This is a genomic window from Acinetobacter sp. YH12231 (assembly GCF_013417755.1).
Classification (GTDB): Bacteria; Pseudomonadota; Gammaproteobacteria; order Pseudomonadales; family Moraxellaceae; genus Acinetobacter; species Acinetobacter amyesii.
The window spans coordinates 1-57671 of the sequence record NZ_VPDJ01000021.1 but is presented as its reverse complement, the minus strand read 5'-3'; the positions used below and the strand labels follow the sequence as shown (position 1 = coordinate 57671).

The following is a 57671-nucleotide window of genomic DNA, read 5'->3' as shown; positions in this document are numbered from 1 at the left end:
AGCTATGTTGACCCGCAGCAGTCAATTCAGCCGCAAGTTCATCATCAGGGGTGAACATACCGGTAAGGACTGAACCTAATGCCACAACACATGCACCAGTGAGGGTTGCAATATCAATCACCAATGCAGGGTTAAAGCGTTTTACATAGGTCAAGGTATCGCACAGCACCAAACGACCTTCGGCATCGGTATTTAAAATTTCAACGGTTTGACCGCTCATGGTCGTCACGATGTCACCCGGGCGAGTGGCATGACCAGACGGCATGTTTTCTGCAGCAGCAATTGCGCCGACTACATGAATTGGTAATTTCGCTTCACACAGCGCACGGATGGTACCCAAAACTGATGCAGAACCGCACATGTCGAATTTCATTTCGTCCATGCCTGCACCCGGTTTAAGTGAGATACCACCCGTATCAAAAGTCACGCCTTTACCAACAAGCACCACAGGTGCTTCTTCACGGTTTGAAAGGTATTCGATGGTAATAATACGGCCTGGACGGTCAGAACCTTTGCTCACAGCAAGGAAAGCACCCATACCGAGATCAGCCATTTGCTGTTCATCGAGTACAGTCACTTTGAGTTGATCCGGAAATTCAGCTGCAAGCGCTTGAGCTTGTTCGGCTAAATATTCAGGGAAACAGATATTGCCCGGACGGTTACCTAGGTCACGGGTAAAACTTTGACCTGATTGTACTGCAGAAATTAAGTCAAGCTGTGCAGTGGTTAATGGACTTTCAGCAGCGATTAAATGGATCTGCTCCAAAACAAATTCATTTTTCTTAGACTTGTATTCATCAAAGGCATAAGCCGCTTGCGTCAGGCTAAGTGCAAATAAATAATGTTGTTCTTGTGGTAGGGCAGAGATATCGACACTGATCTGTTTGAATTTTTTTTGTGACGCTTTAATAATGGTTTGTGCAATTTTTGCAAATTTATTGACCTGTAATTCAGCAACTTTGCCGAGGCCTAAAAGAGCGCTATTGCGACAAGCGGCAATGTTCGCCACCAAAGGCAGGCTTTCATTGAGTGCTGCTTTAAATTGAGTCGCTTCAATTAAATTATCTAAATCATTGATTTGATATGAAGTAGCTGCATTTGTAACGTGCTCAGAATCTACTAATATCAACAAATATTGGCTGGACGCATTCGCTTGGAATGACGTATTAATAGAAAGTTTCATGTGCGGTATTTATGCCTTTTTAAATTTATAAACCATTAAACCATTGAAACATTTATATGAATAGAGTTTCAATGAGCAACAAGGGTATAGGTTTTATATTTTCTACATTCGGGTAAACTAACGCTAGTTTTTATTGGCCCTATTTTTGGAAGAATTAATTTGATTATTCGGCGTTATCTGGTCAAGCAAGTGGTGTCGACATCACTGGTTGTGATTGCCTTATTGACCTTGATCATGATGGGTGGTCGTTTGATCAAGTACTTTGGTGTGGCGGCGCAAGGTCGTTTAGATGCAAGTATTTTATTTAGCATTATTGGCTACCGTTTGCCTGAATTTTTAACCTTAATTCTTCCGCTCGGTTTCTTTATTGGTCTGATGTTGGTCTTTGGTCGTCTGTATGTCGATCATGAAATGGCTGTGCTCAATGGTAGTGGTGTCAGTCGAAATCAATTGTCACGTTTATTGGTGCCGATGACTGTGGTCTTTATGGCTGTTCAAGCATTTTTGATGCTGTGGGCTTCGCCTTGGGGCATCCGTCAGTTTGAAGCATTAACGACTTCGCAAGCGGTACGAACAGGCTTTGACTTGGTTCGACCAAAAGAGTTTATTTCCTCTGGGCCCTATACCATTTATGCAGGGGACTTGTCAGAAGACCGTAAAAACTTAAAAGATATTTTCTTTTATCAGCGTGCAGAAAAAGAGGGTAAGCCTGATGTCATTATTTTGGCAAAAGAAGCGACCCGCGTCGAAGTGCCCAATGATAATGCCAATGTGGTTGACTTAGTTGAAGGTCGCCGTTACGAAATCTATCCGGGACAACCACGCTATTCTCAAGCTGAATTCCAAAACTATCGTTTACGTTTAGAAAATGATAAAGAAGCAAAATTTGAAAGTACCGAAGTAGAAGCTTTGCCAACCTCGAAGTTATGGGATAACCGTCATGATCCTGTGGTTGCCAGTGAACTTGGTTGGCGAATTTTTGTGCCGTTCGCTATTTTGGTGGCGTTATTGCTTGCCACCGCTTTGTCTGAGGTAAGTCCTCGTCAAGGGCGTTACCTAAAACTGTTCCCAGCCTTACTTATTTTTGCCAGTTTAATCGTAGCTTTAATGGCGATCAAAACGCGAATCAGTAAAGATGAAATGGGCATCTGGGCTTATCCACTGGTCTTAGTGATTTACGGTATTGCAGCAGCATTGTTCTCGCGTAAACAAAAATTAGCGCCCAAAATTAAGAAACAAATTCAGCGAGTGAGGTCTTAAAATGTTGGCACGTCGTATAGTTGCAAAACATGTGACCAAAACTACTGCTTTAGCCATGCTTGGTGCGACCGCGGTATTGGCTGGCTTACAAGTGCTTTTTACTTATTTAGGTGAATTGGGCTCGCTGAAAGAAGGCTATAACGCATGGAATGCTTTGCAGTATGTGTTATGGAGTTCACCGAATTATTTATATGAAATTTTACCAATTTCAGCCTTGATTGGAGCGGTACTGGGTTTAGGGACTCTAGCTTCAAACAGTGAATTGATTGTGATGCGTTCGGTCGGCATCAGCCTTTGGCGGATTGTGGGCTGGGTGATTCGTTCGGCACTCATTTTGGTGGTTTTATCCTTTGCATTAAGCGAATGGGTCATTCCCTATACCAATGAACAAGCCAAAAGCGTCAAAAGTCACCGCACTGCGGCTGAACTGGGCGAAGTCAAAGGCTATTGGTCACGTGAAGGCCAGCGCTTTATTTATATTGACTATGCCAATTCACAAGGTCAAATTAAAGATGTTCAGGTTATTGATTTTGATGAAAAATATCGTTTGCGAGGCACTTTGGATGCGGAGCAAGGGAATTTTGTCAAAAATGGCTCTTGGTCGCTGCAAAATTCAACCCAAGTCGATCTCTTAGCGACGGGTGATGCCGTGGCGAAGCAAAATGCTGAACAGCCGCTTTCATTGGCCTTGCAACCCAAATATGTGCATATGGTTACCATTGATCCTGAAGACCTATCACCGAGTCAATTGGTGAGCTTTATGAGCTATATGCATGAATATAGCCAAGTCCCGAAGACTTACCAATTGGCGTTTTGGCAAAAGTTTGGTTCACCCTTTGCTTTAATTGCCTTGGTGGTGATCGCGTGTTCTTTTATTTTTGGACCTTTACGTCAACAGTCGATGGGTTTCCGCTTGGTGATTGCCTTATTTGCTGGACTGGGCTTTTACTACTTACAAGATTTCTTAGGTTATGCAAGTTTGGTGTACGCACCATCGCCTGCATGGTTCGTCTTTATACCAATTATTTTGATGTTTGTAGCGGGTGGCTATCTGCTGCACCGCGCACGTTAAGTGCATGCAAGATTGAGTAAAACAATGTTGATGACCTAGATAAACCATGGTTGTCACATAGAGTCTTCACCGAAAATTCGGTAAGATAGTATGATTAATTTATAAACGAAAGAGTGTTCATTATGACGGATGCAACTGCTGGCAAAATCCCACACGTATTAGTAATTATGGATGGTGTGGGTCATCGCGAAGCGGTCGAGGACAATGCCTTTTTAGCAGCAAAACGACCAAACTTGACTGCAATGCAGGAAAAGCATCCGCATGGATTGATTTCAGGCTCTGGCGAAGACGTTGGTTTACCTGATGGTCAAATGGGTAACTCTGAAGTGGGCCACATGAACCTTGGTGCAGGACGTGTGCTGTATCAAGACTTTACTCGTATTACCAAAGATATTCGTACCGGTGCATTCTTTGAACATGACGTTTTAGTCGATGCGGTTGAAAAAGCCAAAGCTGCAAACCGTGCTGTACATATCATGGGCTTGTTGTCTGAAGGTGGTGTACATTCACATGAAGATCACATTGTGGCGATGGCTGAATTGGCATTAAAACGTGGTGCAAAAGTTTATCTTCATGCATTCCTTGATGGTCGTGATACGCCACCAAAAAGCGCACAACCTTCGCTTGAAAAATTAGATGCGCTGTTTGCTCAGTATCCGGGTCAAGGTCGTATTGCCACCATGATTGGTCGCTACTTTGCAATGGATCGTGACAACCGTTGGGATCGTGTTGAGCAAGCCTATCGTCTTTTAACTGAAGGTGAAGCAGTGCGTACAGCAGCGACTGCTGTTGAAGGTCTAGAGCAGGCTTATGCTGCTGAAGAATCAGATGAATTTGTGAAAGCGACGCGTATTGGTGATTTAGCACCGATCCAAGATGGTGATAGCGTTGTCTTCATGAACTTCCGTGCTGACCGTGCGCGTGAAATTACCAAAGCTTTTGTGGAAAAAGATTTTGCAGGTTTTGAACGTAAAGTGGTTCCCGCTTTATCAAAATTTGTCATGTTGACACGTTACCAAGCGACAATTGATGCACCTGTGGCTTATATGCCAGAAGCGTTACATAACTCGATTGGTGAATACCTGTCTAATTTGGGTAAAACACAACTGCGTATTGCTGAAACTGAAAAATATGCACACGTGACCTTCTTCTTCAGTGGTGGTCGTGAAGATGAATATCCGGGTGAAAAACGTATTTTAATTCCATCACCAAACGTTGCGACTTATGACTTAAAACCAGAAATGAGTGCTTATGAAGTCACTGATGAGTTGGTTGCCGCAATTAACTCAGGTGAGTACGACTTACTCGTGGTGAACTATGCCAATGGTGATATGGTTGGTCATACTGGTGTGTTTGATGCAGCAGTCAAAGCAGTTGAGGCCGTAGACACGTGCTTAGGTCGTGTATATGAAGCTGTGATGGCAAATAAAGGTCACATGTTAGTGACCGCCGATCATGGTAACGTAGAGCAAATGCAGGATTACCAAAGTGGTCAGGTGCATACTCAACATACCACTGAACTTGTGCCGTTTATCTATGTTGGCCCGACCAATGCAACAATTGCAGAAGGTGGTGTTTTGGCTGACGTAGCGCCGACACTGTTAACTCTTATGCACATTCCTGTACCAACAGAAATGCAAGGTCGTAACTTGATTACTCTTGAATCTTAAAATGTAAGGAAGCATGAATGACTAAAGCACACTGGACGTCAGTTGTAAGCCTTACAGCCTTGCTGCTGTGTTCTAGTCATTCGACATGGGGAGCCGACAAAGCAAAGTCGGCTTTCGATGAATTTGATGGCAGCTATGAACAAAGTTATGCCGAAGTACCTGTCGAATCAATCCAACAATTTGTTCAAATCTATGGCATTGTCAAAGAAAATTATGTCGTTGAAAAAAATGACGATGCATTATTCCAACAAGCCATCAAAGGCATGGTCAGTGGTTTAGACCGCTATTCACGATATCTTTCATCTGAAGACTATAAGCAGCTTTTGCAATATACCGAAGGGGATATTGCGAGTGTCGATTTCAATTTGCGCTTTGATGCAGGTCTACAGCAATGGGTCATCACCAATTTAAAGCCTGATGCCGACTCAGCAAAGCTAGGTCTGAAAAATGGCGCGGCGGTGTTTAAAATTGATGATCAAGAACTCAAAAAACTCAATCAAGATCAAGTGCGACACTTACTCACCGGCAGTATCGGCTCGACGCTGAATCTACAGCTGATAACTGCAAGTCAACCGGTTAATTTGGTCAGAAACACTAAAGTTGAAACAGATATAGAATCTAAATTATTAAATAATCAGGTTTTAGTATTACACGTTAAAGTTTTTCAACAAGATACTGCCAATGAAATAAAGCGTTTAATTGAAAGTCACGGTTCACGTGTCAAAGCCGTATTGTTTGATTTAAGAAATAACCCCGGTGGGTTATTGTCCGCAGCTGTCGAGTCTGCCGATTTATTTTTGAATCAGGGCATTATTGTGTCGACTCGAAGTCGATCTGAGGGTGACCAACAATTTCAGGCTTTACCAAGTTTTGAATTTCAAAATATGAAAGTCGGCATCTTAATCAACAATCGTTCTGCTTCTGCCGCAGAGGTCTTTACCGCAGCCTTAAAAGAGCATAAACGTGCATGGGTAGCGGGTGAGAAAAGTTATGGTAAAGGTGTGGTTCAAAAACTATTTCCATTGAGTAATGGTGCGGCTTTACAAATGACTGTGTCGCAATATCTGACCCCGAATGGCAAAATGATTGAAGGAATTGGGGTGCAGCCAGACTATAACTATCCGCTGCAACATGATGCGCGTGAAGATCACTATGTCGATCATGTTGCAGAGTTATTGCTGAATCAAAAATAAACAGCAATACGCTGGAAAGCTTTTACTCTTCGTCTTCGGTATCTAAACCGAATTTTTTCAAACGATAGCGCAATGAACGGAATGACATGCCTAATTTTTTTGCGGCAAGGGTTCGGTTCCAGTGGGTGATGTTCAACGCATTCATGAGCACTTCTTTTTCGATATTTTCTAAAAAGAGCTCTAAGCCTTCTTCAGGTAGTTTGCGAGGGACCACACTCTGTTCGTTGCTGTTTGCACCTAGCTGAGCGGATTCATTCGTTGTTGGAGCGGAATTGAACTGAGCACTTGGTTGTCTTAATGGCGCACTTTGCAGATGTTGAAGATCAATCTGATCATCATCGCAGAGGGTCATAGCGCGTTCGATAATATTGCGGAGTTCACGCACATTACCTGGATAATATTGGCTGAGCAGGAAACTCTTCGCACGTTCAGTTAGAGGCCTAGTGGCAATTTCCCATTCATGGCTAATTTTTTGAATAAAATGTTGAGCCAATAAGAGGATATCGTCGCCACGTTCACGTAAGGCAGGCAACACTAAATCCATCACATGGATGCGGAAGAATAAATCTTGGCGGAAGCGACCTTGTTGGACGAGTGCTTCTAAGTCCTGATGGCTGGCGCTGATCACACGGAAATCAACGTCAATTTCACAGTCTGAACCTACAGGACGAATACGTTTTTCCTGTACTGCGCGTAGCAATTTAACTTGCATGGCTAAAGGTAGTTCGGCAATTTCGTCCAAAAATAAGCTACCGCCATGTGCAGATTGAATCAGACCTTGTTTGTCTTGGGTGGCACCACTAAAGCTGCCTTTTTTATGGCCAAAAAGTTCACTTTCCATTAACTCTGTGGGAATTGCCCCGCAGTTAATGGCAATAAAGGGTCCTTCATTACGGTTGCTTAAACGGTGAACCAAATTGGCCACGACCTCTTTACCCGTACCAGATTCACCCGTAATAAAAACAGGTGCTTGTGAACGTGCAATTTTCTTTAGAGTTCGACGCAATTGCTGGATTGGAAGCGATTCACCAATCAACATTTTATGTTCTAAAGCATCTTGCGAAGTAATGTCTTCGGCCAATGGCTTATTCAGGGCTTTTTGTAGCAGTTGTTCAAGATGTTTGGGATTGATCGGTTTGCTGACAAAATCGAATGCTCCCGCCTTTAATGCGGCAATGGCAATGTCCATGTTGCCATAGGCTGTAAGCACAGCAACGGGCAGGGCAGGACAGTGTTCATTCATCCAATCTAAGAGCTGTAGACCATTACCATCGGGTAAGTTGAGATCGGTTAGGCAGGCATCGTAGCTATAGGTAGACAAGGCTTTTTTAGCTTCGTCGAGGCGATGTGCAACATGCGTTTTAACCCCCATCCTTGATAAAGACATCTGCATCAGCATACATAAGTCTTCTTCGTCATCAACTAACAATACCAGTGGTTGTGAATCCACAGTTTTCCCCTAAAAACAATTAAATAACAGCTTGTAAGCACTCAATCCTAAAGCAAGCTCCCTGTTTTTGTTCTACATAGGAAAGCTGTGCTTGATTCGCTTCACAGAAGCTATGAGCAAGATATAATCCTAAACCAGTTCCAGTAATTTCGGTACTAAAAAATGGTTGAAATAACTGTGCGCGGTTTTGTAAAGCAACCCCATGGCCGAAATCTCGGACATCGATCTGGACTTTTTTCTGATCCGTACGCGCCACCACTTCGATATACGACATGTCCGGATTGTTATGGCGAATCGCATTACGAATTAGGTTGATTAAAATTTGTCTGAACTGTGCCTCATCAAAATCGATTAAAGTCTTGGCTTGTACATTGAGCCGAATGTTCTGTTGAATGTCTGCCAGATCTTCTTGCAGGAACAACGGTAAAAATTGCTCTAGATTCAGACGAGTCGGATGGGTTTCCTTATTGCGCACCATATTTAGGGTGTCTTGAATAATTCGGTCAATCCGCACCGCTTGACGTGAAATCATATGATTCAACATGTGCTGTTGTTCGGTATCACTTTGCGGATATAAATCATTGGCATGCACAATCGCCGCTAAAGGATTACGAATTTCATGTGCAATACTGGCGGAGAGTTGCCCTAAAGCGGCTAATTTTAGTTGTTGCACTTGCTGATTGAGTTTTTGTGCATCTTGTAAAATCAGCAAGGTCAGCATTTGATGCGGCACAACGAGTTTTTGTACGAGTACCTGAATGTGGTATTGGCTTTGTTGGGATTCAAATTGGAATTTTTCACCGCTTTTTAAATCTTCAAATTTGAGTAATTCAAATAAATCGGGCTGCGTGGTATACAGTGGATATTGATCATGATGATAAAAATTTGGCATGCCGAGTAAATGGCAAGCAGCAGGATTACTCAGCACCACATGACAGTTTTCATCCAACACCAAATAGCCCGTATCAATCTGCTCCAAGATATAGCGGTTAATGTTTTGTAGTCGATGTAGCTCTAAGGATTGCGAAAAATTCAGATTTTCTAGTAATTGGAAACGTTTCACGGCAATTTGCGCACTGCCATACACCACACAAAATAAAAAAGCCAAAATCGCACTGTTGGTTAAATTTTTGAGTGAGGTAAATTCAAGAATTGAACCTAAAAACAGTTGATACACCACGCAAATCACAGCGATGAGGGTGATGACCAAAGCTTTTTGGGCATCTAATAACAGGGATGCTGCAAAAATCGTAATCACAAACAGCAAACTCAAATGTAAATTAGGTCCATCGATGGCTAAGGTCAGTAAGCTCAGCGAAATGACATCTACAATGAATAACAGTAGTAACTGGTTTGGGATCCGGACTTTGAAACGTCCAAGTGACATGAATTGAATGCTGGTAAACAGCAAATAAATCGTCAATACATATAGGTATAAACGTGGGTATTCATAATCTGAACTGAATTGAGTGTAGGTCAGTAAAAAGACCAGTAACAGACAGGCACTGATGATAAAGCGATAAGCACTGTACCAAAGGCCCAAATGATACTGGTTCAATTCACTATGGATTGAACGCTGTGTCATAAGTAACAGGATGTACGTTGTGTTAAGGTTTGATTAACCCGTAGCGAATCGCCAAGTGAGTTAGTTTGACATCACTATCAATATTCAGTTTTTCAAAAATGCGGTAACGGTAGGTGTTCACTGTTTTAACGCTAACGAATAATTTATCGGAAATTTCTTGTGCGCTAATACAATTGACCACCATCATGGCAACTTGCATTTCACGCTCAGACAGGGCGTCAAAAGGTGATTGTTGTGTATCAGACAAATATGAGCTAGCCAGTTGTTCCGCAATGTCTGCACTGAAATATTTGCCACCTTGCATCACTTTATTAATCGCACGGACCATTTCAGTAACTGGTGCACCTTTGGTGATATAGCCTTTGGCACCTGCTTTTAACAATAAAGACGGGTAGGGTTCTTCAGCAAGTCCACTGACTGCGAGGACTTTTGTATCTGGCGCTGTTTGAAGTAGGCGACGTGTGGTTTCTACACCTCCGATCCCCGGCATATTGACATCTAATAGAACGACATTTGGATGGTGTTGGCGAACAAGTGTAATCGCATCTTCACCCGATTCGGCTTGTCCAATGACTTGGACATCTGCATGGTCTTCGAGCATACGGCAAATACCAGTACGGACTAATTCATGGTCATCTACCACCAAAACTGTGATCACCTACACTCTCCCTCAAATCAAAATCTGTTTTTTTTGTTACATAAAGCAAAATAAGCTTGCAATGAAACGACAAAATTAGCAATCCTATTCTTATATGAAATGAAAAACTTCATACACAATGTGTGAGCAAAAAATGTTCGTAGTTGTGACCAATGTACGGCATATTGCTGGTCTTGCGCAAATGTTTAGTATCCTGAGTTGAGTGAGCAATGGTGAAAAAATTAAATAAATCCTTCATGCACGTTTTGGGCATGTCAATTTTATTCAGTATGAGCAGTTTCAGTTCTGCTGAAATTGTGATGAATAGTGCTGCAAATCAGCAGTCAAATATTAGCTGGTCATCTGAAGATGCAAACCAGTTACTCAACGGTGACGTGTCTTATAGCGCTGAAGAGCCATCTCCTCAAGGGTCAACGAAAGTGACTACTTCTGTACGTAGTACAGGCGGTGTGGTACAGACAGCACCATCGAAAACGGTCCGTATTATTGATACCAATCAATACGCAGGACAGCCCTCTGTAAATGCGCGTGCAGCACTGGTTATGGATGGTCAAACTGGTGAAGTGCTATATAGCAAAAATAGCAATACCGCTTTACCGATTGCATCAATTACCAAACTCATGACAGCAGTAGTGATTTCAGATGCCCGATTAAACATGTCTGAAAAGATTACCTTACAACAGTCTGATTTCTCATGTTCAGGCTGTAAAAGCTCAAGTTCAACGCTGCGTGCTGGCGACAGTATGAACCGCGCAGAAGCTTTGCTATTTGCTTTGATGAAATCTGAAAACCCAGCGGCTTCGGCATTAGCACGTACTTATCCAGGTGGTCGTTCTGCATTTATTTCAGCGATGAATGCGAAAGCACGCTCATTAGGGATGAACTCGACTCATTATATGGAATCGACTGGCTTGCACCCAGGCAATGTCGCTTCGGCACGTGACTTGGGGATTTTGGTGAATACCGCTTCGCAGTATGGTTTGATTCGTCAATTTTCAACCACACCAAGTTATGACTTTAATTTGGGCTACCGCGTGTTGAAATCAAACAATACTAATGCTTTAGTGCGTAATGGTGGTTGGAATATTAATATTTCAAAAACAGGATTTATTAATGAAGCAGGGCGCTGTGTTGTGATGCATACCACACTGAATAACCGTCCAGCGGTGGTGGTGTTATTGGGTGCGGATTCTTCAGTGGCACGAACCAATGATGCGACTCGTTTAATGAACTGGGCGAGCCAGTTACCAAAACGTATTTAACAAGATTTCAGATTTTTCATTCTTTCAGTATTTAGATTTACTCAACGTTTAAATGCTGAAGTGAATGCAAGATATAAAAAAAGCCCTGCAAGAGCAGGGCTTTTTTTTATTCAGTCAGCATATAAATTACATATTTGACAGAATTGAATCACGAACTTGATCCATAGTTGCATCAATTGACAACATCACGGCATCTTGGCATTGCTTGATGGCAGTGTCAGGATCTTTTAGACCGTTACCTGTTACAGTACAAACGATCACAGAACCTTCAGCAATTTTACCTGCTTTGATGTCACGAATCGCGCCACCGATAGACGCTGCAGAAGCAGGTTCTACGAATACACCTTCGTACATAGACAATAGACGCTGTGCTTCTAAGATCTCAGCATCTTGAAGTTCGTCAAACCAACCTTCTGAGTCGCGGACTACGGCTTTTGCATGGTTCCAGCTTTGTGGGTTACCAATACGGATCGCAGTTGCTACAGTTTCAGGGTTTTCTACAGGTGCACCGCGTAGGAATGGTGCCGCGCCAGCAGCTTGGTAACCCACCATTGTTGGTAGACCCGTAGGTTTTGGACCTGTGAATTGATCAGTTTCAGGATCATAAACCACTTGTACAAATTCTTCTTTAGGCTGATTCGCCACAGCTTCGGTATAACCCATCCAGTGTGCTGTGATGTTACCCGCATTACCTACAGGTAGGCAGTGGTAATCTGGCGCACGACCTAATTCGTCAACGATTTCGTAAGCAATGGTTTTTTGACCTTGCAGACGATATGGGTTGATTGAGTTTACAATCGTAACTGGTGCTTGATCTGCAACTTCTTTTACAAGACGCATACCGTCATCGAAGTTACCGTGAATTTGCATCGTTACCGCGCCATACATCATCGCTTGTGCCATTTTACCCATGGCAATTTTGCCTTCTGGGATGAGCACAAATGCTTTAATGCCTGCACGTGCAGCATAAGCAGCCGCTGCAGCAGATGTATTACCTGTAGATGCACAGATAATTGCTTTAGAGCCTTCTTCAACTGCTTTTGTTACAGCCATGGTCATACCACGGTCTTTAAATGAACCAGTCGGGTTTAAGCCCTCGTACTTCACATAAATTTCAACATTTTTGCCAATAATGCGTGGAATGTTCTCAAGCTTAATCAGTGGCGTATTACCTTCGCCCAAAGAAATTGCGCGAGTAGTTGCAGATACGGGTAAACGGTCGCGATAGCGGTCAACTAAACCAGTATAACGATTGGCATTAGACATGATGATGTTCCAATTGTGTGTAGAGCTTGGCGAGAGGAACTGAAATATTCCCCTCGACCCGATTAATTATCAAGCGATTCTAAACGAATTCGTACAATTTCGCCATGAATGACAGGCAATGCTTGAATTTGTTGAAGGGCTTCATCCATTTTAGATTCTTTGACTGGATCAGTCAGAATCACGATAGGAATAAGATCTTTTAAGCGCGGCTGTTGCATGATCGCATCGATGCTGATTCCTGCACGGCTTAAAATCGTAGTGACATCAGCAAGAACGCCAGTTTGATCTTCGGCATTAATACGGATGTAATATCCAGTGGTCATTTCTTCACGTGGAAGAATTGGTAAATCGGTCAGTGCTTCAAAAGCAAGCTGTGGAATTGTACCTGCGCCATCTTCGGTATAGGAGATGTCCCGGACAATATCGACAATGTCGGCAACCACTGCTGATGCGGTCGGACCTGCACCTGCACCTGCGCCATAGTAAAGCGTTGGACCAACGGCATTGGCTTGAACCAACACAGCATTTTTAACGCCATTTACATTGGCAATCAGTTGGTCTTCAGGGATCAGCGTTGGATGCACACGAAGTTCAATACCCGTTGCAGCACGACGTGCAATACCTAAATGTTTAATACGGAAACCGAGGTCTTCTGCATATTTGACATCTTGCGCAGTAACTTTGCTGATGCCTTCAGTGAAGACTTTGTCAAATTGGAGCGGGATACCAAAAGCAATAGAAGCCAGCAATGTTAACTTGTGCGCCGCATCGATCCCTTCGACGTCGAATGTTGGATCTGCTTCGGCATAACCGAGTTCTTGCGCTTCTTTGAGAACATCTGCAAAGGCACGACCTTTTTCACGCATTTCAGTCAGGATAAAGTTACCAGTACCGTTAATGATACCTGCAAGCCAGTCAATTTTATTGGCTGCCAAACCCTCACGGAGGACTTTAATAATTGGGATACCGCCTGCGACAGCTGCTTCATAAGCAATCTGAACGTGATGATCATCGGCCAATTTAAATAATTCATTACCGTGTTCAGCTAATAACGCCTTGTTGGCGGTCACTACTTGTTTGCCATGAACGATTGCTTCACGAATCACTTCATACGCAGGGTGAATGCCGCCCATAACTTCAACTACAACGTCTACATCGGGTTGACGGACGATATCCAATAAATCAGCACTTTGCTTCACTGAAGCAGGCAGTTCTAAATCAGGACGAGGGCGACGCGTACCCACATGGGTAATTTCAATTTCACGACCGGTGCGACGTTTAATCTCAGCAGCATTTTCTTTTAGTAGTTTAAGGGCACCACCACCCACAGTACCAAGACCGAGGATTGCCAGACGAACTGGTTTCACGTCACACTCCATTTATTTCATCATTGCTTTAAGTGAGTTTAGATCATAGCTAAAAAAACGTTCGGACTCTAGGGTAGAAATCACTTTATTCCTACCCATAAAAAACATTCATTTAGCCTATAAAAATTAGTTATTTAAGCGCACTTTCAAGTTCGGAAGCCGACATGTAAGCACCGATGTGTTTGCCTTCTGCGTTATAGATCGCTGGCGTACCATTCACACCAATATTTAGACCCATTTCATACATGTTGCGCACAGGGTTTTGACATGATGCTGGCTCGATTTGCTCACCGGCAATGGCTTTATCAAATGCGGCACGACGGTCTTTGCTACACCAGATAGTTTCCATCATTGGCATGTGTTGTTCACCACGTGGCCAAGCGATGTAACGGACTTCAATGCCACGGGCATTAATATCATCCATTTGTTCATGTAATTTGTGGCAATAAGGACAGCTGACATCGGTAAACACATAAACCACGTGTTTAGTTTTACCTTTGGCTTTATAAATCAGTAGGTCTTCAGTTTTTAATTGATCAAATAATTTTTTGTTGGCCTCTGCTTGTAGGGTATCGCCTACATTAAAGAGTTGTTTTTCACCTAAACGAACCACGTCGCCTTGGAAAATGTATTTACCATCAGCTGTAGCATAGACCGCAGGCATGCCTTCAAAGCTTACCCAAAACAAATTAGGAACTTCAGTCGCTTTCACCCCAGTGACTTTGGCCTTGATATTGGCTTTTTGCAGATTGGATTGCAAAGTATCAATTAAACGCTGCTGAGCATTACGTTCAGATAAATTCGAAGCTTCACCAGTTGCAGGTGTACTTGCCGTTAATGTCGCGTCTTTCTTTTCGTCATTATTTGAATTAGAACAAGCCACTAACGCCATACTGGCAACAAGTGTCGATGCGAGAAAAATTTTTGAACGGGTAAATAACATAAACAACCCTTTTCTTTTAGCTTTATCAAACAGGTGAGTAAGCATAGCAAAAAATATCGGGCACGATAGAACTTCTTGGTCTGATATTTCCTGCCGTTAAGCTCTTGGATGATAGTCTGCATGTAATTTTTGCATACGAACTTGCGCGACATGGGTATAAATTTGCGTGGTAGACAAGTCACTGTGGCCGAGCAGCATCTGCACGACACGTAAGTCGGCACCGTGGTTGAGCAAATGCGTGGCAAAGGCATGACGCAAGGTATGTGGTGATAATTCGGCTTGAATACCTGCAATGAGCGCATAGCGTTTAATCGCGTACCAAAAGTTTTGGCGACTCATCATTCCACCGAGTTGAGTGAGAAATAAAGCATCGGTTGCGCTTTTGTATAAGACGGGACGTGCTTCAGCTAAATATTTCTCGATCCATTCCACCGCCATTTGACCTAAAGGAACTAAGCGCTCTTTATTGCCTTTACCGGTAATCCGTAAATAGCCTTGTTTCAGATTGATCAGTTCTAATCTTAAATTTAATAACTCAGAGACACGTAAACCACAGGCATACAGCACTTCGAGCATGGCACGATCACGTAGACCCAATGCGGTGTTGAGGTCTGGGGCATTAATCAGGGCTTCAACATCTGCTTCAGATAAATCCTTTGGTAGGGCACGACCCAATTTGGGTGTTTTGTGGATTGCAACTGGATTGTCGCTGCGTATTTTTTGTTCGCGTAAGAACTTGAAAAATGAACGCAGTGCAGAAAGTGAGCGGGCGATCGAGCGTGGACTTTTTCCTTGTTTAGTCAGGCTGAGCAAGACATCTGAAATGTCGTCACTGCTCCAATCAGTCATGACATGCGTATGACACTCACTGCATTGAATTAAATCAGATAAATATGCATTTCGAGTGTGTGGACTGACGGTTTGAGCTATTAAATCATCACGATATCCGTGTAAAAAACTGAGTGTTTCTGGAATTTGGACTGGGGTCGGGATTCGTGGTTTTTTATTTAACATGTGCCGCTCATTTTTGAAATTAAACCAAGAAATCACAATGGTTTAATGCAATGTAATTTAAAAAAATAGTCGTGTCGATGCTAGATTGTTAAATGAGAATTGAAATCGAATCCGATTTGTTAATTATTCTCATTTGTTTGTATAATATTCAAAATTTTTTAGGGTTAGTTGCGTGCGATTATCTGATTTGAAAGTGAAACAAAGCGCAGTCATTCATAAGGTACATCGTAACCAGAATGGCAACAATGCTCCGGCTGATTTAGTCGCTAGCCGTTTAGAGACTTTGGGTTTTGTTCCCGGAACAAAAGTACAGGTGATTACCAAAGGTATTTTTGGTGGTGACCCGATTTTAATTCAAGTTGGGTTTACTCGTTTCGCACTGCGAAAAATAGAAGCTGAAAAAGTGGAAATAGCAATGGAAGGGGCATCAGCATGAGTGATGCGTTACGTATTGCCCTCGTTGGTAATCCAAACTGTGGTAAAACTTCATTATTCAATCATTTAACTGGTACACGTCAGAAAGTTGCGAACTATGCTGGGGTAACGGTTGAGCGTAAAGTTGGTCAATTTACGTTGCCATCGGGTAAATCTGTTCGAGTTTTGGATTTGCCGGGGACGTATAGCCTAGAAGCGACGAGTCCTGATGAAGCCATTACGCGTGATGTCGTGCAAGGTAAAATTGCAGAAGAAGGGCATCAAGATGTCTTTTTATGTGTAGTTGATGCGACAAACTTAAAATTGCACCTCGGTTTGGTCATGGAAATGATCGATTTGGGTCGTCCAATTTTACTTGTCCTCAACATGATGGATGAAGCACGTCGTCGTGGCATGCAAATCAATACCCAAAAGCTGTCTCAGCGTTTGGGTGTGCCTGTCGTAGAAACCGTTGCTGTACGTAATGCGGGTATTGAAAACTTAATGGGTGCTTTGGATGCTGAAGGTTTCAGAAAACCAGATGCATCATTAAGTGATACCAATCTTTCTGGGACTAACCACGAAAAAATTGAACAAATTTTAAAAGACGTAGTGGTGTTTGTTGATCATGAAGATAAACGCTCAGACTTCCTCGATAAAATTTTTTTACATCCAGTCTTTGGTTTAATTACCTTAGCGGTGATGATGTTTATTATCTTCCAAGCGGTGTTTGCGTGGGCTGCGCCGTTTATGGAAGGTATTGAATGGGTGCAGGATTGGGTTGGTGAAGCCGCAGGTGGCATGATTTCCAATCCATTACTACAGAGCTTGGTTGTTAAAGGGATTATTGAAGGTGCGGGTGGCGTAATTGTCTTCCTCCCACAAATTATTATCTTATTCTTCTTTATTTTGGTTTTAGAAGAATCAGGCTATTTACCACGTGCAGCATTCTTGCTAGATAAGCTGATGTTTAAAGCGGGTTTGAGTGGACGTGCTTTTATTCCTTTGCTGTCGAGCTTTGCCTGTGCTGTACCGGGCATCATGGCAACCCGGAGTATTCAAGACCCCCGAGATCGTCTGGTAACGATTTTAGTTGCTCCATTGATGACCTGTTCGGCACGTTTACCGGTTTATGCTTTGTTGATCTCGGCATTTATTCCACAGCAAATGGTCTGGGGCGTCTTTAACTTACAAGGCTTGGTGCTATTTGCATTATATGCAGCAGGGATTGTGAGTGCCTTAATTGTGGCAACAGTGCTGAAATTCTTCCAAAAAGATAAATCACAGCATGCATTATTGATGGAACTTCCAAGCTACCGTTTCCCAGATATTAAGAGTGTTTGGATTGGTTTACTGGACCGTGCCAAGATTTTCTTGAAACGTGTCGGTGGCATCATTTTCGCTTTATCGATTTTGTTATGGTTCTTGTGTACTTTCCCGCAACCGCCAGAAGGCGCAACCTTGCCGGATATTGATTATTCATTGGCAGGTATGCTTGGGCATGTATTACAACCGATTTTTGCACCATTAGGTTTTAACTGGCAGATCTGTATTGCCTTAATTCCAGCGATGGCTGCACGTGAAGTCGTTGTGGCGGCATTGGGTACGGTGTATGCCTTGTCTGCAACAGATGACGATGCTATGTCTCAAGGTCTGGCAAATTTAATTAGTAGCGATGGGTCATTGGGTTGGTCATTGGCAACCGGTCTATCATTATTGGTGTGGTTTATTTATGCGCCACATTGCTTGGCGACACTGGCGACAGTTAAACGTGAAACTGGCTCCTTGAAGACGGTGAGTTTCATGACTATCTATTTATTTGGTTTGGCTTATCTAATGGCATTCATCACGTATCAAATTGCAACACGCTATTTTGGATCGTGAATCTTGAATGGCAAAAGCTGAACAAAGGAGAGAGACATGCTTGAATCAATAATTATTGCGGTATTGGTGATTTGGAGTGCTGTCGTGGTGTTTAAGAAGGTATTTCCAAAAACATCGAACTCAGTCTTCACAACTTTATCTGAGCACTGTGCAAACCGTGGTTGGAACAGTCTAGCCAAATGGTTAAAGCCCAAAATGGTCGCAGGCTGTGCAGGCGGTTGTGGATGTTCAGCTTCGGATAATTCGTCTGCAAAAAAAGCTGAAGTACAAGCGGTGAAATGGAAATAAGCTCACCTTCAATTGCTTGAAGAAACCGCCCGAGATGGGCGGTTTTTTACGAGCGGACACAAAAAAACTGCGAGAAAGTGAAAACATAAAAAGCATTCAAAACAGCAAAGTGCTAACATTTTGTCAGATTTAAAAACCGACCAAAAAATGGGGCGAAAATGTTAATACAGCGTGGTGGATTGAAGGTTGTTGCCGGATTAGGGATTTCTGGTGTTTCCGCAGTGAATTTCTTACATAGCCATGGCTACCGCGTTGCAGTCACCGATTCACGAGCAGTCCCACCGGGTCATGATCAAATTCCAAGTGATGTACAAACCAGTTTTGGTCAGTTGGATCAAGATTTATTACTCCAAGCAGAAGAAATTATTATCAGCCCGGGGCTAGATCCAAAATTACCGCAAATTCAGGCGGCCATTGCAGCCAATATTCCTGTGGTTTCTGAAATTCAAATTTTACGTCGTGCGACAGATAAACCAATTGTCGCGATTACAGGTTCGAATGCGAAAAGTACCGTAACAACTTTATTTGGTCTTATGGCAGCAGATGCAGGCAAAAAAGTGGCAGTGGGTGGTAACCTGGGTCGACCGGCTTTGGATCTCACCAAAGATGATCCTGAGCTTTATGTTTTAGAGCTTTCAAGTTTTCAATTAGAAACCACGTCGAACTTGGCAGCAGAGGTTGCTGTTGTGTTGAACATGAGCGAAGACCATTTGGACCGTCATGGCGATATGATGGGCTATCACACTGCGAAGCATCGTATTTTCCAAGCGGTGAAAAAAGTGGTGTATAACCGTGATGACTCATTAACACGTCCATTGGTTCCAGATGTCACCCCAATGCAAAGCTTTGGCTTAAATGCACCAGATATGAATCAGTTCGGTATTCTGCGCGATACTGATGGCACAATTTGGTTGGCGCGTGGTCGTGAGCGTTTACTGAAAAGTGCGGACATGTATATCCAAGGGACTCATAATGTGGCAAACGCCTTGGCATGTTTGGCTTTGGGTGAAGCGATTGGTTTGCCACTAGAAGGCATGTTGGAAACCTTGAAAACCTTTAAAGGCTTAGAACACCGTTGTGAATTTGTCAAAGAAGTGCATGGTGTTCGTTATTATAATGACTCTAAAGGCACCAATATTGGTGCGACTTTAGCTGCAATTGATGGTCTTGGTGCTGCGATTGAAGCCAAAGGCGGTAAAGTGGCGATTATTTTAGGTGGTCAAGGCAAAGGGCAGGACTTTACTGCGCTGCGTGATTCACTTTCAAAATATGCCAAAGTTGCGGTATTGATTGGTGAAGATCGTCCAATTATTGAAAAAGCGATTGAAGGGACAACCACGCTGATTCATGCTGAAAGTTTGAAACAAGCGGTTGAGCTGTGCCAACAAAATGCGGTAGCCAATGATGTGGTGTTATTGTCTCCAGCGTGCGCAAGTTTTGATATGTTTAAAGGTTACAGTGAGCGTGGACACCAATTTGTTGATTGTGTGAATGCACTCGTTTAAAAGAACGATAAGGAAAGTTGTATGGCTGGGTTAGCTCAGACGACCATAAATAGAATAAATGAAGTTGTAGAGCGTTGGATTCCTCGGTTACCTGCCGAGGTCAACGTGCGCAATGTTTTAATGTTCTGTGTTTTGGCATTGTTGTGTATTGGGTCGATCATGGTGGCATCTGCTTCGATGCCTTATGCAGAGCGCATGCATGAAAATGCCTTCCATTACATTTCACGACACGGGATTTCGATTGCCGCTGCCGCCATGGCTGCGTATATCGCCTATAAAGTGCCGTTAAATGTGTGGTTTAACAACACCTTCTTTTTATGGATTGTGACCATTGTCCTGTTAGCTGCCGTTTTGGCGGTAGGTACTGAAGTCAATGGTTCTAAGCGTTGGATTCGGATCGCAGGTTTTACCTTACAGGCTTCGGAAGTCGCCAAAGTCATGATGGCGATATTTACCGCAGACTATGTGGTACGGCGTGCCGAAGAAGTCCGCAATAACATCAAGGGCTTGGTACGTTTGGCAGTGATTATGGCTGCAACTGTCGGTTTGGTCATGGCTGAGCCCGATTTAGGGGCGACGGTGGTGATTGCCTTAACCATGCTAGGGGTATTCTTCCTCGCAGGAGCACCGTTGATTCAGTTCGCAATTGCCTTTGGTGCGATCATCATGGCCTTTGTGTTCTTGATTTTATTTGAACCTTATCGTTTAGAACGTTTGATGTCCTTCTCAAATCCATGGAATGATCCATTAGGCGCAGGCTACCAGTTGTCGAATGCATTAATGGCTTTTGGTCGCGGTGAATGGTTTGGTGTCGGCTTGGGTCATAGTATTCAAAAAATGTCGTATTTACCTGAGGCTCATACTGACTTCATGTTGGCGGTTTTGGGCGAAGAATTTGGCTTCTTTGGGATTTTGACCGTATTGACGCTGTCATTTGTGATGTTGATCTGCTGTATTCGCATTGGTCATCGTGCTTTACGTCATCAATACTTACGTGCAGGCTACTTGGCTTATGGCATTAGTATTATCTTCTTGCTGCAAATTTTGGTGAATGCCGGCATGAACATGGGCATGCTTCCTACCAAGGGTTTGACCTTACCGTTTATTAGTTATGGGGGGTCTTCTTTGATTATCTGTGCGGTTATGGTGAGTCTGATCTTAAAGATCGATGCGACGACCAAAGAAGTGAACCCAAGTAAAGAAGAATCAAGCTTCTAAATTCGTATCTCGTTGCGGATCGGGAGATGCATGGTGGAGGACACTCGCCGGCATCTCCGTTCCACAATGGAGACATTTGACCAAGCTCGCCTTGGCTTTAGAAAGGGGAATCAATGGGATAAAAAATAAAGAAAAATAATTACGTTGCTGTTTTAACTCATACTGAGTTCTGCTGCGGCAGACAGGGCAAGTAAATTGGCTCTTTTCAATGACTTTGGGTTTCGAACCAACTCCAAAAATAAAAAACATTAGGCTCTCCAATGGTCGATTGACCATTTTATTAAAGCATAATTCAATTGAATATCGAGTGATTGGCTCAGATCAACATGTGGGTTTATTGATAGATTTGAGGCAATGCTGTGCCATGGGGAATATGTTGAATATCCCACTGCGCAATCGCCTGTTGTAGCATATTACGTGGCGTGTCCAAGTCGACTGGCGGTTGATGTAGAGCGTGCAATGCTTGTTGTAATAACGGTGCTGCTTGGCTTAAATCAAGAGCTTGAGCCATATTCTGTTTTGACAGTTTTTGTCCCTGATTATTCATTGCCAATGGCAAGTGCATGTATTCAAGGCGTGGATAACCCAAAATCTGTCCGAGCCAAATTTGACGTTCGGTATTGTCCAAAAGATCAGCCCCACGTACGACATGGGTCATCCCTTGTAGGTAGTCATCCACCACGACAGCAAGTTGATAATTGATAATGCCGTCACGGCGTTTTAAGACAAAGTCACCCAAATCTTGTTGCAGATTGGAGCAATGCGTCCCTTGTAAGCGGTCGGTAAAACAAATCTTCTGTGCATCGACTTTGATTCGAATAGCCTGATCCTGAAGGGGAAGGCCAAGATTACGACATGTGCCTTGATAGATATGATTTGAACCGAGCATTTTTCGGGTGCATTGACAGGCATAGACCAAGTCTTGGGCATGCAAATGCGCAATAACTTGCTCATAGATTTCAAGGCGGTCTTTTTGGAAAATGATCTCGGTATCTGGTTCGAATTGAAATGCATCAATACAACGTAAGATGTGTTCTTCGCTGCCGGGAAATATACGTGGAATGTCGGTATCTTCGATACGAACGACCCATTGCCCCTGATGGGCACGGGCATCGCAGTAGCTTGCGACTGCTGTAATTAAAGAGCCAAAATGCAAAGGGCCGGTTGGCGATGGCGCAAACCGACCCACGTAATGCTCTGCAGCTTTCCCTCCCTTATCTAAAGGGAGGGCTAGAGAGGAATTACTCAACACAGAATTAACCGTTATTTTGCTTCTCTTTGATCTCTGCAAGTGTTTTGCAGTCGATACATAAAGTTGCTGTTGGACGTGCTTCTAGGCGACGTAAGCCAATTTCGATACCACACGTTTCACAGAAACCGTAGTCATCATTTTTAATCGCTTCAATTGATTGTTCAATTTTACGGATCAGTTTACGTTCACGGTCACGTGTACGAAGTTCAATCGCAAATTCTTCTTCTTGCGTTGCACGGTCGTTCACATCTGGAAGCGCAGTATTTTCGTCTTGCATGGTATTCAAAGTACGGTCTACTTCAGACATTAACTCAGCTTTCCACGCCAATAAGATGTGGCGGAAATGCTCAAGTTGCCCTTCAGACATGTATTCTTCATTCTTTTTAGGCTGATAAGGTTCAATACCAAATAAGCTTGCAGTAGAACCACCTTCAGTCGCCTTTGGCTTTGATTTGCGCACGCGTTTGGTAGACTTTTCGTCTACTACATCAGTTTGTTCGTCTAAGACTTGATTTTGGTTGTCATTCGCCATGTAGGGCATTCCTCATCATATGCATATATCTATACGCAAAAAATATGGTGATATGCAAGTTTTTTATCCACCCAACACAGAGTTTCCTTCTGTGGGGGTCGTCATCATATAGACTTTTTCTGCTTATTGATAGTCTTTGATGTTTGGATTCTAACTATCACTTTTCCTTTAGAAGGCATAAAGTAAAGCAAAAAAATCAAATTGAAAAGTTAATAACCTGAAATTTCAACATTAATTTGAGGTTGTTTCAATTTGACCCGAACAACTTCAGTTTTAAATTCACCATTATCATTCAGATAGAGTGCACGATACCCTGGTAAAGCCCCATCTAAGGCAAAATTTTCACTATGCGGTTTGAACTGAACACTGGTCGAAGGCGTCGATAAAAACTGAATATTGCGCCATTGATTAGACGAGTCTTGATGTACGTGTCCGCATAGTACAATTTTGACATTGTCATGGCGTGAAAGCACATCTATGAGATGTTCAGCATTCTTTAGTTTATGCTGATCTATCCAATGCGATTGCATGGCAAAAGGGTGGTGGTGGCATGCCACAATGATGTGTTGCTGTGGATGTGCTGTGAGTAACTGATCTAATTGTTCCAACTGCTGTTGTGATACCCAACCATCCACTTTTCCTTTAACCGCACTGTTCAGTAAAATCAGACACCAATTGCCTAATGCGATGCAGTGAGCACGATCTTTCTGTTGATGAAATGGGAAGCAAGACGCTTCGTCATGGTTCCCCGGAATCTGATAAAACGGAAACGGCTGCTGTTGCATATATTCGAGATAACGCGCATAGGTACGCTCTACCGGCACTTGTGCAAGATCGCCAGTATGGACAAGCGTATCGATGTGATGATGGTTCAACTGAATTTGTTGAATCACATCGTGAAAACTCTGCTCTGGATTCATGCGGACAAATTCAAGATCTTCCTGATCCATTAAATGTGTGTCCGAGATCTGGATCAGTGTCCAGTCGTATTGTGGTGTATCCCTTAAAGTCATGTCCTTCCCCTTAGACATTCCTTGTAGTATGTATTTGTTGTTGTAACCATTGCAAGGCCATAATGACAGGTGCGTTTTTTAGCCGACCATTGGTTAATAATTCAGGAATATCAGCATAGTTTAAGATATGCAATTGAATATTTTCTCCTTCATCAGGCATGCCAAAGACTCCTCCATGTTCGGGAAGTTCAGATTCAGCACTATAAAGGTGGAATAATTCCGCGCAGGCACCCGCAGAGGGATAAAAACTAAATAAATGCTGTAGTGCATCTAATTCACAGCCTGATTCTTCCAAACTTTCACGGCGGATGCAGCTTTCAGCAGATTCATCACCATCGAGCACGCCGGCAATAATCTCTAGTTGCCATGGCGAAGTTTCATCATCAATCGCCCCAATGCGGAATTGTTCAATTAAGGCAAATTTTTGTTGTTGATGACTATAGATCAGCACACCTGCTGCTTCAGGACGATGAATCAATTCACGCTGAATGGTTGGAATCATGCTGTCTTGATGGAATAAGCGGTGTCGAAGCTGAACTTTTTCAACTTGAATAAAGCCTTTATAAAGATGTTCACGCCCTTCAATGCTGTAATCTTTTTTGTTATATGTGGCCTGTTTAATAATATTCATAAGCGCTAATTAGGATGAAATCTTCCATTTCATCCTAACCGAGATTTTGTTGAATACAAAAGATTTTTTTTAAGCTTTACACTTTATGGTACAACTTTTGACCATGTTCATGATAGGCCGCTTTCATGCTTTGTAAACCTGTCTCAATTTCAGGATTAGATTCTGAAGAAAGCTGCATATCTTGCTGATTTTTTGCATAATCTCTCACATTTTGTGTGATTTTCATCGAGCAAAATTTAGGTCCACACATGGAACAAAAATGGGCCGATTTATGTGCTTCTCTCGGCATAGTTTCATCATGCATGCTGCGTGCTGTATCAGGGTCTAAGCTCAGATTAAATTGGTCTTCCCAGCGGAATTCAAAGCGTGCTTTCGACAATGCATTATCACGGGCCTGCGCACCGGGATGACCTTTGGCAAGGTCTGCGGCATGGGCTGCAATTTTGTAGGTGATAATGCCATCTTTGACGTCTTTTTTATCTGGTAGACCAAGGTGCTCTTTCGGGGTCACATAACACAGCATCGCGGTGCCGTACCAACCAATCATTGCCGCACCAATCGCAGAGGTAATGTGGTCATAGCCCGGGGCAATATCGGTGGTGAGCGGCCCAAGGGTATAAAAAGGTGCTTCTTTGCAAACCTCGAGTTGTAGATCCATATTTTCTTTGATCATGTGCATTGGGACATGGCCTGGGCCTTCAATCATGACTTGTACATCATGTTCCCATGCCCGGTGAGTCAATTCACCTAAGGTGCGTAATTCACTAAATTGAGCTTCATCGTTAGCATCTTGAATACACCCCGGACGTAAACCATCACCTAAACTGAATGACACATCATAGGCTTTCATGATTTCGCAGATTTCATCAAAATGCGTATACAGGAAGTTTTCTTCATGATGCGCTAAGCACCACTGCGCCATGATGGATCCGCCACGTGACACAATACCTGTTAAACGGTTGGCGGTGAGTGGAACATAACGAAGCAGTACGCCTGCGTGAATCGTAAAATAATCGACACCTTGCTCGGCTTGTTCAATCAGTGTGTCTTTGAAAATTTCCCAGGTTAAGTCCTCTGCGACACCATCAACTTTTTCTAAAGCTTGGTAAATCGGCACGGTGCCAATCGGTACAGGGGAGTTGCGAATAATCCATTCGCGGGTCTCATGGATATTTTTACCTGTCGATAAATCCATGATGGTGTCAGCACCCCAACGAGTTGCCCACGTCATTTTTGCCACTTCTTCATCGATGCTTGAACCAAGTGCTGAGTTACCAATGTTGGCATTGATTTTCACCAAGAAGTTACGACCAATAATCATCGGTTCACATTCAGGATGGTTAATGTTGGCAGGGATAATGGCACGACCTTCAGCCACTTCTTGACGTACAAATTCAGGTGTGATTTCAGTTAAATTACGGGCGCCAAAATTTTGACCGGCATGTTGGCGCATATCAACACCTTCACGCTGACGTTGATTTTCACGAATCGCAATGTATTCCATTTCAGGGGTGATGATGCCTTGTTTGGCATAGTGCATTTGAGAGACATTGTGTCCACGACGAGCACGACGCGGTTTTGAAATATGCGCAAAACGAATCTCTGCAGTACGAATATCTCGAAGACGTTCTTGCCCAAATTTTGAAGTTAAGGTATCGAGTATTTCCGTATCATTTCGAGACTCAATCCAAGATTCACGGACATTGGGTAGACCTTGATTCAGGTCAATTTGAATATTGGGGTCGGTATAAGCACCAGAGGTGTCATAGACCATAATGGGCAGATTTTTTTCTCCACCCAGACCTGTAGGCGTATCTGTAAGGCTAATCTCACGCATTGGTACGCGAATATCAGGACGTGAGCCTTGGATATAGACTTTCTTTGATGCAGGGAGAATACGAGTGAGATCTTTAGCATCTTGTTCATGTTGAGCAGCGCGATCTGAAGCGGTGAGATTCGTTAATTGGTTCATTGCAATGATCCTTATGAATGACATCAACGAATCAAGCACGACCAAAAACGTGGCGGTTTATCTGATGGATTCACCTGAAAATAAAGGCGTAACACCAAGAGATAAGAGGGGCTTAAGTTTTTAGATGGCTTGATTCCTACGCAGGTATTAACCTGATCAGGTTCAACGGTACTCATCCTTAAATTTAGCGAACTAAATTTAGATGATCTCAGCAGGAAATTACCTGCGCTCCGTCAAGCTTTGTGCGGATATTAGCATGAAGGCTGTTTTAAAACAGTGTTATTTTTCATCGATTTTGCAGTGCAGAATTTTGGCTAGGCCCGTGTGCAATTGAACTTGCATTGGCTAAGTAGAGGACTGATTTACACAGATGGCGTCACTAAAACAGTCTTTCTTATAATGCGGATCAGGATTGCGGACACCAATGAAATTCAACAGCTGCGCTTCAGATCGCTGAGTAGACGCGGCAGTATTTTGATCTAATAATTTTAAAAATAAACGCGCCTGATCTGCCAATCTGGAGTTTTTTAATTGGGCCAATCGTTCAATTTCTTCTAAAGAACTGGCTTGAATACTGAGGCGGTCTGAAAAATCATTAGAAACTGGGCTATGCGCTGAACCAATAAATAACAACTGGCTATATTGATATAGTAATTGTTGTGCATCTTTTTTGTAGGGGCTATCTGGATATTGTTTCAGATAGTCTTCCCAAAAAATGGCACGTGTCGCAATCTCTTGTGGCTCAATGGCTAAACTTTGTTGCAGCAAGGCAGGTTGTGCATTTTGTTCAGCCAGTTTTTCAATAAAGACTTGCTCAGATTCTTGCATATAAGGCGCAAAAATTTTGGCTAAATATTCAGGACTACGGCGATAGCGTAACTGTCCTTCACCTGCATCGAACAATTCCACATAGGCTTGGCCTTTATGTTTCAGTAAATACTGATCTCGGGCGGTGAGCTGCTCATAATGATTTTGTTGAATGGTGGGATGCTGAGCCATATCAAAGGCAAATTGTTCGAACGCCATTTGCTGTTGAGCCGTACGTTCAACATGTAAAAAGTTGCGATACATTTGATTGGACAAGCGCAGTAATTTTTTTTGTTCGTCCGCTTTTAACAGCGGTAAGCAGACTTTGAGATCTTGGTTGATTTGTTCTAAAGCGAAAGTTGTGCGTTGATCATCAATTTCCAGCATGTTTTTTTCCAGTTTTTTGCACAGCAAAGACAAATCGACTGCTTCTTTTTGAACAGTCTTATTGTTGGGAAACTCTGGTGCAGGTTGTGGTTCAGGCTGTTGTTGGCATCCATTCAACATACTGAAACATAAAAACATTGCACTAAACTTTGCAGGCAGCTGAAAAAATTTTGACACAGGAACTCGATGCGCTATAGAAGTGGTATTGTCCGATGGAATGTCGACTATTCTATAGATGAAACACGTGCAATATGTGTACTATTGTACAGTTCTTTGTTATAGCGTTGTGAGTAATGTCCGAAAACGACTGAAATTATCTGATTTTGTCGCATTTGATATAAAAAATTAATAAAAATCATACGGAAATTTGCAAGGATATGATTAGTATCTGCTTAGTTTTAGGCTTGAATATTCAATCTCGGGTATTTGAATATTAGGAATTTACAAAAAAAATGAACAAAAAAGTTGTGGTGAGTCTTTGTTTGCTTTTCACGAGTCAATGGGCGTGTGCGCTAGATCTTGTGCAAGCTTATGAACGCGCAAAACAAGAAGACCCCAATTGGCAAGCCAATAAACTACAATATGAAGCGGATAAATTGAATTTGGGGATTGCCAATGGGAACTTACTCCCGACGGTAACAATCTCCGGAAATGTGACCCGAAAAAATCAAAATTCCAACCAAAGCGGCGCTCAAGCCGGGCTGATCATGCCAGACAGCACCACAACAAGACAAATTGCGCTCACTGCCCGTCAGCCCATTTTTCGTTGGGATGCATGGGAAGGGCTGAAGCAAGTCAAGACCTCGATTAACTTAAGTGAAATTAATCTGCGGATTCAAAAACAAGATCATATTTTAAATGTTTCTGAAGCTTATTTTAATGTCCTACGTCAACAAGCTTTGACGGTTGCCAACCTACAAGAAGAACAGGCGCTATCTGAACAGTTGCGTATGATGAATGGCAAATTAAAAGAAGGCCTAGTGGCAAAAAGTGATGTCAGTGAAGCCAATGCACAATATCAAAATGCACGGGCAAACCGCATGGCAACCAATGTTCAATTGGTTTTGGCGCAGGAACAATTACAGCAATTGATTGGGCCATATCGAGAAAATCTGGCGGTGTTACGTGAAGATTTTCAGTTTGAAAAACCGATTCCAAACAATGTGCAAGCGTGGGAAGAACTGGCTCAGGGGCAGAATCTAGGTATTTTACAAGCGCGTATGCAACAACGTTATGCGGAAGATGGTAAACGCGTCGAAAAAGCTGCCTTATATCCTCAGATTGAAGCGGTAGGGACCTATGGGTATAACAAGCAAAGTCCACAATCCATCATGTCGCAAGATGGTCAATTTGATCAGGTGGGGATTGAAATGAACTGGAATGTGTTTAATGGTGGACGGACACAGAAATCCATTAAGCAAGCGGCGATCAATGTTGAAAAAAGCCAAGCACTGGTGGATGCAGCGATTCGAAAAGCACAAACCGATGTAAAAAAATCATATATGCAAGTCGAAACGGATCAAAGTAAATTACAGGCACGTAAAGCTGCAATGGATTCTTCCGCGCAAGTGTCTTTGGCCTCACAAGCCCAGTACCAAGAAGGTCTGAAAACTATGGTTGATGTGCTACTGGCACAGCGTAATGCCTTTTCAGCCCGTCAAGATTATTTAAATTCCAAGTACGATTATTTAATACATGTACTGCAACTCAAAGCCTCCGTTGGGAAATTAACGGAAGCTGATTTAGTGGAAATGAATGCGTGGTTGGTCGATCAGAAAAATCAGCCATCGATCCTACTAAAGAAATAATCCATGGTCATAAAAGTTTCACAATCAATATGCTTTAATATGGCACTAAAATCTGCCGATTCACGTTGTAGTGGAGACTCGCTTTGCCTAATAATCCTGTTTTAAACCATCATATTTCTTCGCAATTCAATGAAGAGTTGCAGGATGTGCATACCAAATTTATGACCATGGGTGGTTTGGTGGAGCAGCAGGTTGCAAATGCCATTCATGCCTTATTGGATACGGATGCAACAATGGCGATTGATGTTCAATTTCAAGACAATACGGTGAACCGTATGGAAACTGAAATTGATGAAGCGCTTACCCTAATTTTGGCGCGTCGTCATCCTGCTGCAATTGATCTACGCATGGTGATTGCGATGTCGAAAGCCAACACCGATTTAGAACGGATTGGTGATGAAGCGGCAAAAATTGCCCGTATTGCACAAAGCTTGTGTGAAGAGGGGGGTTCACCGCGTGGCTATATGGAAACACGTCATATTGGCAACCAAGTCCGCGTGATGATTCATGATGCGCTCGATGCCTTTGCACGTTTGGATGTAGATCAGGCTTTACGTGTCCTTTTGGCCGATGCTGATATTGACCGCGAGTATCAATCGGCAACCCGTACCCTCATGACGTATATGATAGAAGATCCACGCCACATTACTCGGGTGATGAATGTACTTTGGGTGCTGCGTTCACTTGAACGTATTGGTGACCATGCTCGAAATATCTCTGAACAAGTGATTTATATGGTGAAAGGTCTAGATGTCCGTCACACCAGTGTTGAAGAAATTGAGCAAAAAGTTCAGCGTTAATTGATTAACATCAAGATGAACGAAGCCCATCAAATGATGGGCTTTTTTCGGTCTAAATTAACTATGTGTTTCTTCGTCTTCTTCAAAAGTACGGGCAATTTTGTCAATATTTAAACTTTTCGCCATCGCATCGAAGATTTGCTTATAGGCACCTTCTTGATGGTACAAATCATGATGCTCCCCGTGTTCTACGATTTGTCCATCTTTCATGACGTAGGTGTAATCGGCATCGATAATTTGCGACAAACTATGCGAAATCATGATGACGGTACGACCTTGCTTAATTTGATCCAAACTATTTTTAATTTGTTCAGCAGCGATCGCATCTAAACTTGCAGTCGGTTCATCCAAGAAAATAATCGGCGGATTTTTTAGGAACATACGTGCCAAGGCAATGCGCTGTTGCTGTCCACCTGAGAGCAGTAAAGCATCGGCTTCATAGGCATGCGGAAGTTTTAAGATCTGATCATGGATCGAGGCTTTCCGTGCTGCATCGAAGACTTCTTGCTCTGTAGCTGTACTTTTGCCATAGCGAATATTTTCAAAAATTGAACCTGGGAAAATATGATTTTTTTGCAATACCAAACCAATATTTTCACGTAAATACTGTGTATCAATCTGTTCTAAATCGATGCCATCGAGTTTGATATTGCCCGCTTGAGGATGATAAAACTTATCCAGTAAGCTAATTAATGTCGATTTACCAGCGCCAGATAAACCAACCAAGGCGGTAATTTTATTTGGTTGGATGGTCATATTGATACGGTGTAATGCCTGAAAACCATTGGGATAACTAAATTCGACATTGCTCAATTCAAATTGACCTTGAATCGGAGGTTGGGCAGTACCACTGGTTTCAATTTCATGATCCGCTTCTAAGATGTTAAAGAAGCTTTCTGAATAAATCATCGCAGAGTTAATTTCATCATAGATACGATGCAGCGAGCGAATCGGGGCAGAGACATTATTAAATAACAACACGTGATACATAATCATCCCGATACTCATTTGCCCATCCAAAACAAAATAGGCCGTCAGAATGATGATCAGCACCACGCCGACTTGTTCGATAAAAGTTTTGAGACCGTCAAAGATATAACTGGTTTGCCGTGTCTGCATTTGGTTTTCAGTCAGCGACTTTTGCAGATTTAATTGCTTTTTCGATTCGACGGCTTCTTTGTTAAAGGATTTAATGACCGTTATCGAGTTGATAATACTTAGAATACCCTGATTTTTCTTTTCAAAATTATCGCGGAGGGCACGGCGTTTGCCTGCCAGTTTTTGTGATTGTTTGAAGGTCAACCAAAAATAAATCGGCACAATAATTGTGGCCACCACGCCAACCCAAACATTGGCATAATACATTAAGCCCAGTGCAATAATGGCACTGGTAAATAACGGTAAAATATCAATAAAAAAGATTTGAACCAGTCGTGTGAGCGAGCTGACACCCCGATCAATTCGAGTTTGGAGTTTGCCTGCTTGGTTGTCTTGTTGATCGAAGAATGCCAATCGATAGGTGATAAATTTTTCAATAATGCCTTGGGACAAATCCTGAGAAATTAAAATACGTAATTTTTCACCAAACGATTTTTGTCCAAATTGCACGATGGCATTGATGACTTCTTTTCCCAGTAAAACTACGGTGATGGTGATTAATATATGCCAACCATTGGCTAGACCGAGGCCTTGTTGTAAAAGCTGATTGATGCTGTCTACGGCATATTTGAGTGTCAGGGCATTCACCTGTGCCGTGAGTGAGCCAATTAAGGTCAAGATCAGCGTCACGACCACCAGCCAGCGGTATGGCTGTACAAATGGACGTAATTTTTGGAAAAGCTGCCAAAGGTTCATAAGCAATTATTTTTATTGTGAATATGAGCTTTAGTCTAAGACTGAAAATTCTATGCGACAAGTAATGACAATGTTTTGATTTGTGACGAGAGTTTTTCGGCTAAGATATTTTTTAAATGTGCTCACGACATCAGCATCACGCTGCTGTGCCAAACAGTGTTGAGTTGAACCGATGAATTTTGAATTATTTACGCCTGAACCGCATGCAAATCTGTTGCCCTATGATGGTGAAGTTGAAGATTATGGATTGATCTTCAACGCCGAAGAGAGTGAAAAATATTTACGCTATTTCCTCACGCAGTTGGCTTGGCAGCATGATGAAGTCATTTTGCATGGACAGTATTTTCAAACGGAACGAAAAGTGGTTTGGTATGGAGATGCTCATTATGAGTATCACTATTCAGGCATGCAAAAGCAGGCATTGATCTGGAATCCAGCTTTACTGCGCTTAAAGCAACATATTGAGCAACGGGTGGGTCAGACGTTTAATTCCTGTTTGGCCAATTTATACGAAAATGGTACGCAAGCGGTGGGGTGGCATAGTGATGATGAGCCATCTTTGCTTTCACCCACACAGCAGGTGGTGATCGCATCTTTGAGTTTTGGCGCAAGCCGAAAGTTTTGCTTTAAACATAAAAGCACTCAAGAGAAAGTACAGCTTTTACTGCAAAGTGGACAGTTGATTGTGATGCGTGGGCAAACCCAACGGTATTGGAAACATGCCCTAATGAAGTCGATGAAAGTGACCGAGCCGAGGGTGAATTTAACCTTTCGTTATTTCTATGATCAACAGCCGTAAAAAAAGCCCATATCTAGATGAGCTTTTTTCTTTCTCTGAGGAAGAGTATAGTGACAATCAACTGAAATCATGGAACACATGGTTGAGATGACTGCTAAAGAACAATAATCATATTATGATAATCTATCTGGAATTTATAATTAATAAATTCAATTAATAATATAAATTTATCAGATTAATTAAATATCATCTTTACAACATCGCATCAGTTGTGCGCAAACTGATCAGATTTAAATGGCGTCCGATTCTTCCATCATACTGCTGTATTTTTTCTCAATACGCGCTGTACAGTCTTGCATCATTTCTACGACTTTTTGAAAATTCATAAATTCAAAACGATTTTTAGACGCCAATAGGGTCAAAGCAAGTGGGGGTTCTTTACTGGAAAATTTAATCGGAATCGATAGGCTCGACATATTCGGGTCAACTTCACCATTGGAAAAATAATAACCCTGCTTTTTAATCTTTTTCATTTGCAGCATAAATTCTTCTTCATTATGCGCAAAACCAACTTGTGATAACTCGTCCGCAAAACGGTGGTAATAATCTAAAATCCGTTGCTTAGGTAACTGCGACAAAATCACTTTAGACGATGAGCCTTTGTACATCGGACGCGGGCTACCTCGACCATAAGCCAAAGCGGCATAGTCTTTATAAAGTTCATGATGTACATCAATACATGAGTCGATATTCAGATGCGTCAATAAGCAACAAGACTCTGTGCGTTCCACAATTTCTTTCATGAAGGGAATGCTAATTTGCACCAATGGATCAGTGGTGCGAGAAATAAAATCAAGCACAGCAATTTTTGAACCCAGTGTGTAATCGCCAGAAGTCCCACTGAGGCGCTGCAATAATTCAGCAGAAACCAGTTCTTTTAAATAGCGATAGCTCGTTGGTTTAGATAAGCCTAATTCTTCACTAATAATGTCGACATTGATGATGGGACGAGCAACTGAAAATAAGTCGAGTACGGTGAGAATTTTACCAAAACTGGAAAGCGCCATAAGAACCTGCTTGGTCACAATAAAAATGAATCGTTAAGTTACTTTATAACAAATTGCTCGGCCTGATGTTGCGCTTTTCTACATTGGAAATGAAACAAATCTGAAATATCACAGGGTTTCTTGGGTTATTCTGATAAAAGCATAATAAAAAATTGAAATATGCATTTAAAATATAGACTAATTATCAAAATAAGATATTAATATTGACTTTAATTTGTTTTTTAAGCAAAATTGTTGTGAAAATATCCTATATTGAATAAATATCGCTCATTCTTTCGATGCGCAGGCAATGTTGCACATTACTTTTTGTATTCAAATGGTTTGAAACACGATTTGAATCGCTTCTTTACTTATTGAAATTTCTAGTCATTCCTGTGCCGTGATACAGGTTGTGCTGTCGAATGTTTAAGCATTCGATACGAGGCCGTTTTCACTAAAAAGAAGCAAACTGACGAGATCAATCATGCTGCTGACGAAACAAATACTCGCTTTTCGGCCCAATAAAATGGACTGGATTTTTGCGACCAAAACGTTCATCGCGGGCATGTTGGCATTGTATGTAGCCTTTGTACTGAATTTGGCTTATCCGATTTGGGCAATTGGCACCGTTTTCGTGATCGCGAATCCATATTCAGGCATGACGTCTTCAAAAAGTTTGTATCGTGTATTAGGGACGTTCTTAGGGGTGGCTGTGTCAGTGGTGGCACTGCCACATCTCATCCACATGCCTGTACTGTTTACGGTGTTTTTAGCGGTTTGGGTTGGGTTTTGCTTGTATTTGTCACTGCTAGACCGTACGCCTCGTAGTTATGTTTCCATGTTGGCGGGTTATACCACGGTCATTATCTGTTTTAACGTGGTGTATTTTATTGATACCGCTTCGATCTTCGATATGGCCTTGGGGCGTTTTCTCGAAATTACGGTGGGTGTGGTATGTAGTGCCATCGTGACCACGACATTATTTCCAATGCATATTGGCCCTGCCGTCGAAACACGGGTGAGTAAAACCTTTGCCGATACCAAAGAAATTTTTGATCAGATTTTATTAGAGCCCGCCGAACTAGAAAATTATTCAAAAAACCTCGGCAATATTGCACGAGATATCGCGGATATACATGTCATGGCGGTGCATTTGTCTTATGAAAAATCTACCTTAAAAGGCATGACACGTCCATTGCAGGAAATCTTGCATCAGTTGAGTTTGTTGGTCAGCAACTTGGTGGCCATGTCTGAACGGATGAAACAATTAGATGGTCTAGACACACATTATCGGACGGCACTCACGCAAGCCCATGAACATATTGCCGCGTTTTTATTAGATCAACATCAGATTGAGGAAAGTGAACTTAATCAATTGCCTGAACAGTTTGAGCAAGATTTTCAACACATTCAGGCACAGGCATTGCCATCACAACAGGTGATTTTAGGTAGTCTAAAAATGGATATTCGGCATTTTATTCAGAATATTCGTGCGATTCGCTTGCTTTGGCAGCGGGTACAGCAAGGCGACTCCACTTTACCTGCAACACTGACCGCCTTGGGCAATAGTCATTATCCGACTTTGCATCGAGATGCAGGTGTTGCCATTCGTGGCGGGGTGTCCGCATGTTTGATTATTTTAATTTCTACGGGTTTTTGGATCGTTAGTGGTTGGAAAGCTGGATTTATGATGGCCGAAATGGCTGCGATCAGTGCTTGTATTTTAACTGCAATGGATAACCCTGTTCCTGCATTGAAAATGTTTATTCGCGCCAATATGTATGCGGCTTTCATGGTGTTCATCTACGCCAATGGCATTTTCCCGCATGTGACCGCTTTTTGGCAGTTGATCGTGGTGTTAGCACCGTTTGTGATGTTCTGTCTGATGCTATTTTTACATCCGCCTTTGGTCGGGATCAGCTTGCCGCTTTTGATGGGCACCATCATGGGGCTGAATTTTCAAAACCGCTTTAGCCTTGATCAGGTGTTTTTCTTCGATGCATCGATTGGGACGGTTTTGGGACCCATTATTTCGGTGTTTATTATTCATTTAGTGCGTGCGATGTCACCGGATATGACGGCCCAACGCATACTTTCACAGCATTACAAAGCACTGCGTCAGGCATTATATCTGCCGTATGGCTTACCGTTTCGGGTGCATTTACGCAGTATGTTGGACCGAATCGGCATCCTAAATAGCAAAATGGTGCAATCAGGGAACTTGAAACAACAGATCGAGTGGGCTTTGGTGGAAGCCAGTGCGGTGATTGATTTGACCCGCTTGCAAGAACTCATGAATAAACTCGATCCGAATGAAGCACTGGTCAGCGAACTCGAAGAGTTACAACAAGATTTAGATGACTATTTTCGGGCCATGGAACAAGGGCAAAAGAATGTGTATATGAGCTTGAAACAGCAAATTGTAGAGCGAATTCAACGATTGAATCAGGCCGTTCAGGGTGTTGAAAACGACGATGTTATGCATCGAATTCAGTATTCACTGAACAATATTCAAAGCAGTTTGTGTCATGTCCTAACACAGCAAACACCAGATAATTTACAGGTCGAGGCACAACATGGGTGAGCTAAATGTATATGGCGTCTATGTGCCCATTCTATTGATTCAAGCGGTATTGGCCTATCTGTTATTGCGGGTCATCATGCGTTTGCTTGACCGATGGATGGCGCCAGATTGGGTGCCGATGCTCAATATTTTTTATTTGGGTGTATTTGTGATGTTGCTTTGGCTGGTGCATGAAATCTTTATTTTCTGCCAGTTCTAAGCCCCTAAAAAATGAAATGATTGAGGTAATCGTATGACCAATTTGAATGTCCGAAAATATGTTCGGCCTGTATTGTTGATAATCGTGCTATGTGGCGCATTACTTGCGCTGAAACATATTTGGGACTATTACAATTCGGAACCATGGACGCGTGATGGACGGGTACGTGGTGACGTGATTCAAGTGTCATCGGATGTTTCAGGTTTGGTCACAGACGTTTTAGTTCAAGACAACCAACAAGTGAAAAAAGGTCAAGTGCTGTTTCGTATAGATGTGGCACGTCAAGCTTTGGATGTTGAGCAAGCCAAATCTGACTTGGCGAAAGCCAAAGCAGGACTGGCAGGGGCTGAAGCGCAGCTTGCTGAAGCTAAAGCCAATCTAGTGAAGTCACAAGCCAATATTAATCTTGCAGATAAAAATGCAAATCGTTATGCAAGTTTGATGGACGGTGCGATTTCAAAACAAGAACAAGATCAAATGTTTGCAGTACGTGATCAATCACATGCAGAGCATGAACAAACTCAGGCCGCGATTGAGCAAGCCAAAGCCAGTGTGGTGCAGCAAAAAGCCCTGATTGAAGCGGCGAATAGCAGTTTGCATTTGGCAGAATTGAATTTAAAACGTTCGGAAGTGGTTGCACCGACTGATGGAACATTGTCTAACTTTGAACTCAAAGCAGGGAATTACGTCAAAGTAGGACAAGCCGTAGCGGCCTTAATTGACCGTCAACAATTGTATGTTGTGGGATATTTTGAAGAAACCAAACTGGATAAAATCTATGTTGGCGCACCTGCAACAGTCCAACTGATGGGAAGTTCTGAAGTTTATAAAGGCCATGTACAAGGCGTTGCAACAGGGATTGAAGACCGTGAACGTACATCGACTGATAGTTTACTGGCCAATGTCAATCCAACCTTTAGTTGGGTTCGTTTGGCACAGCGTGTACCAGTGAAAATTGTACTGGATGAAGTGCCGCATGATCAGTTGGCTTTTGTCGCGGGTCGAACCACCACGATTCATATTGTGGATAAAAACTAAGTTATCCCCAATCATTTCATTTGCGCAGCATTGAGTGATCAATCTTGCGCATAAAAAAGCATCCTCTTTTGGATGCTTTTTTATTTGCCTATTTGTTGAAAGCGCTTAAGGTTTTAGTCCAACTGGATTTCGATACCAACTTTCAATAAACAATGCTGCAGCAAGGCTGTCGGCAGAAAGATTCTTCGCACGGCCTTGGGCTTGATAATGATCTAATTCATCACGCGCTTCACGTGTCGTTAAGCGTTCATCGACCATCAAGGTTTCAATATTGGTTTGGTGGCGAAGGCGTCGTGCAAATTTACGCGCACGTGTGGAGAGTTCAGATTCGCTATCATCCATATTGAGCGGTAGACCCACGATGAACAAATCCGGCTGATACTGTTTCACAATCTTGAGTAGATTATCCCAATTGGGAATGCCATCTTTCATGGGAAAGAGTGGCAGGGGATTTGCACTTTCAATCAGGGCTTGTCCCACAGCCATTCCTGTTTTTTGTGTGCCAAAGTCAAAGGCCATAATCATTTGATATTGTTGTAAATCAGGCATGTCCAATCTCAGATGATAACCACATGCGGTCTACGCCCATTTTTTTATAGGCAGCGTCCCAGCGGTCGTCATAAGGTAAGTTAAATATTAAATCCATGTCTGAGTCACAAATGAGCCAATCACCCCGAGCAATTTCTTCTTCTAATTGGCTTTTACCCCAACTGGCATAGCCTAGGGCCACCTGATAACGACCCACACCTTCATTGTGTGCAATCGCGTCTAAAATATCTTTAGACGTGGTAATACAGACATTTTCACCTACAGCAATAGACGAATGCCATGTCGGTTGACCGGTATGAAGAACAAAACCTGCCTCTGGGCGCAAAGGTCCACCTTGCAACACTTCATGAGGATGCACATTATCTGCCTCAATTTCCAAATCATTCAAGAGTTCTTTGATCTGTAAACCTGATGGACGATTAATAATGATGCCTTGAGCGCCATCTTCATCATGTCGCGCTAAATAAATCACCGTATTGGCAAAGAATTCATCGTTCATTTCGGGTGGAGCAATCAGGCAGCGGTGTGTAAGGTATTGTTTAGTCACCTAATGGCTTCTCCTTATTGGGGTAAGTTTCATTCTTGGGGTGAATTGCATTCGAATAACGTTGTATTTATCAACATACTAGACTCACAAGTTTTCAACAATGAGTTTTTCTGCAAATTCAATATTTGTCATGCACGACCGATGAGGGACATGCTAAAAATCTTCATCGTGCAGGCAGGTCTACAATACGGTGAATTGTGAAGCGATGATTGGTGATTTGAACAACAGCAGTACAAAAGTGAGGAGAAGATATACGTGATGGATGACTGAGATTGCTTAAAATAGCAGGATAAACTGAGGGTAAAACAATGACACATTATTCAAAAATAATAGGGATGGCACTCTGTGCAAGCCTACCTATTTCAGGCTTTGCAGGAAGCGCTGACTTACAAAAACATGAATCTCAGGTGATTAAAAAATATAAAAACTTAAATTTTTATGAGGTCAATGAAGCGATAGAACGTGAAATTGTGGATGTCATTGCGGCAGATCCGAGCAGTTTTCACTAGGGATTTACGCAACTCGAAAAGCAAGGTTTTGTTCATGTGCAATATTCACCAGATAAAAAACTTAAATTTTATAGTTTTGATGTGTCTGGCGGAGGCACGATGGGGGAGTGGAGCAGCTATGTGCAATATGCAACGGGAAAAACGCAACATTTAGATCAATTTGACTCAGGCTATATCAATCAAATTTTGCCGGTCAACATCCAAAATAAAACCGTATATTTGGTGAAGAGTTATTATAAAGGTGATAATTGCAGTGGACTACATCATCTAAGAGCTGTTGAAGTTGGACCAAAACAGTTACTTAAATCTTATGTATTTCAAACTAAGCAAAAGAAACTAGATCAAATCTCGGTAGATTATGACTGCCATTATGAAACCGATCGTCGTAGCGGTAATGAATATCTCAAAATCAGTCCGAAACACGTGGATGTTATGTTACTCAATCAACAACATCAGCCGCAGTATAAATATTTACGCTATAGCTTGGGCTCAAAAGGCTTTGTGTATCAGGGGATTTTCAAATAGTGTATTTAAGAAAAAAGCCTGTGTACTTTGAATACACAGGCTTTTTTGAAAGCATCAAAAATTAACTATGTTGAAATTTTAATTGTCGCAACTGTTTTGCGTGTTGTAAGGTCGTTTGACTAATCTCCACACCACCAGTCATTCGAGCCAGCTCTTGAATCCGATCATCTTCTTCTAATTCGATAATGGTACTGCTTGCAGGATCCGTTTGACGTTTTTTCACCAGGAGATGTTGGTCAGATTGAGCAGCGACTTGGGCTTGGTGAGTAATACATAAAATTTGAACATGCTGTGCCAAATCAGCCAACAAACGTCCGACAATTTCTGCCGTTCCGCCACTGATCCCGACATCAATTTCATCAAAGACTAACACTTCGGATTCGGTTTTTTCAGCATTCATCACTTGCATGACTAATGCAATACGTGACAATTCCCCCCCCGATGCCACGCGTGCTAAAGGCTGAGCAGGAATCCCTTTGTTTGCGGTGAACAGAAGTTGAATAAAGCTTAAACCTTCACTTGAAGCTTGTTCTAGAGGCTCAAATTTAAATTCAAAATGAGCCTCTGGGAGCGCGAGCTGCTTCACTTGTTCAGTCAACTGCTTCGCCAATGGGGTAGACGCTTCACGACGAATATCATCCAAATGCTGTGCTTTGGCTAAAAAGTCTTGATGAGACACTTCCACTTGTTCAGCTAAGGTTTCAGGATCTTCAAGTTGATGTAATTGTTCTAGCTCAAGTTGCCACGCATCATAATCATTTTTTAAGTCTTCAGGCTGAGTACGATATTTACGCGCTAAGCGATGAAAAACTTCGAGTTTAGTGTTTAATTCGTCCATACGTTCAGGATCGAAACTTTGACGATCAATAAACTGACGTAAATTTGCTGTCGCATCTTCAATTTCACTTTGAGCGTTCAGCAGCGATGTATAAATTTCAGAAAGTTGTTCACTACGTCCTGCATGCGATTCAATCCGACGAATGATCGCGCCCATTTCTTGATTGATATTTTGCTCGGCATCATCGAGGGCATTTAGACCATAGCTACAATCTTGCATGATATGTTCATGATGACTGAGACGGTCAAATTCTTGCTCGATTTCTTTGTAGTCCGTTTGCACAACGTCTTCAAGTTCTTCCAATTGAAGTTCAAGCGTTTCTATCCGTTGCTTACGTGTAGCCTGTGCATCGAGTGCTGCTTGGTGCTGACGAATGTCCTTTTGCCATTTGCTATAGGCATCACGCACGGCTTGAGCAGGCTGATAAAAATTATAATAACGATCCAACCAATGCTTTGGATAGGGTGGTTCTAAGAGTTGTTGTTGGCTGTGTTGGCTATAAAGTTGTACCAATAAGCGGCCAATTTCTTTTAACTCGGACAAGCTGCTCGGACGTCCATTTATCCATGCCTTGCTGCGACCTGTTGCAAAAATCACGCGACGTAAATGGATTTCGCCAGACTCATCATCTAGTTCGTGTTCTTTGAGCCAAAGCGCTTCAGGGCTGTGCTCTTGATAGCTAAAGGTCGCTGTCACATCGGCTTTGTCTGATCCATAGCGCACGTAGTTGGTGTCTGTACGTTCACCTAAGCAAGCTGATAATGCGTCTAGAAGTAAAGATTTACCTGCACCCGTTTCACCCGTCAGGACATTAAAGCCTTGTTCAATGTCGATGGCTAAATGGTCGGCTAATGCAAAATTGATCAGAGTTAAATGTGTCAGCATAAACGCATCCGAGCTGCGAAAAGTTCTAGTTAAAGATAATTAAGTTTTGTTTTGGTCACAAGACAAGTTTTATTTTAAGATGACGAAAAACCTCATAATTCTATCTTAAATTTCAGTTTAACAAGAAATTAGTTTCTTATCCGCTGTATCCATGCAGTGTTGTGATGTAAAGAGTAGGTGATCTTGCATAACGTGAGCTGAAACCATCAAATGTCCTGCCAAGTCCTCACAAAACACGTTTGTGTATGTATTCTTGTATTTAATCTAGCGTGTTATTGCCATAAAACGTCATGATTTGGTCTCTTAAATCCGTCCATATAATTCATTATCCATGTATATCTGTGAAATGATTTTGCAGCGTTTCTATAGACCCTAACTAGGACTTTAGTGGATGAAATAAAAAAAGTATTTTGTACAAAAGTACAGTTTGTTTTAGATTCTCAATGTCAAGATAGTGAGATGGTATTGGGACATATCCACTTCTCAGATTTTTGTAATTATCTATCTCAAAATTTTCAACACTGATTGATTAGTTTTTGCAGCACAATTAAACTACTTCGATCAAAATATTATAAATATGCTTTATCTGGAGAAAACGCATGTCAGCACAGTTTGATCATGTATCAGTCATCAAAAAATCAAATGTTTATTTTGGCGGTCTATGTATCAGCCACACTGTGCAATTTGAAGATGGAACCAAGAAAACACTGGGTGTGTTGCTTCCAACTGAACAAGCGCTGACTTTTGAAACCCATGTACCTGAACGTATGGAAATTATTTCAGGTGAATGTCGTGTTCAAATTGCAGATAGCGAAGAAAGCGAATTATTCCGTGCGGGTCAATCATTCTACGTGCCAGGTAATAGCCGATTTAAAATTGAAACAGACGAAGTGTTGGATTATGTGTGCCACTTAGAAGGCTAATGATTCAATCAATTTAGGCACAGTTTTTTAACCTCAAATCGGTTAAACTATGTGTCATAGCATAAATCCTGTAAAGCTTGCTTTGCAGGATTTTTCTTTTTGGCAGCCTATGCTGTGCTCTAGGGATATCATACCCTGTTCAAAAGTTTATCGAAGTTTGCAATTTAGAGGTCGTTCATGGCGAAACCGGAATATTATTATGGCGTTCATTCAGTGGAGTCATTACTGGAACTTGAGCCAGAACGCGTTTTAACTTTATTTGCGTTAAAAGGACGTGATGATCAGCGTTTAAAACGTATTTTTGAGCTTGCAGAACCGTTTGGTGTCAGCATTCAAAAAGCTAGTCGTGATAGTTTGGAAAAACTTGCGGGACAACCGTTCCATCAAGGTGTGGTTGCTGCTGTACGTCCACATCCAGTTTTGAACGAAAAAGATTTAGAGGCTTTATTACAAGCCAATCCAAATGCGTTGCTATTGGCATTAGATCATATTACAGATCCACATAACCTTGGTGCATGCATTCGTACAGCGGCAGCCATGGGTGTTGAAGCTGTGATTGCACCGCGTGATCGTTCAGCGACGCTTACCCCAACAGCCCGTAAAGTTGCTGCAGGTGGTGCTGAAAAAGTGAAGTTTATTCAGGTGACGAACTTGGCACGTACCTTGGCCCAAATCAAAGAAGACTTTAATGTACGTGTGGTCGGCACTATGCTAGATGAAAAAGCATTGCCGATTCAAAAATTTGACTTCACTGGTACGGGTGTATGTGTGGTGATGGGCGCTGAAGATACAGGTTTGCGTCCTATTACGCAGGCGCAATGTGATCAAACTGTTTATATTCCAATGGCTGGAAACTTGCAAAGCTTAAATGTCAGTGTCGCAACCGGTATGGCATTGTATGAAGCATGTCGTCAACGTAATAATGAATTGAAATAGAAGTGATGATGTCTCCCCAAAAGCAAGGTTATTTATATGTTTTCATTACCATGTGTATTTGGGGCGGATTCACCTTAACAGCACGTTTAAGCGCCAATTGGGGAATCAGTGCTTGGGACATTACCGCACTTCGGTTTGCTTTGGCATTTTGTATATTAATGCCAATTTTGATTTATAAAAAAGATACGGCTTTTTTATGGAAGAAAGAGCCTTTTATCCTTGCCATGCTTGGCGGGGTGACATATTGCTTAACGGCCTATAGTGCGTTTCATTATGCTCCTGCGGCCCATGCTGCAATTTTCCTCAATGGTTGTATTCCCTTATGTACGGCCATAGCCGCGTTTCTGATCTTCAAACAGCCGCTCGATAAGCATACCTGGATCAGTGTGGTGATTATGATCTCTGCCATTAGCTTAATGAGCTATTTAATGTACGTCGAGACTGGTGTGGCATTTGGTTTAGGTGATTTGCTATTTTTTATCAGTGCCATTTGGTGGGGGATATTTACGGTATTGCTTAAGCAATGGAGGCTCTCTGCTTGGCATGCCATGGCGGGGGTTGCGGTTTGGTCTGCCGTGGTATTCGTGCCTATTTATCTACTATTTTTCCCTAAACATTGGTCTGACCCAGAGCCATTGCAACTCATTGGACAAGTTATCTTTCACGGTATTTTTGTGGTGATTATTGCGACTTTAACGTATGTAGAGGCGATCAAGCGCCTGGGTGCATTTAAAGCCGGAAGTATCGTAACTTTGGCACCTTTTATTGCTGCAATTTTAGCGGTACCGCTGCTGAATGAACCCTTAAGTTTTGCAATTGTGTGTGGATTGGTCGGGATGGGGATTGGAGCGATTCAACCGTGGAAATGGTTGGGACGAAAGGATAGTCTAGAGCAGCAACTCGAACAACAAAAAAAGCAGTCTGAGTAAGACTGATTTTTTATTTAGCTTTTTTCAGCGTGCGCTAAGTACTTGAGATGCAACGGTCGAAGCTGTGCATAAAGATGATCTAAATGACCATCATTCAGCACGATATCATCTGCAATTTTTTGCTTTTCCTGACGCGACATTTGCACTTGAATGATTTTTTGGATTTGCTCGATATTTTGACCATCGCGCTGTGATGCACGCTGAATTTGCAATTGTTCCGTGGCATCAATAAGCAAGGTGTGATTGGTTAATTCATGTTGATTGGTTTCAAATAACAGCGGCGAAACCAAGATGACATAGGGGCTGGTGGCTTCATTTAACTGTTGGATAATGGACTGACGTATTGCAGGATGGGTAATGGCTTCAAGTGCTTGACGTGCTGTAGGATCTTTAAAGATATATTCACGTAAAGCGCGCCGATTTAACTCACCATTCGCAAGTAAAACCCAATCACCAAATTGTTGTTGAATCTGAATCAGTGCGGGTTGCCCCGGCTCGACAACCTCGCGAGCAACGATATCAGCATCGACGACTTGAATGCCTTGGAGTTCAAACCAATTGCTTGCAGCAGATTTTCCGCTACCGATACCACCTGTTAAACCCAAGACAAATGTCATACAACGACCTTACTGACCCAAATAAATTTTCATAATTTGATCACCCCATAAAAAGGCGATCCATCCGGCGATGGCAATATAGGGACCAAATGCAAAAGGTTGGTTATCTTTACGAACTTTGAGCAAAATAATCCCAATGATTGCACCCACTAGTGAAGAGAGTAATACAATCAGTGGAAGCAGGAAAGGGCCCATCCATGCACCCAAGGCAGCTAAAAGCTTAAAGTCGCCATAGCCCATGCCTTCTTTACCAGTGATGATTTTAAATAAATAGTAAACAATCCATAGGCATAAGAAGCCGATGATATATCCCCAAATGGCTGAGGTTGCAGAGGTATAAATGGCATAGCTATTCACGCCAAGCCCGAGTGCAGCCAAAGGAAGGGTATAACGGTCAGGTAAAAGTTGGGTGTCAAAGTCAATAAAGGTTAATGCAATCAATACATAAGTCAGCAGCAGACCAAACAGCATTTGAATAGTTGGACCAAAAACTGCAACGACAATCAGCGCACAGATCATGGTGAGTAATTCGATCAGTGGATAACGGCTACTGATCGGGTTTTGGCAACTTCCACATTTTCCACGTAACACAATCCAACTGATGACAGGAATGTTTTGATACCAACGAATGGGCGTTTTACATTTTGGACAGGTTGAAGCAGGGGTACTCAGGGTAATCTTGGTTTCATCAATAATCGGTTGGTCTGGATGCAAAAATAGTTGGCAATCTGTGCGCCATTCTTGTTCCATCATCTTTGGTGTGCGGTAAATTACCACATTCAAAAAACTACCGATGCAAAGACTAAAAATCCCAACTGCGATATATAACGCAATTGGGGTATTAATTAAATATGTTATTAATTCTTGCATTAAACCACAGAACCCATTTGGAAGATTGGAAGATACATTGCAATCACAAGACCACCAACGAGGACACCTAATACCGCCATAATCAAGGGTTCCATCATCGAAGTTAAGCCATCTACGGCATTATCCACTTCATTTTCATAATGCGTTGCCACTTTGTCTAGCATAGCATCCAAGGCACCGGATTCTTCACCAATAGCCACCATTTGAATCGCCATAGATGGGAATTTATCGGTGACACGCATAGCAAATTGCAGTTGTTGACCAGTCGCCACATCTTCACGAATTTTCATGACCGCTGTTTCATAGACCACGTTGTTGGTTGCACCTGCAGTTGATTCGAGCGCATCGATTAAGGGTACGCCCGCGGCAAATGTGGTTGCCAAGGTACGGCTATAGCGGGCAATAATTGCTTTATAAACCAAATCACCAAAAATCGGTGCTTTGAGTGCAGCTTTGTCTAAGAAGTCTCTGAAAGCTTTGCTACGTTTTTTTGCTTCCATGAAACCAGCAATCACAGCGCCAATTCCAATGATGAGGAAGAACCAATATTTTTGCATCCATTCCGACATGTTAACTACCATTTTGGTAAAGGCAGGTAGGTCTGCACCAAATGATGAAAACAAGTCTTGGAATACGGGAACCACTTTTACCATCAAAATAATCGTCACAATAACAGCGACAACGATGACCGCTGCTGGGTATTTCATGGCTTTTTTGATTTTTTGCTTAAGCAATTCACTTTTTTCTTTGTAAATGGCAACACGGTCTAGCATGGTTTCAAGTGCACCCGACTGTTCACCTGATTCAACCAAGGAGCAAAATAGGTTATCGAAATACTGCGGATATTTGCGCAGCGCACCAGCAAAGGTATTACCGCCTTCAACTTCACCTTTGATCCCCAAGACCACTTCACGCATGGCTGGGTTTTCTAGGCCTTCCGCCACGATTTCAAAACCCTGAACGAGCGGTACACCGGCTTTCATCATGGTTGCAAGTTGGCGCGTGAATACCGTGATATCCAAAGTGGATACTTTCTTTTTCATCAAGCCTTCGAGAATATTTTTGCGTTTTTCTCGAATGGTTTTAATGGTGATGCCTTGCTTACGTAAAGTGACTTTGGCTAAAGCCATATTACGCGAAGGCATTTCCCCTTTGATTTTCGCCCCTTTGCGATCCACGCCTTCATAACTGAAGGTTGGCATCATCTGCGCTTTTTTTACAGCCATGAATTTATCCTTATTTTTAAATACTAATTCACTTACTCACTGGTCACACGATTGACTTCTTGAAGTGAAGTCACCCCCTGCATGACCTTAATTAAGCCTGAACGGCGTAAATTGTTAAAACCTGCTTGATTTGAAGCTTCGGCAATTTGTAAGGCATTGCCATCTTCCATAATAATTCTTGAAATTTCAGGTGTCACTTTCATGACTTCATATATACCGACACGACCTTTATAGCCTTCGCGGCATTCGGAACAACCGACAGGTTGGTATATTTGAAATTCTGGTGTATTTAAATCGTCTTCAGTAAAACCAAGTTCCAGTAGACTTTGTTTTGGTACCTCTACTGTTTCTTTACATTGTGAACATAGGCGACGCGCAAGTCGCTGCGCAATGACAAGGTTCACGGATGTCGCAATGTTAAATGAGGGCACGCCCATATTGCGTAAGCGTGTCAATGTTTCAGGTGCACTATTGGTATGTAGTGTAGACATCACCATATGACCCGTTTGAGCTGCTTTAATGGCAATTTCAGCCGTTTCTAAATCTCGAATCTCACCGACCATCACAATATCAGGGTCTTGACGTAAGAATGACTTCAATGCTGCAGAGAAGGTGAGGCCGACTTTATTATTTACGTTGACCTGATTGATCCCTTCTAAGTTAATTTCCACAGGGTCTTCGGCCGTTGAAATGTTGGTATCTTCACGGTTAAGAATGTTTAGACCTGTATATAAAGATACGGTTTTACCGGAACCCGTTGGACCGGTAATGAGCAACATGCCTTGCGGTTTTTCTAAAGCCTGCATGAACAGTTCTTTTTGATCCGGTTCATAACCCAACGCATCAATCCCTAACATCGCACTAGAAGGGTCAAGGATACGTAGAACAAGTTTTTCACCAAACAAGGTCGGTAAGGAGTTCACACGGAAGTCGATGGCTTTGTTCTTTGACAGCTTTAACTTGATACGACCGTCTTGTGGAATACGTTTTTCCGAGATGTCCATTTGTGACATGACTTTTAAACGCGAAGCAAGTCGAGTCGCAAGTTGCAAGGGCGGATTGGTAATTGTTCTTAACACGCCATCGACACGGTAGCGGACGCGATAGGTCTTTTCGTAGGGTTCGAAATGTAAGTCAGATGCACCCATACGAATCGCATCGACTAGCAGCTTATTGATGTATTTAACAATCGGCGCTTCATCACCATTGTCTTTTTCATCTGCTTGTTCAGCTGGGTCTATCGTTTCCTGTTCTAAATCAAGATCAAAGTCATCATCAAAGTCGAAAGTACTTTCTTCAGCGAAGTTCTGCTCAATTAACTTTTCAAGTTTGTCATGTTCAACAATAATGGTTTCGGTATTGAGCTTACTACCAAATCGGATAGCATCTACAGCTTCAATATTGGTGGGATTACTGATCGCAACGAATAACAAATTGCCATGTTTAAAAATGGGCAAAATACGATGCTTGGTAATTAACTTATCTTCAAACTCATCACGAATGATTAAAGACGTGTCATAAGTTGAAATATCAAAAACCGGTTCACCGAACTCTATCGAGATGGTTTCTGCAATCAGGCGTGCTGAAAGTTGATATTCCTGAATCAAATGCGGCACGATATCTTGATGAGCCTTTTTTGAATTTTGCAGCGCTGTTTGCATTTTTTCGGCAGACAGATGCCCTTCGTCAACTAAGCGACGAATAAACCCCGTAAATCTTGAAGAACCTTGAACTGCTGTCATGCTTTTACTTGCCTATGCTTCAGTCTGTTTATAATTGGTATAGCAAAATTATACTTTTGTTGCACAAAAATACCATATCTTAAAGTGTTGTCACTAGCTAAGAATTGGTAAAAAGCATGAACCAGTCCTTAAATCTGCTTAATTTTTTTACAGAAAAGTGAAGATCTTGGAATGACTGGTGTGCTTCGAAGATGCAAATGTGTTGAAATTTATCTTCAAAATTATGAATTACGTGTAGAATGTGCCCGATTTCATCTTTGTCATGTGGGATAAATATGTCGGGTTCGACGATTACGCCTTGGGTAGTGGGTAACTGGAAAATGAACCCATTGCAAGCCGATGCTGGCGCACTTCTTAAGAATTTTAAGCAATTATTAGATGAACAAAATATTGCTGAAGCGGCATGTCATATTGGGGTTGCACCAACAGCTATTGCTCTGACCACGGTGCAAAATGAATTAACACAAGCAAGCCGTAACATCATGACCGTTGCACAAGACGTTTCTCGCGTTGCAGGTACAGGTGCATATACGGGTGAGCTCAGTGCTGAGCTATTAAAAGATTATGGTGTTGAATTTGTACTGATTGGTCATTCGGAACGCCGTGAAATATTCGCTGATCAACCGCATATCATTAATGAAAAAGTAAAAAATGCATTAAACGCAGGTTTGACTGTGATTTATTGTGTGGGTGAAAGCTTGGAACAACGTGAAAGCGGCCAAGCAGAACAGATTGTGTTACAACAAATATGTGATATTGCTGCTGTTGTACAAGCAGAGCAGTGGAAACAAATTGTGGTAGCTTATGAGCCAATTTGGGCCATTGGCACAGGTAAAACAGCGTCACCTGAAGATGCGCAAGCGATGCACGCTAAAATTCGTGAAGGTTTAAGCCAAATCACCCCGATGGGACTTCATACTGCGATTCTTTATGGTGGTAGTGTAAAACCTGAAAATGCAGTAGAGTTGGCAGCCTGTCCGGATATCAATGGTGCGCTGGTCGGTGGTGCATCATTAAATGCAGAGTCGTTTTATAAAATTGCTCAAGCATTTGCAAATACAAAATAATTAGGAGTTCAGCATGCATACGTTTGTGCTGGTGGTACATATTATCTTAGCGATTTTAATGATCGTGCTGATTTTAGTTCAGCATGGCAAAGGCGCAGATGCGGGTGCATCTTTTGGTGGCGGCGGTGCTGCAACTGTATTTGGTGCATCGGGTTCGGGTAACTTTATGACCCGTTTGACTGCGATTTTAACGGCTTTGTTCTTCGTTACGAGCTTGACACTTGCTGTGTTTGCAAAGAAACAAACGACAGATGCTTATAGTCTGAATGCGATTTCTTCAGTACCGACTGCGCCAGTAAAATCGGCTGAAACTTCGCCAACTGCACCAAAAAGCTCTGAATAATTTATTTAGCGCTTTCTTTTTTGACGTGTTGCGACTAGAATGCGTCACAGCTGCGGTGGTGGTGGAATTGGTAGACACGCTACCTTGAGGTGGTAGTGCTTTCGGGCGTGGGGGTTCAAGTCCCCCCTTCCGCACCAACTTATAATCCAGAACATAAGTTGGTGTATGCAGCAAAACTCTGTTGATGCGGGATGGAGCAGTCTGGTAGCTCGTCGGGCTCATAACCCGAAGGTCGTTGGTTCAAATCCAGCTCCCGCTACCAATCAATTCTATTTTTAAGATGCAAACTTTTAAATGGACAGCTTTTAAAGCTGAGAGAACTATTTGCATATTGATGCGGGGTGGAGCAGTCTGGTAGCTCGTCGGGCTCATAACCCGAAGGTCGTTGGTTCAAATCCAGCCCCCGCTACCAATCTTATATAGCGCACAATTTATATAAGCAGTTTATCTGAAAGTCATTGTGATGTTGATGCGGGATGGAGCAGTCTGGTAGCTCGTCGGGCTCATAACCCGAAGGTCGTTGGTTCAAATCCAGCTCCCGCTACCAATCCTCTGAGATGCAACTCAGTAGGGCAATTCTTCAGGTTGTTTTAGATTGAAAATGACCAAGAAATTGTTTATAATTTTTGCATGTTGATGCGGGATGGAGCAGTCTGGTAGCTCGTCGGGCTCATAACCCGAAGGTCGTTGGTTCAAATCCAGCTCCCGCTACCAAGTTTCTAAAAGAGGCTCACAACTAGGTGGGCCTTTTTGCACAGTGGACTATGGTTTTCTGTGTAATAATGGGGCGATTTACGCCCTTTTTTATTGGCTATCGTGTAGTGTCGACAGTATTTTGGTCAAACCGTCATGTTTCACTACTACTATAGTTTCGTATTGGTCTGTAGTGGTCATTTCGACCATCGAATCGCACAAATTTGACGAGAGTAAATGAAGCTATCAAATAAAACTCAAGCACTTCAGGACTTAATTGCCCCAGCGGTGCAAGCATGTGATGTAGAACTTTGGGGGATTGATTTCCAACCTCAAGGAAAACGTTCACTGTTACGTATTTATATCGACCGTGAAGTTGATGAAAATGCAGAACCTGTCATCAATGAAGATGGCGAAGTTGAGCAAGGCCGTGGTATCGGCGTGCAGGACTGTGTTCGTGTCACTCAGCAAGTGGGTGCGATGTTGGATGTACATGATCCAATTTCAGGCGAATATGCATTGGAAGTGTCATCTCCAGGTTGGGATCGTCAGTTCTTTAAATTGGAACAAATGACGGCATACATTGGTCAGCAAGTCGCTTTGCGTTTGATCAGTGCTGTGGATAATCGTCGTAAATTCCAAGCCAAACTTGTAAGCGTAGACCTTGAAAGCGAAATGATTCAGGTTGAAGTTGAAAAGCAACAAGTGTTGGATATTGACAGCCACAATATTGATAAAGCAAATCTGGTTTTCCAAGATTAATTTAATAAATAAGAATCTGAACGAATAGGTGACTTATGGCTCGTGAAATTCTTACCGTAGTAGAAACGGTTAGTAACGAAAAAGGTGTAAGTCGTGATGCAATTTTTGAAGCGCTTGAACAAGCTTTAGTTGCAGCGACTAAGAAGAAATTCTACGAGGGAACTCACTCGGAAGAAGCTCGTCTACGTGTAGAAATCGACCGTCGTACTGGTGATTACCGTACTTTCCGTCAATGGGAAGTGGTTGCCGACGAAGATCACGAAATGCCAGCATGCCAAGATGCGATCTCTGATGTAGATCCTGCAAAATGGGCAATTGGTGATATTCGTGAACTTGAAGTTGAATCGATTGATTTCGGTCGTATTGCGGCACAAATTGCGAAACAAGTGATTGTTCAAAAAATTCGTGAAGCAGAGCGAGCGCTAATTGCAGATGCTTACGAATCTAAAGTTGGTGAACTCATCTACGGTGAAGTGAAAAAACAAACCAAAGATGGCTTTATCATTGATTTAGGTGACAATGCAGAAGCATATCTTGCGCGTGAAGAAATGATCGCTAAAGAAATTCTACGTCCTAAACAACGTGTAAACGCGATTTTGTTTAACGTAAACCGTGAAGGCCGTGGTGCTCAGTTATTACTTTCTCGTTCTAAACCAGAAATGCTTATTGCATTGATGAAGAAAGAAATTCCTGAAATTGCTGAAGAAATCATTGAGATTAAGGCTGCTGCACGCCAACCTGGCGTTCGTGCTAAAATCGCTGTGAAAACAAACGATCACCGTATTGATCCTGTAGGTGCATGTATTGGTATGCGTGGTACACGTATCCAAGCAGTTCAATCAGAGTTAAATGGTGAGCGTATTGATGTAGTCGTTTGGTCTGATGACGCTGCACAATACATTGCAAGTGCTCTAGAGCCTGCTGATGTATCAGGTATCGTGATTGATGAAGAAGAACGTACTGCAGATATTATTTTTGCAACGAGTGATCAGTTAGCACGTGCAATTGGCTCTCAAGGTCAAAACGTACGCTTAGCATCTGAATTGACTGGTTACAAGCTCAATATGATGCTTGAAGAAGAATATCACGCACGCCAACAAAACGAAGCGCAACAATATTTAGATATGTTTGTTACACGTCTAGATATTGATGAAGACTTAGCGATGGCGTTAGTTGAAATGGGTTTCACATCATTAGAAGAAATCGCGTATGTTCCTGCGGAAACATTCGATGAGATCGAACTTGATGCTGAAACTGTTGAAATGCTACAAGGTCGTGCAAAAGAAATTGCATTGGCTGATGCATTGAAGCAACAAGAAAACATCCAAGAGCCAAGCGAAGAGCTTGCTGCAATGGAAGGCGTGACTAAAGAAATCGCATATGCGCTTGCCGCTCGCGGTGTGGTAACTGTAGATGATCTTGCAGATCAAGCCACTGACGATATCTCTGATATCGAAGGTTTAGGTGCTGAAAAAGCAGGTCAACTTATTATGAAAGCGCGCGAATCATGGTTTAACTAGGAGGTAATATATGACGGACAAGTCGATTAAGGAGTTAGCTCTCAACGTGGGTCGTCCAGTTGAGAAGCTACTGGAACAGGTTCGTGATGCGGGTTTACCACAAACTAAACCTGACGATATTATCTCCACTGAACAACAAAATGCCCTCGTTAACCATTTGAAAAAAGTTCATGGTCAGGATGCGGGCAATGCAGGACAAATCACGTTGAAACGTAAAACTACCAGTACTGCTAAAGTGGCGAGTACATCGGGCAAGGCAAAAACGATTAATGTAGAAGTTCGTAAGAAACATACATTTGTTAAACCGGATCCTGAGCAAATTAAAGCTGAAGCATTAGCGAAAGCACAAGCTGACCAACAAGCACGTAAACAGGAACCTAAGGTTGAAGCGAAAGCTGAAGAACCGAAGCAACAACCAGTATCTAAAGCGAAACAAGCTTTAGAAGCAATGCGCGCTGCTGCGAAGCAAGAACATGCGAAGCAAGAAACACCGAAAGCTGCGGTTGTTGTAAAACGTAAGTCAAACAACAAGCCAATTACAAAACCTGTTGAAACTCTAGAACAGAAAAAAGCACGTGAAGCTCAAGCAGCACAATTGAAAGCTGTAGAAGAAGCGGCGCGTCGTAAAGCTGCTGAAGAAGCGCAACAACGTACGCTTGAGCAAATGCGTCAAATGGCGTCTAAGTATTCTAACGAAGACACTACTGCGACCATTCGTGTTGTAGATGATTCTCCGCTTGCTGCCGGCCTTGTAGGTCAGGCATATGAAGATTCATTTGCGAAAGAAGACCGTGAAATTAAACGTGGTACCAATACCAACAATTCACGTTCACCTAAAAAAGGTGGTCGTCGTGGCGAAGAGCAATCTTTCCGTGATAACTCACATAAACGTGGTTTAAAAACAAGTCAAGCGAACAAGCATGGCTTTGAAAAACCAGTTAAAAAACAAGTTTATGATGTTGAAATTGGTGAAACAATTGTTGTTGCTGACTTGGCTGCGAAAATGGCGGTTAAAGTTCGCGAAGTTATCAAATCACTCATGAAAATGGGCGAATTGGTTACTCAAAACCAAGCGATTGATCAAGAAATTGCAGCACTTGTTGTTGAAGAAATGGGTCATAACCCAGTATTGGTTTCTGATACTCAAGCAGAAGACAACTTACTTGAAGCAGCTGAAGAAGCGCGTGGTGTCCAAACCACTCGTCCGCCAGTTGTGACAATTATGGGTCACGTTGACCATGGTAAAACATCACTTCTTGACCGTATTCGTCGCTCTAAAGTGGCTGCAGGTGAAGCAGGTGGTATCACACAGCATATTGGTGCTTACCATGTGAAAACTGAAAAAGGTATTATTACTTTCTTAGATACACCGGGACACGCAGCATTTACTGCAATGCGTTCACGTGGTGCGAAATCTACAGATATCGTAGTGTTGGTTGTTGCAGCAGATGATGGTGTTATGCCACAAACTGCGGAAGCGATTGACCATGCACGTGCAGCAGGTACGCCAATTATTGTTGCTATCAACAAAATGGATAAAGAGTCTGCTGATCCAGATCGCGTATTGAATGAGTTGACGACGAAAGAAATCGTACCTGAGCAATGGGGCGGTGACGTTCCAGTGGCAATGGTTTCTGCGCACAGCGGTGCAGGTATCGACGAACTTCTTGACTTGATCTCAATTCAAGCCGAACTTCTTGAGCTTAAAGCATCTGAAGAGGGTGCAGCACAAGGTGTTGTAATTGAAGCACGTGTAGACAAAGGGCGTGGTGCGGTAACATCGATTCTTGTTCAAAACGGTACATTGAAAGTGGGTGACCTTGTTCTTGCAGGTTCGTCATACGGTCGTGTACGTGCGATGACAGATGAAAATGGTCAACGTATTAAATCTGCTGGTCCTTCGATTCCTGTGGAAATCTTGGGTCTACCAGAAGCGCCAATGGCAGGTGATGAAGTTCTTGTTGTAAATGACGAGAAAAAAGCACGTGAAGTTGCTGATGCGCGTATGGATCGTGAACGTCAAAAACGTCTTGAACGTCAATCTGCGATGCGTCTTGAAAATATCATGGCGTCTATGGGCAAGAAAGATGTGCCTATTGTCAACGTGGTATTGAAAACAGACGTACGTGGTACTTTGGAAGCATTACACGTTGCACTTGCTGAACTTGCAACTGATGAAGTGAAAGTACGTATTATTGGTTCAGGTGTTGGTGCGATCACTGAGTCTGACGTAACACTTGCTGAATCATCAGAAGCGGTTCTTCTCGGCTTTAACGTACGTGCTGATAATACTGCACGTCAAAAAGCTGATGCTGATGGTATCGACATTCGTTACTACTCGATCATCTATCAATTAATTGATGATGTGAAAGATGCGATGAGCGGTAAATTAGCGCCTGAACACCGTGAAACAATTCTTGGTGTTGCTGAAGTACGTGAAGTGTTCCACTCAAGTAAATTCGGTGCTGCTGCAGGTTGTATGGTACTTGAAGGTACATTACACCGTAATAAACCGATTCGCGTATTACGTGATGACGTGGTGGTATTCCAAGGTGAGCTTGAATCTCTTCGTCGCTACAAAGATGTGGTTGAAGAAGTTCGTGCCGGTATGGAATGTGGTCTTGCGGTGAAAGGCTATAAAGACATCAAAGCACAAGATAAGATTGAAGTGTACGATGTTCAATTGATTAAACGGAGTCTTTAATGGCGGGTAGTCAACGTCTGAAGCGTATGGCGGATACAGTACAACGTGAGTTGTCAGAACTGATCCGTCAGGAGCTGAAAGATCCACGCTTAGGTGGTCTTGTGACCATCTCTGCCGTGAAGGTGAGCCCAGACTTAGGATATGCCGAAGTTTATGTGACTGTAATGGGTCGTGAGCTAGGCGATGAGCAAAGTGAAGCCGCAAATAAAGAAACTTTAGATGTCTTGAATAAAGCATCTGGTTTCTTGCGTCATGAACTGAGCCGTCGTATCAAAACACGTATTACGCCACGTTTGCGTTTCCATTACGACAAAACAAATGCTTATGGCAACTATATGTTTGGTCTAATTGCAGAAGCGGTCAAGGACTTACCTCCTACTGACGAAGCAAAAAAAGATGATGAATAATTCAGTTCGCTGAATGAAAAAAGCCACCTTCGGGTGGCTTTTTTATGTTTGAATGGTCATTATTTAAAAATACCCAATAACACACAGAATTATAACTAGATGATAAAACTAAGCTTGAAAATGACATTGGATAGTCCAGTCTATACACACAATATAATAAAAAAAATCATGCTATTGAGCAGCATATTACTCATCACTATGCCAAGTTGGGCATGTTTAAATACCTATGTAGAAGATTTTTATACATCTGATTCAGAAAAAGAAAATCAACACGAAGAACATCATGACGAAAAATTGAAGAACTTTGTCTCAAGGCATCCTAGCCCAATAGACTATCAGGCAGAAAATGATTATGCCGTACATCAGATCTACGCAGGCCGTTACGATTTAGCCATTAAGGTTTTACGTGCAATTGAAAATGAGCATCCAGGTTTACCGAAGACGGCAGTGAATTTAGGCACAGCTTATGAGTTGATCGGCAATATTTCACTAGCCAAAAAATGGATTGCTGAAGGTATGAAGCGTGATCCATCGATTCATCTTGGCAGTGAATGGATTCATCTGAATATTTTAACAGCCAAAGAAAAACGTGCGACGGCAAAATATTTTCATGAATTTCCATTGTTGAATGTACATTATGGAACAGGTTATGTACCTGATGCGCACTGGAAGAATCAGCGAAAACTCACAACAGCAGAATATGATGCTATACGAGAGCAGGCCAGTTTACAGATTAATGAGCGGAAAAATTTTGTTTCAAGACAGAATGCCGTGATGGCACAGCTGTTTTATCAAATGGAGCGTAAAACTCAGTCCTTCAGGTCAGAGATATAAGCGACACGACATGAAGTGTCGTTTGATTTAACTAAGGACTATTTTCCTTGAGTTTTGATTGTTAATATAAGTACATGAAAACCCTTAAATTACGTATAAAAGACAAACATCGCAAGGTGTTAGACCAACTAGCATCAGAAGTGAACTTCGTCTGGAATTATGTCAATGATTTAGGGTTTAGGCATTTGAAGCGGAAAGGTGAATTTCTCTCTGCTTTTGATATTGCCAAATATACGAAAGGCACATCCAAAGAATGTAATTTACATAGTCAAACCATTCAGGCTGTAACTGAAGAATTAGTCACCCGAAGAAAGCAATTTAAAAAGGCAAAGCTGAAATGGCGTGTCAGCA

At 42.3% G+C, this 57671-nt stretch carries 52 protein-coding genes, 5 tRNA genes, 1 pseudogene and 1 riboswitch (1 of these 59 running past the window's edge); of the genes and pseudogenes, 34 read left to right on the top strand and 24 right to left on the bottom strand.

What is annotated here, in order from left to right; all coding sequences use genetic code 11:
* On the bottom strand, window positions 1-1183 hold the 5' portion of the coding sequence (locus FTV11_RS13340; protein WP_078189456.1) for a leucyl aminopeptidase. The gene continues 266 nt to the left of window position 1, outside the view; 1183 of the gene's 1449 nt are visible here — the first part of the coding sequence; its start codon is at window positions 1181-1183; its stop codon lies off the left edge, out of view.
* 159 nt (window positions 1184-1342) lie between these two features.
* Here FTV11_RS13340 and lptF point away from each other — a divergent pair, with 159 nt between their 5' ends.
* The 4 genes from lptF to FTV11_RS13320 all read left to right on the top strand — a co-directional run bounded on the left by lptF (window position 1343) and on the right by FTV11_RS13320 (window position 6378).
* Window positions 1343-2443, top strand: a complete 1101-nt coding sequence (gene lptF, locus FTV11_RS13335; RefSeq protein WP_180039927.1) for an LPS export ABC transporter permease LptF — start codon at window positions 1343-1345, stop codon at window positions 2441-2443.
* 1 nt (window position 2444) lies between these two features.
* Window positions 2445-3515, top strand: coding sequence for an LPS export ABC transporter permease LptG (gene lptG / locus FTV11_RS13330; protein ID WP_078192591.1), 1071 nt, complete (start codon window positions 2445-2447; stop codon window positions 3513-3515).
* Window positions 3516-3637: 122 nt separating this feature from the next.
* A complete protein-coding gene (gene gpmI, locus FTV11_RS13325; protein ID WP_180026523.1) occupies window positions 3638-5185 on the top strand; it encodes a 2,3-bisphosphoglycerate-independent phosphoglycerate mutase in 1548 nt (515 codons plus the stop codon).
* Window positions 5186-5202: 17 nt separating this feature from the next.
* Window positions 5203-6378 carry a S41 family peptidase gene (locus tag FTV11_RS13320; RefSeq protein WP_180074141.1) on the top strand — a complete coding sequence of 392 codons (1176 nt, stop codon included), beginning with the start codon at window positions 5203-5205 and terminating at the stop codon, window positions 6376-6378.
* A 22-nt stretch (window positions 6379-6400) separates the two neighbouring features.
* Here FTV11_RS13320 and FTV11_RS13315 read toward each other — a convergent pair whose 3' ends face one another.
* Genes FTV11_RS13315 through FTV11_RS13305 form a run of 3 tightly spaced genes read right to left on the bottom strand, consistent with a single transcriptional unit; the run spans window position 6401 to window position 10071 of the window.
* A complete protein-coding gene (locus FTV11_RS13315) occupies window positions 6401-7828 on the bottom strand; it encodes a sigma-54 dependent transcriptional regulator (RefSeq protein WP_180039935.1) in 1428 nt (475 codons plus the stop codon).
* Window positions 7829-7847: 19 nt separating this feature from the next.
* Window positions 7848-9413, bottom strand: coding sequence for a PAS domain-containing sensor histidine kinase (locus FTV11_RS13310; RefSeq protein WP_180039937.1), 1566 nt, complete (start codon window positions 9411-9413; stop codon window positions 7848-7850).
* Window positions 9414-9435: 22 nt separating this feature from the next.
* Window positions 9436-10071: a response regulator gene (locus FTV11_RS13305; protein WP_078189449.1), complete on the bottom strand. Its 636-nt coding sequence runs from the start codon at window positions 10069-10071 to the stop codon at window positions 9436-9438.
* Between the two features lie 212 nt (window positions 10072-10283).
* Here FTV11_RS13305 and FTV11_RS13300 point away from each other — a divergent pair, with 212 nt between their 5' ends.
* A complete protein-coding gene (locus tag FTV11_RS13300; protein WP_180004717.1) occupies window positions 10284-11333 on the top strand; it encodes a serine hydrolase in 1050 nt (349 codons plus the stop codon).
* A gap of 126 nt (window positions 11334-11459) precedes the next feature.
* Here FTV11_RS13300 and thrC read toward each other — a convergent pair whose 3' ends face one another.
* The 4 genes from thrC to xerD all read right to left on the bottom strand — a co-directional run bounded on the left by thrC (window position 11460) and on the right by xerD (window position 15923).
* Window positions 11460-12599 (bottom strand): threonine synthase, encoded by a 1140-nt coding sequence (thrC, locus tag FTV11_RS13295; protein WP_180074140.1) that lies wholly within the window; start codon window positions 12597-12599, stop codon window positions 11460-11462.
* A gap of 62 nt (window positions 12600-12661) precedes the next feature.
* Window positions 12662-13966: a homoserine dehydrogenase gene (locus FTV11_RS13290; RefSeq protein WP_111884885.1), complete on the bottom strand. Its 1305-nt coding sequence runs from the start codon at window positions 13964-13966 to the stop codon at window positions 12662-12664.
* A 130-nt stretch (window positions 13967-14096) separates the two neighbouring features.
* Window positions 14097-14909 (bottom strand): DsbC family protein, encoded by an 813-nt coding sequence (locus tag FTV11_RS13285; protein WP_180074139.1) that lies wholly within the window; start codon window positions 14907-14909, stop codon window positions 14097-14099.
* 96 nt (window positions 14910-15005) lie between these two features.
* Window positions 15006-15923 carry a site-specific tyrosine recombinase XerD gene (xerD, locus tag FTV11_RS13280; protein WP_180010677.1) on the bottom strand — a complete coding sequence of 306 codons (918 nt, stop codon included), beginning with the start codon at window positions 15921-15923 and terminating at the stop codon, window positions 15006-15008.
* 172 nt (window positions 15924-16095) lie between these two features.
* Between xerD and FTV11_RS13275 the strand changes: the two genes are divergently transcribed.
* The 5 genes from FTV11_RS13275 (at window position 16096) to ftsW (ending at window position 21232) form a co-directional block, all read left to right on the top strand.
* Window positions 16096-16359: a FeoA family protein gene (locus tag FTV11_RS13275; protein WP_111884859.1), complete on the top strand. Its 264-nt coding sequence runs from the start codon at window positions 16096-16098 to the stop codon at window positions 16357-16359.
* On the top strand, window positions 16356-18221 hold the full coding sequence (locus FTV11_RS13270; protein ID WP_180010675.1) for a ferrous iron transporter B: 1866 nt from the start codon (window positions 16356-16358) through the stop codon (window positions 18219-18221). The genes FTV11_RS13275 and FTV11_RS13270 overlap by 4 nt, the downstream gene beginning before the upstream one ends.
* A gap of 36 nt (window positions 18222-18257) precedes the next feature.
* Window positions 18258-18509, top strand: coding sequence for a DUF6587 family protein (locus FTV11_RS13265; RefSeq protein ID WP_180026527.1), 252 nt, complete (start codon window positions 18258-18260; stop codon window positions 18507-18509).
* A 158-nt stretch (window positions 18510-18667) separates the two neighbouring features.
* Complete coding sequence (murD, locus tag FTV11_RS13260) at window positions 18668-20014, top strand: UDP-N-acetylmuramoyl-L-alanine--D-glutamate ligase (RefSeq protein ID WP_078192580.1); 1347 nt, start codon at window positions 18668-18670, stop codon at window positions 20012-20014.
* 21 nt (window positions 20015-20035) lie between these two features.
* Window positions 20036-21232 (top strand): putative lipid II flippase FtsW, encoded by a 1197-nt coding sequence (gene ftsW, locus FTV11_RS13255; RefSeq protein ID WP_180035957.1) that lies wholly within the window; start codon window positions 20036-20038, stop codon window positions 21230-21232.
* Here the strand turns inward: ftsW and FTV11_RS13250 are convergent.
* The 7 genes from FTV11_RS13250 to FTV11_RS13220 all read right to left on the bottom strand — a co-directional run bounded on the left by FTV11_RS13250 (window position 21221) and on the right by FTV11_RS13220 (window position 27964).
* Window positions 21221-21481, bottom strand: a complete 261-nt coding sequence (locus FTV11_RS13250; protein ID WP_180074138.1) for a zinc-ribbon domain-containing protein — start codon at window positions 21479-21481, stop codon at window positions 21221-21223. The genes ftsW and FTV11_RS13250 overlap by 12 nt on opposite strands.
* A gap of 85 nt (window positions 21482-21566) precedes the next feature.
* Window positions 21567-22484 carry a tRNA glutamyl-Q(34) synthetase GluQRS gene (gene gluQRS, locus FTV11_RS13245; RefSeq protein ID WP_373685426.1) on the bottom strand — a complete coding sequence of 306 codons (918 nt, stop codon included), beginning with the start codon at window positions 22482-22484 and terminating at the stop codon, window positions 21567-21569.
* A 4-nt stretch (window positions 22485-22488) separates the two neighbouring features.
* Window positions 22489-23016 carry an RNA polymerase-binding protein DksA gene (gene dksA, locus FTV11_RS13240; protein ID WP_078189438.1) on the bottom strand — a complete coding sequence of 176 codons (528 nt, stop codon included), beginning with the start codon at window positions 23014-23016 and terminating at the stop codon, window positions 22489-22491.
* A gap of 209 nt (window positions 23017-23225) precedes the next feature.
* Window positions 23226-24029 carry a 3',5'-cyclic-AMP phosphodiesterase gene (gene cpdA / locus FTV11_RS13235; RefSeq protein ID WP_180074136.1) on the bottom strand — a complete coding sequence of 268 codons (804 nt, stop codon included), beginning with the start codon at window positions 24027-24029 and terminating at the stop codon, window positions 23226-23228.
* 10 nt (window positions 24030-24039) lie between these two features.
* The gene (locus tag FTV11_RS13230; RefSeq protein WP_180055461.1) at window positions 24040-24660 is read right to left on the bottom strand and encodes an NUDIX domain-containing protein; all 621 of its coding nucleotides are present in this window, start codon (window positions 24658-24660) and stop codon (window positions 24040-24042) included.
* Window positions 24661-24736: 76 nt separating this feature from the next.
* A complete protein-coding gene (gene thiC, locus FTV11_RS13225; protein ID WP_180039954.1) occupies window positions 24737-26632 on the bottom strand; it encodes a phosphomethylpyrimidine synthase ThiC in 1896 nt (631 codons plus the stop codon).
* 116 nt (window positions 26633-26748) lie between these two features.
* A riboswitch (TPP riboswitch) is annotated at window positions 26749-26875 on the bottom strand.
* A 102-nt stretch (window positions 26876-26977) separates the two neighbouring features.
* A complete protein-coding gene (locus tag FTV11_RS13220) occupies window positions 26978-27964 on the bottom strand; it encodes a hypothetical protein (protein WP_180026548.1) in 987 nt (328 codons plus the stop codon).
* Between the two features lie 314 nt (window positions 27965-28278).
* Between FTV11_RS13220 and FTV11_RS13215 the strand changes: the two genes are divergently transcribed.
* Both FTV11_RS13215 and phoU read left to right on the top strand, forming a co-directional pair.
* Complete coding sequence (locus FTV11_RS13215) at window positions 28279-29634, top strand: TolC family outer membrane protein (protein WP_180026529.1); 1356 nt, start codon at window positions 28279-28281, stop codon at window positions 29632-29634.
* Between the two features lie 83 nt (window positions 29635-29717).
* A complete protein-coding gene (phoU, locus tag FTV11_RS13210; protein WP_078189433.1) occupies window positions 29718-30434 on the top strand; it encodes a phosphate signaling complex protein PhoU in 717 nt (238 codons plus the stop codon).
* A gap of 57 nt (window positions 30435-30491) precedes the next feature.
* On the opposite strand, the gene FTV11_RS13205 is transcribed toward phoU, so the two are convergent.
* Window positions 30492-32288, bottom strand: coding sequence for an ABC transporter ATP-binding protein (locus tag FTV11_RS13205; RefSeq protein WP_180026530.1), 1797 nt, complete (start codon window positions 32286-32288; stop codon window positions 30492-30494).
* A gap of 172 nt (window positions 32289-32460) precedes the next feature.
* Here FTV11_RS13205 and FTV11_RS13200 point away from each other — a divergent pair, with 172 nt between their 5' ends.
* Window positions 32461-33087: an alpha-ketoglutarate-dependent dioxygenase AlkB gene (locus FTV11_RS13200; RefSeq protein ID WP_180026531.1), complete on the top strand. Its 627-nt coding sequence runs from the start codon at window positions 32461-32463 to the stop codon at window positions 33085-33087.
* A 230-nt stretch (window positions 33088-33317) separates the two neighbouring features.
* Here the strand turns inward: FTV11_RS13200 and FTV11_RS13195 are convergent, their stop codons facing one another.
* On the bottom strand, window positions 33318-34094 hold the full coding sequence (locus FTV11_RS13195) for an IclR family transcriptional regulator (protein ID WP_180026532.1): 777 nt from the start codon (window positions 34092-34094) through the stop codon (window positions 33318-33320).
* Between the two features lie 463 nt (window positions 34095-34557).
* Here FTV11_RS13195 and FTV11_RS13190 point away from each other — a divergent pair, with 463 nt between their 5' ends.
* From FTV11_RS13190 to FTV11_RS13180, 3 genes are read left to right on the top strand one after another with little or no spacing between them, the layout of a single operon-like run.
* Window positions 34558-36657 carry an FUSC family protein gene (locus FTV11_RS13190; protein ID WP_180074135.1) on the top strand — a complete coding sequence of 700 codons (2100 nt, stop codon included), beginning with the start codon at window positions 34558-34560 and terminating at the stop codon, window positions 36655-36657.
* Window positions 36650-36856, top strand: a complete 207-nt coding sequence (locus tag FTV11_RS13185; RefSeq protein WP_180004682.1) for a DUF1656 domain-containing protein — start codon at window positions 36650-36652, stop codon at window positions 36854-36856. Before FTV11_RS13190 ends, FTV11_RS13185 begins: the two co-directional genes overlap by 8 nt.
* Before the next feature lie 33 nt (window positions 36857-36889).
* On the top strand, window positions 36890-37894 hold the full coding sequence (locus FTV11_RS13180; RefSeq protein WP_180074134.1) for an HlyD family secretion protein: 1005 nt from the start codon (window positions 36890-36892) through the stop codon (window positions 37892-37894).
* A gap of 105 nt (window positions 37895-37999) precedes the next feature.
* On the opposite strand, the gene ruvX is transcribed toward FTV11_RS13180, so the two are convergent.
* Together ruvX and FTV11_RS13170 are read right to left on the bottom strand one after the other, a co-directional pair.
* Window positions 38000-38443, bottom strand: coding sequence for a Holliday junction resolvase RuvX (gene ruvX / locus FTV11_RS13175; RefSeq protein ID WP_180074133.1), 444 nt, complete (start codon window positions 38441-38443; stop codon window positions 38000-38002).
* A complete protein-coding gene (locus FTV11_RS13170) occupies window positions 38436-38990 on the bottom strand; it encodes a YqgE/AlgH family protein (protein ID WP_078189425.1) in 555 nt (184 codons plus the stop codon). Before FTV11_RS13170 ends, ruvX begins: the two co-directional genes overlap by 8 nt.
* A 308-nt stretch (window positions 38991-39298) precedes the next feature.
* Here FTV11_RS13170 and FTV11_RS13165 point away from each other — a divergent pair, with 308 nt between their 5' ends.
* Both FTV11_RS13165 and FTV11_RS13160 read left to right on the top strand, forming a co-directional pair.
* A complete protein-coding gene (locus tag FTV11_RS13165; RefSeq protein ID WP_180074132.1) occupies window positions 39299-39499 on the top strand; it encodes a hypothetical protein in 201 nt (66 codons plus the stop codon).
* 36 nt (window positions 39500-39535) lie between these two features.
* A complete protein-coding gene (locus FTV11_RS13160) occupies window positions 39536-40024 on the top strand; it encodes a hypothetical protein (RefSeq protein WP_180074131.1) in 489 nt (162 codons plus the stop codon).
* 61 nt (window positions 40025-40085) lie between these two features.
* Here FTV11_RS13160 and recN read toward each other — a convergent pair whose 3' ends face one another.
* Window positions 40086-41747, bottom strand: a complete 1662-nt coding sequence (recN, locus tag FTV11_RS13155) for a DNA repair protein RecN (RefSeq protein WP_078189423.1) — start codon at window positions 41745-41747, stop codon at window positions 40086-40088.
* Window positions 41748-42346: 599 nt separating this feature from the next.
* On the opposite strand from recN, the gene FTV11_RS13150 reads away from it, so the two are divergent.
* The 3 genes from FTV11_RS13150 (at window position 42347) to FTV11_RS13140 (ending at window position 44535) form a co-directional block, all read left to right on the top strand.
* Window positions 42347-42670, top strand: a complete 324-nt coding sequence (locus FTV11_RS13150; RefSeq protein ID WP_067763086.1) for a pyrimidine/purine nucleoside phosphorylase — start codon at window positions 42347-42349, stop codon at window positions 42668-42670.
* A 177-nt stretch (window positions 42671-42847) separates the two neighbouring features.
* The gene (gene rlmB, locus FTV11_RS13145; RefSeq protein ID WP_078192567.1) at window positions 42848-43606 is read left to right on the top strand and encodes a 23S rRNA (guanosine(2251)-2'-O)-methyltransferase RlmB; all 759 of its coding nucleotides are present in this window, start codon (window positions 42848-42850) and stop codon (window positions 43604-43606) included.
* Window positions 43607-43614: 8 nt separating this feature from the next.
* On the top strand, window positions 43615-44535 hold the full coding sequence (locus FTV11_RS13140) for a DMT family transporter (protein ID WP_373685427.1): 921 nt from the start codon (window positions 43615-43617) through the stop codon (window positions 44533-44535).
* 14 nt (window positions 44536-44549) lie between these two features.
* Here the strand turns inward: FTV11_RS13140 and coaE are convergent, their stop codons facing one another.
* The 4 genes from coaE to pilB are packed head-to-tail and all read right to left on the bottom strand — an operon-like array spanning window position 44550 to window position 48990.
* Window positions 44550-45152 carry a dephospho-CoA kinase gene (coaE, locus tag FTV11_RS13135; protein WP_180074129.1) on the bottom strand — a complete coding sequence of 201 codons (603 nt, stop codon included), beginning with the start codon at window positions 45150-45152 and terminating at the stop codon, window positions 44550-44552.
* 9 nt (window positions 45153-45161) lie between these two features.
* Window positions 45162-46022, bottom strand: coding sequence for an A24 family peptidase (locus FTV11_RS13130; RefSeq protein WP_180074128.1), 861 nt, complete (start codon window positions 46020-46022; stop codon window positions 45162-45164).
* The gene (locus tag FTV11_RS13125) at window positions 46022-47248 is read right to left on the bottom strand and encodes a type II secretion system F family protein (RefSeq protein ID WP_078192563.1); all 1227 of its coding nucleotides are present in this window, start codon (window positions 47246-47248) and stop codon (window positions 46022-46024) included. Before FTV11_RS13125 ends, FTV11_RS13130 begins: the two co-directional genes overlap by 1 nt.
* A gap of 32 nt (window positions 47249-47280) precedes the next feature.
* Entirely contained in the window at window positions 47281-48990 is a 1710-nt protein-coding gene (gene pilB / locus FTV11_RS13120; RefSeq protein ID WP_180004674.1) for a type IV-A pilus assembly ATPase PilB, read from the bottom strand.
* Between the two features lie 275 nt (window positions 48991-49265).
* Here pilB and tpiA point away from each other — a divergent pair, with 275 nt between their 5' ends.
* The 13 genes and pseudogenes from tpiA to FTV11_RS13055 all read left to right on the top strand — a co-directional run.
* Window positions 49266-50057 (top strand): triose-phosphate isomerase, encoded by a 792-nt coding sequence (gene tpiA, locus FTV11_RS13115; protein ID WP_180062795.1) that lies wholly within the window; start codon window positions 49266-49268, stop codon window positions 50055-50057.
* Between the two features lie 13 nt (window positions 50058-50070).
* Complete coding sequence (gene secG, locus FTV11_RS13110; RefSeq protein WP_180064875.1) at window positions 50071-50400, top strand: preprotein translocase subunit SecG; 330 nt, start codon at window positions 50071-50073, stop codon at window positions 50398-50400.
* A gap of 52 nt (window positions 50401-50452) precedes the next feature.
* Window positions 50453-50537 (top strand) — tRNA-Leu (locus FTV11_RS13105).
* Between the two features lie 48 nt (window positions 50538-50585).
* Window positions 50586-50662: transfer RNA gene (locus FTV11_RS13100), tRNA-Met, on the top strand.
* Window positions 50663-50735: 73 nt separating this feature from the next.
* Window positions 50736-50812: transfer RNA gene (locus FTV11_RS13095), tRNA-Met, on the top strand.
* A gap of 58 nt (window positions 50813-50870) precedes the next feature.
* Window positions 50871-50947: transfer RNA gene (locus FTV11_RS13090), tRNA-Met, on the top strand.
* Between the two features lie 90 nt (window positions 50948-51037).
* Window positions 51038-51114: transfer RNA gene (locus FTV11_RS13085), tRNA-Met, on the top strand.
* 216 nt (window positions 51115-51330) lie between these two features.
* Window positions 51331-51855: a ribosome maturation factor RimP gene (rimP, locus tag FTV11_RS13080; protein ID WP_078189416.1), complete on the top strand. Its 525-nt coding sequence runs from the start codon at window positions 51331-51333 to the stop codon at window positions 51853-51855.
* A gap of 35 nt (window positions 51856-51890) precedes the next feature.
* On the top strand, window positions 51891-53375 hold the full coding sequence (nusA, locus tag FTV11_RS13075; RefSeq protein WP_078192558.1) for a transcription termination factor NusA: 1485 nt from the start codon (window positions 51891-51893) through the stop codon (window positions 53373-53375).
* A 10-nt stretch (window positions 53376-53385) separates the two neighbouring features.
* Window positions 53386-56079, top strand: coding sequence for a translation initiation factor IF-2 (gene infB / locus FTV11_RS13070; protein ID WP_180004671.1), 2694 nt, complete (start codon window positions 53386-53388; stop codon window positions 56077-56079).
* Window positions 56079-56486 carry a ribosome-binding factor A gene (locus FTV11_RS13065; protein ID WP_078189413.1) on the top strand — a complete coding sequence of 136 codons (408 nt, stop codon included), beginning with the start codon at window positions 56079-56081 and terminating at the stop codon, window positions 56484-56486. Before infB ends, FTV11_RS13065 begins: the two co-directional genes overlap by 1 nt.
* A gap of 168 nt (window positions 56487-56654) precedes the next feature.
* Window positions 56655-57320, top strand: a complete 666-nt coding sequence (locus tag FTV11_RS13060; protein WP_180008039.1) for a M48 family metallopeptidase — start codon at window positions 56655-56657, stop codon at window positions 57318-57320.
* A gap of 74 nt (window positions 57321-57394) precedes the next feature.
* Window positions 57395-57671 (top strand): annotated as a pseudogene (locus tag FTV11_RS13055) (RNA-guided endonuclease TnpB family protein); the annotation flags it as partial.

What these genes read in the sequence shown, in the direction of transcription:
- infB (WP_180004671.1), top strand. Translation starts at nt 53,386, where the DNA reads ATGACGGACAAGTCGATTAAGGAGTTAGCTCTCAACGTGGGTCGTCCA.
- FTV11_RS13195 (WP_180026532.1), bottom strand. Translation starts at nt 34,094, where the DNA reads ATGGCGCTTTCCAGTTTTGGTAAAATTCTCACCGTACTCGACTTATTT.
- FTV11_RS13250 (WP_180074138.1), bottom strand. Translation starts at nt 21,481, where the DNA reads ATGTTTTTTATTTTTGGAGTTGGTTCGAAACCCAAAGTCATTGAAAAG.
- coaE (WP_180074129.1), bottom strand. Translation starts at nt 45,152, where the DNA reads ATGACATTTGTCTTGGGTTTAACAGGTGGTATCGGTAGCGGAAAATCT.
- FTV11_RS13125 (WP_078192563.1), bottom strand. Translation starts at nt 47,248, where the DNA reads ATGGCTGTAAAAAAAGCGCAGATGATGCCAACCTTCAGTTATGAAGGC.
- cpdA (WP_180074136.1), bottom strand. Translation starts at nt 24,029, where the DNA reads ATGACTTTAAGGGATACACCACAATACGACTGGACACTGATCCAGATC.
- FTV11_RS13200 (WP_180026531.1), top strand. Translation starts at nt 32,461, where the DNA reads ATGAATTTTGAATTATTTACGCCTGAACCGCATGCAAATCTGTTGCCC.
- FTV11_RS13270 (WP_180010675.1), top strand. Translation starts at nt 16,356, where the DNA reads ATGAGTGATGCGTTACGTATTGCCCTCGTTGGTAATCCAAACTGTGGT.
- tpiA (WP_180062795.1), top strand. Translation starts at nt 49,266, where the DNA reads ATGTCGGGTTCGACGATTACGCCTTGGGTAGTGGGTAACTGGAAAATG.
- thrC (WP_180074140.1), bottom strand. Translation starts at nt 12,599, where the DNA reads ATGTCTAATGCCAATCGTTATACTGGTTTAGTTGACCGCTATCGCGAC.
- gpmI (WP_180026523.1), top strand. Translation starts at nt 3,638, where the DNA reads ATGACGGATGCAACTGCTGGCAAAATCCCACACGTATTAGTAATTATG.
- rimP (WP_078189416.1), top strand. Translation starts at nt 51,331, where the DNA reads ATGAAGCTATCAAATAAAACTCAAGCACTTCAGGACTTAATTGCCCCA.
- secG (WP_180064875.1), top strand. Translation starts at nt 50,071, where the DNA reads ATGCATACGTTTGTGCTGGTGGTACATATTATCTTAGCGATTTTAATG.
- FTV11_RS13265 (WP_180026527.1), top strand. Translation starts at nt 18,258, where the DNA reads ATGCTTGAATCAATAATTATTGCGGTATTGGTGATTTGGAGTGCTGTC.
- FTV11_RS13185 (WP_180004682.1), top strand. Translation starts at nt 36,650, where the DNA reads ATGGGTGAGCTAAATGTATATGGCGTCTATGTGCCCATTCTATTGATT.
- FTV11_RS13205 (WP_180026530.1), bottom strand. Translation starts at nt 32,288, where the DNA reads ATGAACCTTTGGCAGCTTTTCCAAAAATTACGTCCATTTGTACAGCCA.
- FTV11_RS13060 (WP_180008039.1), top strand. Translation starts at nt 56,655, where the DNA reads ATGCTATTGAGCAGCATATTACTCATCACTATGCCAAGTTGGGCATGT.
- FTV11_RS13320 (WP_180074141.1), top strand. Translation starts at nt 5,203, where the DNA reads ATGACTAAAGCACACTGGACGTCAGTTGTAAGCCTTACAGCCTTGCTG.
- FTV11_RS13190 (WP_180074135.1), top strand. Translation starts at nt 34,558, where the DNA reads ATGCTGCTGACGAAACAAATACTCGCTTTTCGGCCCAATAAAATGGAC.
- FTV11_RS13230 (WP_180055461.1), bottom strand. Translation starts at nt 24,660, where the DNA reads ATGAATATTATTAAACAGGCCACATATAACAAAAAAGATTACAGCATT.
- FTV11_RS13310 (WP_180039937.1), bottom strand. Translation starts at nt 9,413, where the DNA reads ATGACACAGCGTTCAATCCATAGTGAATTGAACCAGTATCATTTGGGC.
- recN (WP_078189423.1), bottom strand. Translation starts at nt 41,747, where the DNA reads ATGCTGACACATTTAACTCTGATCAATTTTGCATTAGCCGACCATTTA.
- ftsW (WP_180035957.1), top strand. Translation starts at nt 20,036, where the DNA reads ATGGCTGGGTTAGCTCAGACGACCATAAATAGAATAAATGAAGTTGTA.
- ruvX (WP_180074133.1), bottom strand. Translation starts at nt 38,443, where the DNA reads ATGCCTGATTTACAACAATATCAAATGATTATGGCCTTTGACTTTGGC.
- FTV11_RS13150 (WP_067763086.1), top strand. Translation starts at nt 42,347, where the DNA reads ATGTCAGCACAGTTTGATCATGTATCAGTCATCAAAAAATCAAATGTT.
- FTV11_RS13180 (WP_180074134.1), top strand. Translation starts at nt 36,890, where the DNA reads ATGACCAATTTGAATGTCCGAAAATATGTTCGGCCTGTATTGTTGATA.
- nusA (WP_078192558.1), top strand. Translation starts at nt 51,891, where the DNA reads ATGGCTCGTGAAATTCTTACCGTAGTAGAAACGGTTAGTAACGAAAAA.
- thiC (WP_180039954.1), bottom strand. Translation starts at nt 26,632, where the DNA reads ATGAACCAATTAACGAATCTCACCGCTTCAGATCGCGCTGCTCAACAT.
- FTV11_RS13220 (WP_180026548.1), bottom strand. Translation starts at nt 27,964, where the DNA reads ATGTTTTTATGTTTCAGTATGTTGAATGGATGCCAACAACAGCCTGAA.
- pilB (WP_180004674.1), bottom strand. Translation starts at nt 48,990, where the DNA reads ATGACAGCAGTTCAAGGTTCTTCAAGATTTACGGGGTTTATTCGTCGC.
- FTV11_RS13215 (WP_180026529.1), top strand. Translation starts at nt 28,279, where the DNA reads ATGAACAAAAAAGTTGTGGTGAGTCTTTGTTTGCTTTTCACGAGTCAA.
- xerD (WP_180010677.1), bottom strand. Translation starts at nt 15,923, where the DNA reads ATGTTAAATAAAAAACCACGAATCCCGACCCCAGTCCAAATTCCAGAA.
- lptG (WP_078192591.1), top strand. Translation starts at nt 2,445, where the DNA reads ATGTTGGCACGTCGTATAGTTGCAAAACATGTGACCAAAACTACTGCT.
- FTV11_RS13065 (WP_078189413.1), top strand. Translation starts at nt 56,079, where the DNA reads ATGGCGGGTAGTCAACGTCTGAAGCGTATGGCGGATACAGTACAACGT.
- FTV11_RS13130 (WP_180074128.1), bottom strand. Translation starts at nt 46,022, where the DNA reads ATGCAAGAATTAATAACATATTTAATTAATACCCCAATTGCGTTATAT.
- FTV11_RS13165 (WP_180074132.1), top strand. Translation starts at nt 39,299, where the DNA reads ATGACACATTATTCAAAAATAATAGGGATGGCACTCTGTGCAAGCCTA.
- FTV11_RS13285 (WP_180074139.1), bottom strand. Translation starts at nt 14,909, where the DNA reads ATGTTATTTACCCGTTCAAAAATTTTTCTCGCATCGACACTTGTTGCC.
- rlmB (WP_078192567.1), top strand. Translation starts at nt 42,848, where the DNA reads ATGGCGAAACCGGAATATTATTATGGCGTTCATTCAGTGGAGTCATTA.
- dksA (WP_078189438.1), bottom strand. Translation starts at nt 23,016, where the DNA reads ATGGCGAATGACAACCAAAATCAAGTCTTAGACGAACAAACTGATGTA.
- murD (WP_078192580.1), top strand. Translation starts at nt 18,668, where the DNA reads ATGTTAATACAGCGTGGTGGATTGAAGGTTGTTGCCGGATTAGGGATT.
- FTV11_RS13140 (WP_373685427.1), top strand. Translation starts at nt 43,615, where the DNA reads ATGTCTCCCCAAAAGCAAGGTTATTTATATGTTTTCATTACCATGTGT.